Origin of the sequence: Haladaptatus salinisoli (genome assembly GCF_020614375.1) — an archaeon.
GTDB classification, from domain to species: Archaea; Halobacteriota; Halobacteria; order Halobacteriales; family Haladaptataceae; genus Haladaptatus; species Haladaptatus salinisoli.
In genome coordinates this window covers 57,672-114,787 of the sequence record NZ_CP085329.1, presented here as the reverse complement: position 1 = coordinate 114,787, position 57,116 = coordinate 57,672, and the positions used below count along the sequence as shown (strand labels likewise).

The following is a 57,116-nucleotide window of genomic DNA, read 5'->3' as shown; positions in this document are numbered from 1 at the left end:
TCGCCGACGGCAGCGAGGGCGGCGTCGAACTCGCGGAGCACGTGATCGAGGAAACCGAAGCGACCGACGGCGACGAGTTCGCGCCCCTGTACGAGGATGAAGACTCCATCAAGGAGAAGATTCGCACGGTCGCGACCGAGGTGTACGGTGCCGACGGCGTGAAGTACACCGGCGGGGCCGAGGACGACATCGAGCGGATGGAGGAACTCGGGTTCGGCGACTTCCCGGTCTGCCTCTCCAAAACGTTCCACTCGCTGAGCGACGACGCGACGAAGAAGGGCGCTCCGGAGGGCTGGGAACTCGAGGTGCGCGAGATTTATCCGTCGGCCGGTGCCGGTTTCCTCGTCGCGCTCACGGGCGACGTGTTGACGCTGCCGGGCCTCCCGAGTGACCCCGCCGCCGCCGACATGGACATCGACGCGGACGGCGATATCACCGGCCTGTTCTGAGAGCCGAACGACGCCGCTCCACTCTCGCTTTCTCCGGTACCCGGTACCGTCCCGTCGGGCGTCGAAGCGGGGCGACCGACCGTTTCGACCGGTTCGTCAGTCGTCGCCGGTGAGACCGCTCCCGCCGACGTCCGGGGTGCGGAGGACCGCCTCGTCCGTCTCCGGGCCGAGCGCCTCGACGCGGACGCTGGACACCTTGTACTCTGGGATGCCGGCCTGCGGGTCGAAGGTACTCTGCGTGAGTTTGTTCACCGCCCCCGCGGCGAAGTGCATCGGGATGAACAGCGTGTTCGGCCCGACGCGCTCGGTGACCTCGGCCTTGACGACGATGGACCCGCGGCGAGATTCGACGCGGACGTACTCGCCGTCGGAGACGCCGAGCCGGGTCGCCGTCTGGGGATTGATCTCGACGAAGCTCTCGCCGACGTGGCTCATCAGCCCCTCCACGCGCCGAGTGATTTGGCCGGTGTGCCAGTGGTAGAGCACGCGACCGCTCGTCAGCGTGTACGGGTACTCCTCGTCCGGGAGCTCTCCGGGGTGACCGCCGTCGGCGGGGACGAACCGCGCTTTCCCGTCCTCGAAGTTGAAGTTCCCGTCCTCGTAGTCGTAGAGGTACGGCGTGCCCGGGTGGTCCTCGTCCCAACACGGCCACTGCAAACCGTGCTTCTCGCCCTCCTCCAAGCGGTCGTAGGTGACGCCGCCGTAGATGGGCGCGAGCGATCGTATCTCGTCCATTATCTCGCGGGGGTGGTCGTAGTCCCAGCCGTAGCCGAGGCGATTGGCCAGCGCCCGGGTTATCTCCCAATCCTGTCGGGCCTCGCCCGGCGGCTCCGCGCTCGGTCGGACCCGCTGGATGCGGCGCTCGGTGTTGGTGAACGTCCCGTGTTTCTCCGGCGACGTCGCCGCGGGAAGGACGACGTCGGCGTGTTCGGCCGTCTCCGTCAGGAAGATGTCCTGCACGACGAGGAAGTCGATTTCCTCGAGCCCTTCCGCCGCGTGTTCGATGTCGGGTTCGGAGAGCGCTGGGTTCTCGCCGACGACGTACATCCCGCGGAGGTTCCCCTCGTGTATCTCGTCGAACATCTCCGGCACCGTGAGGCCGGGCTCCTCCGGCGGCCGCTCGCCCCACGCTTCGGCGAACTTCTCGCCGACCTCGTCGTCCGCCGGGTCCTGATACCCGGGAAGGCTCCCGGGCAGCGTTCCCATGTCTCCGCCGCCGCCCTGCACGTTGTTCTGACCGCGGAACGGGGAGAGACCGGCCCCCTCCTTGCCGACCTGTCCGAGCGTCAGCGCGAGGTCGGCCATCGCGATGAGGTTCTCGGTGCCGTGACTGGACTGGGTCATCCCCATCGCCCACCCGAACACGACGGTCTCGGCCGCCGCGAGCGTCTCGGCGGCCGCGGCCAGTTCCGCCGGCGGGACGCCCGCCAACTCCTCGACTCGCTCCGGGGTGAACGCCCGAACCTTCCGCTCGACCTCCTCGAAGCCGGTGGTGTTGCGCTCGATGAACTCCTCGTCGTGGAGGTCGTTCTCGACGAGGTACCGAATCATCCCGTTGAGCCAGACGACGTCGTAGCCCGGCTTCGTCCGCGTGTACTGGTCCGCGTGCTCGGCGATGTCGACCTTTCGGGGGTCGAACACGACGAGGTCGGCTCCGTCGCGGACGTTCTGCTTGATTCTCGTCGCCAGCACGGGATGGGACTCGGTCGTGTTCGACCCGCTGATGAGGTAGGCGTCGGCCCGACCGATGTCCTCGTTGATGCGGTTCGTCATCGCGCCGTAGCCCACCGTCTGTTGGAGCGCCGCCACCGTCGAGGAGTGACAGAGGCGGGCGCAGTTGTCGATGTTCTTGGTCCCGAGCACCTGTCGGGCGAACTTCTGGACGAGGTACGCCTCCTCGTTCGTGCCCTTCGAGGACGCGAGGCAACCGACCGCGTCGACGCCGTGGCTCTCCTGAATTTCGGCGAGGCGTTCCGCCGCGCGGTCCAGCGCCTCGCTCCAACTCGTCGGTTCCAGTTCCCCCGCCTCGTTGCGAACGAGCGGTTTCGTGAGCCGCTTTCCGCTGTTCGCGAACTCGTGGCCGAACTTCCCCTTCACGCAGGTCGAGAAGTCGTTCGCCGGGGCGTCGTCCGGGTCGTCGACCGGAACGACCCCGAGCGTCCGGCCGTCCTTCCCCCACATCTCGAAGCGACATCCGACGGCGCAGAATCCGCACGTCGTCTCCGCTCTCTCTATCGAGCCCAGTCGGTAGTCGCCGACCGTGCTGGCGATGTCGAACAGGTAGCGCTCGGGGAGCGCGTTCGCCGCGATACCCTCGGCCGCGTGTTCGCCCGCCAGCATCGCTTTCCGACCGAGTTCGCCGCCCCGGCGCTTCACCCGGTCCATGAACCGGGCGAGACCGGTTCTCTCGTCGCGGTCGCTTCGTGCGGGTTCGTTCGCCCCGAACGACCGGTTCGGCGCGGTCGCGTCGTCTATCGTCTCGGCGTCTTCGTGCTCGATGACCTCCCCGACGGAGTTCCGCTGGGTGAATCCCGGGAGCGGAATCGTCCCGACCCCGTCGATACCCTTCTCGGTCAGCGCGCCGGTCGGACAGACCGTCGCGCAGTGGCCGCAGGAGACGCAGTCGGAGTCGTGCATCGTCTCGGCGTCGGACTGGAAGCCGATTCGGGTGTCCTCGCCGTGCCCTTCGATTCGGAGGACGCCTTCCACCTGAACGTCGTTGCACGCGTCGACGCACCGACTGCAGAGGATGCACTTGTTGCGGTCGATCTGGATGAACGACGAGGAGTCGTCGATCGGCTCGTACCGGTCGCGCTCGTCGAAGACGCCGTAGCGCGGGTGGTCGACGCCCTCGCTGATGGCGGCGTCCTGCAGTTCGCAGCGACCGTTGCCGTTGCAGGTCGTACAGCGGAGGTTGTGGTTCGAGAGCACGAGGTCGAGGTTGACGCTGCGGCACTCCTCGGCGTCCGGCGAGTCCGTCCGGACGCCGAGGCCGTCCTCGGCCGGGAACGAACAGGCCGGGACGATGCCGTGGGAGTCCGTCTCGACCATGCAGGTTCGACACTCGCTCCGGGGGCCGATTCGGTCGCTACAATCGCCCTCGCGGTCGTAGTGGCAGAGCGCCGGGACGTCGGCGTCGTCGACGCCGTCCGGACCCGACGCGACCGTCACGTTCTCGTCGCCGACGAGGTTCATCGCGTCGATGACGGTCGACCCCGGCGGAACGGTCACCGGTTCGCCGTTGACCGTGACCGTCGTTGGCTCGTCGCCGTCCGTGCCGACGGCGGGGTCGGTCGCGGTGCCCGTCTCGAACTCGGCCGTGACCGGCGTGCTCGGTCGCGGGTCGGCGAGGTCGGGAACGCGCGGAAGCGGATCCTCGGAACTCATCGGTCCCCCGTACACGCGCCGGCGCGACAGCGGCCGTCGGTGTGCGCGCGAAACTCCGGTTCGAACTCGTCGATGGCGGTCGTCACGGGTCGGGGCGCGTGCGCCCCGATTTGACAGTTACTCGACCGGCGCATCACTCGACCCAGTTCCCGAATCTCGTCGGTTTCGAGCGACCCTCGGTAGACGTCGCGCAGGAGTTCGACGAGCTGTTTCGTTCCCTCGCGGCCGGGAACGCAGCGACCGCTGTTCTCCGTCGCGGCGAACTTCGCGCGCTCGCCGGCGGTCGCGACCGCGCACCGTTTTTCGTCCAGCAGTTCGACGACGCCGTCGGTGCCGAGACCGGCGGCGTGCAGGGACCGCGCGGTCGGCGCGACGTCGAGGGTACGGGTGACGCCGCCGAGGACACCGCCGACGCAGGCCATCTTGAACGAGCCCGTCATCTCGACGGCGTCCAGCGTCGTTTCGAGACTGTCACCCGGCGCCAGTTCGACGGTCGCGGGACTCGCCACGTCGCCGCCGACGGTGACCAGTCTCGTTCCGGGGTCGGCGGCGTCCGCGTCGAACGCGTCCGGTTCCCGGAGGGCGCGCCGAACCTGGGCGAACGTCCGAGGCGTGTGAATCACCGTCGGGCGACCGTAGAGTCCGTGTTCGGCGGGCGAAGGCGGCTGCACACGCGGCTCGATGCGGTCCGCGCCTTCCAGCGCTTCGAGCGCGGCGGTCGGCTCGCCGGCGCGGTACTCGTCGGGGCCGGTCACCAACTGCGGAACGATCGGTAGCTCCGCGGCGGCCGCGTCGACCGCCTCGCGGAGGATTCGATGCAGTTCGACGTCCGTCTCGTTCAGGTAGAGAACGGCGTCTTCCGCGCCGACGTACTCCGCGACGGCCGCCATCCCGTCGAGAACCGCCATGGGTGCACCGGCGAGCAACGTCGCGTCGGCCCGCGGCGTATCGCTGGCCTCGTTCGCGTTGGCGACGACGACCGGGTCCCCGTCCGTCCTCCGAGCCGTCTCCCATACGTCGGTCACCGGCGCGTCCGCGGCGGCGTCGCCGCGCCCGCGTCCGAGGAGTCCCACGTCGGCTACCGCTTCGGCCGTCCGTTCGGTCGCGACGAGGGGTCGTTCCGTCGGGTTCGACGGGTCGACCCACCCGCACGGGCCGAGCACCGACCGCCGACCGACCGAGAGCGGTCCGGCGTCCGGAACCGGTAGCGACGCGATATCCGGGTCGTGGTCCGCGACGGTGTCCGCGCCGTCCGTCGGAACCGACCCGGCTTCCAGCGCGTCGACCAGTTCCTCGATTACCGGCGGTCTCGGATTCGAGAAAAACGCCGTCCGTCCCGCGCTGCTCGCCATGACGAGCGGGTCGCTCTCCGCGATACCGGTCGGCCCCGTCCGAATCACCGGTACCCGGTCGGCCGCGCCCCGCGCCGCGGCGAGGACTCGCTCGCAGTCGTCCGTTGCTGCCGCGGTCGCGACGCGTACGACGGGCGAGCGACCGACGGCACCTGTCCCTCCTGTCATCGCTTGGAACGTGGAGCCGAGGGGATAAAAAATTCCGTACTCGTTCGAGGCCGACGGTACGCCCGCCGCGCGACCGTAAATCGACTCCCCGCTCGGCGGAACGACTCGGTCGCTACTCGGTCGTCGCGACGACCTCTATCTCCACCGCCGCGCCCTTCGGCACCGCGGCGACGCCGACGGCGCTCCGCGCCGGGGGGTCGTTCCGGAAGAACTCGCTGTAAGCCTCGTCGAACTCGTCGAAGTCCTCTATGTCGTTGAGAAAGACCGTCGTCTTGAGCACGTCGTCGAGCGCGAGACCCTCCGATTCGAGGATCGCTTCGACGTTTCTGAGACACTGCCGAACCTGCTCGCCGACGGATTCGTCCGCGAGCAACTCCCCGTCGGTCGTCAGCGGAAGTTGTCCGGCGGTGACGAGGACGTCGCCGTTCGTCGTCGCTTGGCTGTACGCGCCGACCGCGGCCGGTGCATCGTCGGAACTGATGGTGCGTTTCACGTCCCGGTTCTTTCCGCGCGCGGCCCTTAAATCTCGGCCGTATCGTCCCCCGCGACACGTTCTGACGGAACGCTTTCCGGTTGTGGGATATCGCGGGGGCGCTCCTCGGGGGCGTTGCGAGCGACGGGCGGTTGTCGGAGCGGCGCGACTCAGACGGCGGCGACGGACGTGCAGAAGTTCTTCACGATTCGTTTTCCGGCGTCGGTGAGGATGCTCTCGGGGTGGAACTGCACGCCGACATGGGGGCGCTCGACGTGCCGGACCCCCATCACGACGCCCCGTTCGTCGTTGGTGTACGCCGTCTCGGTCAGTTCGGCCGGCAGGTCGTCCTCGTCGACGGCCAGCGAGTGGTAGCGCCCGACCTCGATCGGGTTTGCGACGCCCTCGTACAGGCCGGTTCCGTCGTGACGGATTTCGGACTGCTTGCCGTGAACCACCTCGGGGGCGTGCCCGACCGTTGCCCCGTGCGCCGCACACAGCGCTTGATGGCCCAGGCAGACGCCGAGAGCGGGATACTCCGTTTCGGCGAAGACGTCGATGGAGACGCCGGCGTCGACCGGCGTCCCCGGCCCGGGGGAGACGACGATACCGTCGGGATTCAGGTCCCGAATACCCGCCACGTCTATCTCGTCGTTGCGCCGCACCGCGACGTCGTCGAACTCGCCGATGTACTGGACGAGGTTGTAGGCGAACGAGTCGTAGTTGTCGACGATGAGTATCATCTGACCCCCTCCATCGCGTCGGTGCCGGTATCGACGGCGAACGACCCCTGCTCGCCCAGCGCCTCGTCGACGGCCGTCACGAGCGCCCGCGCCTTGTCCAGCGTCTCCTCGTACTCGCGCTCGGGCACCGAATCGTGAACCACGCCGCTTCCGACGCGTAACCGGTACTCGTCGCGGTGGTGAACCAGCGTCCGGATGGTGATGTTCAGGGTCGCCCGGTCGTCGAACCCGAAAACGCCGATGCTCCCGGTGTAGGGTCCGCGACGGGTCGTCTCGACCTCGTCGATTATCTCCATGGTTCGAGGCTTCGGCGCGCCCGTGATGGTGCCGCCGGGGAACACCGCCGCGACGGCGTCCGCAACGCCCACGCCGTCGCGCGACCGCCCTTCCACCAGCGAGACGAGGTGCATCACCTCGGAGTAGCGGTCGACGCGGCGGTACTCGGCGACGTCGACGCTCCCGTACTCGCTTACCTTTCCGAGGTCGTTTCGTTCGAGGTCGACCAGCATCGCGTGCTCGGCGCGCTCCTTCTCGTCGGCCAGCAGGTCGGCTTCGAGTTCCGCGTCCTCCTCCGGAGTCCCCCCGCGCGGCCGCGTCCCGGCGATGGGTTCGGTGACGACGCGGTCGCCGTCGACGTCGAGCAGGAGTTCGGGACTGGCGCTCACGAGGTCGACGCCCGGAAACTCCAGCAGCGCGGAATAGGGCGCGGGGTTCACCCGCCGCACCGCGTCGAAGGTCTCGACCGGACCGACCGCCGCGGGTGCGACCAACCTGTGCGAGACGTTCGTCTGAAACGTATCCCCGTCTCGAATGTACCGTTTGATGGTTCGAACGCGGTCGGCGAACGCCGCTCGACCGCACTCGCTCTCGAACGTCGCCTGCCGGGTCGGAGTCGGGGGCGACCGAATCCGTCCCTCCCCGCGCAGCGCCGCCCGGGCGAGCGCCGTCGCTTTCTCTCGCCCTTCCTCGTAGGCCGCCTCCGGCGACCCTTCGACGACGGGACACGCGGTCACACGAATTCGGACGTCGTCGTCGCGCGGCTCCTCCCAAGCGGCGACGCGGTCGAACACCCCGAGTTGGAGTCGGGGGAGGCCGTCGCCGACCGTCGTCGCCGGCAAGTCCTCCAGTTCCCGCGCGATGTCGTAGGACAACCACCCGAACGCGCCGCACGGATACGGGACGTCGCACTCCCCGCGAACCAGCCGTTCGCGGTTCAACAACGAGTCGATGGCTTCGATGCTCGAGCTGTCGGCGTCCAAGGGTGTCGCGTTTGCGTTCACTTGCAGGCGCTCGACCGGTTCGACGCCGAAGTAGCCCCACCCGGACTGCCCGCCGGTCGTTTCGAGATAGAACCCGTCGGCGTCGGTGTCGCGGGCGCGGCGGTACGCCTCGAACGGATCCGAGACGGTGATGCGAACTTCGAACGGTACCCGAGCCCCTGGCGGTGCAGCCGCTGCGGTCTCCAGAAACGATTCTTCCTTCGTGACGACGGTGATACCTTTCATCTGACGTACTGGTGCTCGCGAGAACCGGTGTGCGGCCCTCGATACCGTTGTATAGATACCGGTAGTTCCGACAAAAATCTTGCGCGGGTCGTCGAAACGGCGGCTCTCGAGTCGGTGCGACCGCGAACGGACGACGTAGCCCTTTCCGGCGCACGTCCCCACTTCAATGGGTTGACTATTCCTCACCCCCACCTATACCGTCCGAATCCGAGATAGGTACCGAGAGTGCTGGGCAACGACCGCCCGCGAACGGCGCGGTAGCGTTCGAGCCGCTACTCGAACGCCGCCGGTTCGGGGCCGGACGACGCCACTACGACGGAAACACGCCAACGATGACTACGATAATCGACGGAAACGAGATCGCGGATCGAATCAGAGCCGACGTGGCGGAACGTGCGCGACGGTTGAACGACGAGGGTGTGACGCCGGGGCTGGCGACGGTGTTGATGAGCGACGACGGGGGGAGCAAGACGTACGTCTCGATGAAACAGCGGGCCTGCGAGGAAACCGGTATCGAGGGGATCCACCACGAGATCGACCCGGGGGAACCGGCGGAGGTCCTGTTCGACCGAATCGACCGGTTGAACGAGGACCCGGCGGTCCACGGCATCCTCGTCCAGATGCCCGTTCCCGACCACGTCGATACGCGAACGGTTCTGGAGCGCATCGACCCGATGAAGGACGTCGACGGCTTCCACCCGGAGAACGTCGGGCGACTAGTGGCGGGCAACGCCCGCTACAAGCCCTGCACTCCCCACGGCGTCCAGAAGATACTGGCGGCCTGCGACGTCGACACGGAGGGCAAGGACGCGGTCGTCGTCGGGCGGTCGGACATCGTCGGCAAACCGATGGCGAACCTGTTCGTACAGCGGGACCAAGGCGGCAACGCGACGGTGACGGTCTGTCACTCGCGCACGGCCGACCTCGCCGCGAAAACCCGCGAAGCCGACGTCGTCGTCGCCGCGGCCGGCGTCCCCGAGATGATAGACGGCGAGATGCTCTCCGACGGCGTGACCGTCATCGACGTCGGTATCACCCGCGTCGAGGCCGATACGGAGAAAGGGTACGAACTCGTCGGCGACGTCGACTTCGAGAGCGCGAAGGAGAAGGCGAGCGCCATCACGCCCGTCCCGGGCGGCGTGGGACCGCTCACCATCGCGATGCTCATGTACAACACCGTCAAAGCGGCGAGCCTGCAGTCGGGCGTGCCCGTCGACCTCCCGTAGACGTACTCCTCTCGGGGAAGCGACTCGATCATCACCGACGGGCGGTGAGCATCAGCGCGTTTCGACGGCACCGCACTCCGGGCAGGTTACCTCGACCGCGCTCCTCGCCCCCGTCAGTTCCCCGATGACGCCGTGACTCTCTCCGCACCGCTTGTGCATGTAGACGCGGTGGTCCGCGTGGTCGTCCAGCAGGATGTCGCCGTCCTCGTTTGCGAGCACTATTCCGCGACAATAGTAGCATTCACTTCCCATGGAGTCGCTATCGTAGTTCATCGTGAAATACGTATCCCCGGTCCGAGCGGGGGCGATCGTTCGCACTCGCACGGGACCTCCCAGCCGATTCTCGCCCGCGAGGCGTTCGTTCTGCGAAGGATATTTTTCTCCGCCGTACCAACGATGCATCCGATACGCATGACCGCGACGACGCTACTGCGGGGACGACCGCTCGCGGAGGAACTGCGCGAGGGCGTCCGCGACGATCTCGCCGTCCTCCGGGACCGCGGCGTCACGCCGACGCTCGGGACGGTTCTGATGAGCGACGACGATGCCGACGAGGCGTTCATGGACCGAAAGCACGACCTCTGCGAGGCGGCCGGGATTCCGACCAAGAGGGTCGACGTTCCGCCGGACGAACCGGCGGAGGTGCTCTACCGTGCGGTCGAACGGATGGGTGCCGACGACGACGTCACGTCGCTGTTCGTGCAGGTGCCGCTCCCTGACCACGTCGACGCGTGCGCGGTCAGGAATCGCGTCCCGCCGGCGAAGGACATCGACTGCTTCGCGCACGAGAACTTAGGACGCCTCGTCGTCGGCGACCCGCGGGTGACGCCCGCCACGCCCGCCGCCGTTTTGCGCCTTCTCGATGCCTACGGTATCGAGACGGTCGGCAAGGACGTGGTCGTGGTCGGACGGAACGCCGCCATCTGCAAGCCGCTCGCGAACCTGTTTCTCGCCCGCGGTCCCGGCGGGGACGCGACGGTTACGGTGTGTCACACGGCGACGAGGGATTTGGCGGCCGAGACTCGGCGCGCCGACATCCTCGTAACGGCCGCCGGCGTTTCGCGGTTGGTCGACGAACGGATGGTCTCGGCCGGCGTCTCGGTCGTCGACATCAGCGTCAACCGCGTCGACGCGGACACGGAGAAGGGGTACGAACTCGTCGGCGACGTCGACTTCGAGCGCGTCGAAGAGAAGGCGTCCGCCATCACGCCCGTCCCGGGCGGCGTGGGACCGCTCACGCTCGCGCTGATTCTGCGCAATATCGTCGACGTTACCGCGAGAGGGGCGGGCGTCGACGTAACGACCGGCGGAAACTGACGGACGGCGGTGAGCTCGGAGTCGCGCACGGCCGCCGAATCCGTCGTAACCGCTCCCCTCGGCGTCGCACCCTCCCCACGCCCGGAGGGCTCCCTTTTCGCCTCGCGACGAGGGTCGAATCGTCTTCGACTCCGCGAGCGGGCCACCGCAAACTCGACTCGTCCGGTGAGCGTCACGTTGTGGAAACTGGGGATGCACGGAAGGTGACCTCGGTCGCGTTCTCCGACGCGGCGGCGCTCCGCTCACCACCGCGACCGGAGTAACGTGACGGGTACGCGCCGACACCTTGCTACCGACTTCGCGGTGCAAACCGAACCTGAACCCGGAGCGACGGTTCGAGGTTGGGCACGGTCCGGTCGCGCGCTCGTCCGCACCGCCTAGCGTCTCGGGGTCTCGGGGGTGCCACGCGACGGGATGCGCTCGCCGAGAGGGTCCGATTCCGTCCGCGTTCGTCCGATAATGCATTACAGTGGTAGGAGCGTAACGGCGCGATCGAAAACGGTGCGCCGTCTCGTCGCGTGAAAATCCCCACAGAATAGGGTCTCAGCGCCCGACGTACGTTTCCGCCGCGCCTCGCGGACGCGGAGACGATGAACCACCACCTTCGTTCAGAATTAGTTACCCAAATAGTTCGACGACCGAAAACGATGTGCGCTCGATGATGTGTGGGAAGTTAGAATGATGGGACGGTTCAGGATCGCTATCGCGTTCGAGCGGGGCGTTACCCGGCGGATTCTGCCGACCGAGGACGAGATTTTCGGAGAAGGGAGACAGTCGAAACTCGACCCGGAGAGCTGCCAAAAACCGCCTGAAGACGGCGATATCATCCGAAAGATCAGATTCATCGAGGAAGTGAATACGCGTATACTCCTTCGTGTTCCAATAGACAGTTCTTCGAGCAGTTCGCGGGTGAGAGCGCGATTGTTCCCGATCAGGAACGAGTAATATATTATGAACGACAGTCGGTCACGGGCGGAAGAAACGAGGCGACAACCTCGAACGACTCGAATGGGCTCGTCGGCGGGTCGGCGGCGTCGCTGAAGCGGCGCGGACGAAGGAAGACGCAGCCCCGCTAGCGCTTCGTCTAACCGGACTGCCTCGCCGAAATCCGCCAGTACAGTTCCGCCGCGACGAGTGCGAGTGTCCCCGCGGCGACGACGGCGACCAGCAGTATCTGACGGGGCTCCATCCACGTCGGTAGCGCAAACAGCATGCTATTGAACAGGAACGGTGGAACGACGGAGCTCACGACCGACCACGCGAGACCGAGCGATACCCCCGACTCGGCGGTGGCGGGGCGAGCGACGGACTTCGCCTCGGGGTCCATCTTCGCAATGCTGGGGCCGCCGGCGCTCTCGTCGCCCGTACCGAGGCGTTCCGCGTCGTAGGGCTTGGTCGCTGGAACCGACCAGACGACCCGACCGGTCCGATTCACTTCGAGAACGCGGTCCCCGTTCGTGTCGACGATGAGCGTGTTGCCGTTCGGCAGGCGGTCTGCGTCCCGCGTCCACTGCATTCGCCTATCCTGCCACGCCCACGTCTGGACCCACTCGCCGCGTCGGCGCTGGTACTCGACGACGCGATTGTTGTGGCTGTCTGCGACGAGGACGGCGGGTCCGCCCCGCTGCTTCGGAATGTAGTCCGGATTGTGTTGCCCGTGGAGGATGGAGTGATTTCCTTCCTCGCCGAGCGTCCAGTTCTCCCGAACGCCCCGCCCCGGTTCGATGAACACGACCTCGTCCATGTTCCTGACGCTCACCATGATGCGACCGTCCGGGAGAACTTCGACGTCGTTGATGTGCGTCCAGTCCGACGGCTTGCCGCCGCTGGTCGGCGGATAGTGCTCGCTCGCGTTCCACTGCCACGTGATTCGGTCGGTCGTCGCGTTCGCGATAAACACGCGGTCGCGTTTGATGCCGGCGACGACGAGGTGAGTCGCGTTGATGCGGTCGATGTCGTGCCACTCGTTACTTCCCTTTCCCGCGTACGTCCGGGAGAATATCCGCGTTCGTTCGCCGGTGGTGAGGTTCATTCGAACGGCCACGTTCCGCAGGCAGTGTTCGCCGCCGCACGTTTTGTCAGCCGCGTGTTCGGTCACGCCGACGAGCACCGACGCCGCACCCGAGGGCGTCGGGTCGACGTCCCAGTAGCGGGCGTACTCGCTATCGACGTAGCGGACGGCGCCGTTTTCTCCGTAGACGACGAGATTACCCGTCTGTTCGGTGACGACCGTCGCGCCGGCGTACGACCGGGCGGGGTGATTCGTCGCAGCGTGCATCTGGCGCGCCGTCGACCTGGTCGCGTAGCTCACGGCGAGCGGAACTGCGGCGAGCAGCACGATGATCACGAGAAACGTGCGAATCGCCAGTCGGCTATCGAACCATTTTTCCCGAAAATCGAGAGGGATAATCTCCATACCGTGGTATCTTGAATCTACGTTGGTCGATTTGCTGCCCGCATTTGCAGCCCGTTTATACAAGAGCGTAGACGGATAAATTTGGATGGACCTTCGCACGTTCCGTCTCGACGATTCGAATCGCGTCGGCGCGAACAGCCGTGATGCGATTCGAGCGCAACTCCGGAGCCGTCGTAAGGACCTGTTACTCAACTGGATGGGCTGGGAATTAAAACCATGCGGGGTGAGTCGATACCCATCGAAACGACCGACTGGTTCGGTACCGACACGGAGCGGACGGAACCGCGTCTACCGACGCAGTACTCGTTGACGGCCTCGTACTCCATCGATCCGGACTGCTCCCCGGCGCTGGCCGTCGTCGAGGCGATCGTCGACGTCACCGAGCCGGCCGACGGCCAAGCCTCGCTCGAACTGTACGAGCACGTTTCCCCGGACGCGCTCGACGACCTCGTCACGGCGAGTTCGAACAAGAAGAGCAACGTCGAAGTTCGATTCACGGTCGAAACGTATCTCGTCGTCGTCCGCAGTACCGATCGCATCCTCATCTACGAACCGCTGGAGTAACCCTACACACCCACGGCGGGAAAACGCTGACAAGCGCTCCGCACGGAGGTGAACCCAACGAGATGACGCGGACGCTAACGCTCCCCAACGGAGAGAACGTGAACGAGGACGACATCATCCTCTACAACGGGTATCCCTACCGCGTCAAGTTCGCGGACGGCGAGTACGAGTTCAAACTTTCGCCGCTGTACTGGGGCAACAGCGGGATGGACATCCCGTTCGCCGACCGAGAAGCGCTCGTCGACCAGTGGGAGGCCGACTCGCGAAGCACTTTAACGCGCGCGGAGTGGAAGCAGTGGCTGCGGGAAGCGCGCCACAACCCGCAGTTCACCGACGCGGAACTCAACGAAATCGCCCGCGAACTTCCGACGAACAGTAGCGTGTTGGACCGCCTTCGGCGACTACTCCGCCGCTGACGCGGGGCCGATAATCGAAGCGGTCTTCGAGCCGTCGAAGCGCGTCGCTCGTCGTCGACTCGAAGCGACTTTCCGCCTGCTCTCGTAACGTCGCCGCATGGGAAGCCAACGCGCACACCACTTCGGCGTAACCGTGACGGAACTCGACCGCGCGGTCGAGTTCTATCGAGAAATCCTCGGCCTCGCAGTTATCGACCGCTTCACCGTCGCGGGGTCGTCGTTCTCGAAGGCCGTCGGTGTCGACGGAGCGACCGGGAGATTCGCGCATCTCGACGCCGGGGGTGCTCGTGTCGAACTCGTCGAGTACGACCCCGAAGGCGCGAATCGGACCGCGAGCGCCGTCAACCAACCCGGGGCGACCCACCTCGGCCTGGAGACCGACGACGTCGACGCCGTTTACGAGTCGCTGCCCGAGGACGTCGAGACGCTGAGCGAGCCCCAGACCACCGAGAGCGGATCGCGCATCTTGTTCCTCCGCGATCCGGAGGCGAACCTCGTCGAACTCATCGAGACGTAACCCTCGAATAGCGCGCTCGCTCCTCCGCGGAGTCGTAGCGGAAAATCGAAGCCGATGACCGATATCCGTCCGACGAACCGACCGTATTTCTCGTTACCCGTGAAAAGCGACGCGTTGAACTCGGAGGGTGCACTCGTCGCCTTCGTCACCAGCGCCGACCGGCGGGCCTCGATCCGTTCGCGAGCACCTCTCGGTAGCGTCGAGCGTCATCACATGGTCGTCCACGGGTACGAAGTCGAACGGCGGCGGCGAGGCGAGTTCGGCACCGCTGTACCCCGTCACGGCCGACGCGGGGTCGTTCCACTCGACGTCGCGATGCCCTCGCACTTTCTAGCGCGTGATTGAACTCGTCGGAGAATCATAACGGACTCACCGTTTTAATTGGTTCGCCGCCCCCCGTTCGTTCGGAACTCGATGATACGACAGACACCGCGTCGTCGCGCTCTCCGGGTGTCGGTGGTGGTGAGACCACGATAGTCGAGAACGTCGAACGCGCCGACGAAGTATCGCGCGCTCAACGACGACACCGGCTACCGAGAACTGCCCCAGATCAGTGTGCAAACGCATGACGAGTGAATCCGGACCGTCGAATCCGTCATCGAGAGAGGGATGTAAAGCGTCGTTCGCGGCCATTAGCGGGATGGCGACCGGCATGTACTTTCTGTGGTCGATGGTTCTCAACCCCGCTCGCGGGCCGCTTCCGGGGAAGATGTTGCCGCTCGTTGTCGGTGTGAGTGGCTTCGTACTCAGCGCGGCCCTCGTCGGCTGGGGACTCAGGGGTCTCGACGTCCTTCGACTGTGACGCTGTGAACCGCCAGAAATCCATGTATCCGCTCGGTCACTTCGGCGTCGCGTTGGTGTTCGCCGCCCCGATAGTGTACGGTCTCGGTCGCAAGGCTGGAACCGTCTACGCGCTCGTCGTGTTACTGGCCGCTATGGCTCCCGATCTCGATCTGTATTTACCGTACGTCGCGCACCACGGCCTCACACACACGTTCGCGTTCGCGGTCGCGACCGCTCTCGTCGGAGGGAGCATCGCCACCGTTCTCGTTCTTCTGTACCATCGCGCCGCCGGCCCACCACGGTTTTCGTTTCTTACGCCGCGCCACGTGTTTCTCTACACGACGCTCGCCTTATTCACGGGCGTTGCGAGTCACGTCGTCGCGGACATCTTCGTCGTTCTCCCGGGAACCCAGCCGATCAGTCCGTTCTGGCCGGTCAACGTACGACACTTCCATATCAAACTCATTCCGCTCGGTGCGCCGCTGCGGAACGGTCTGCTCTTTCTCGGAGGGATTTCGATCGTGGCGGTCACCTGTTGGCTGTGGGCAGGACGGAACTCGCGATAGCACGGCGAACCGCTCCTGACTTCGATCGACCGGTTTCAAAATCGACCGGTTTCAAAAGTGAGTTTCCGCGTTGGACCTCGTCGAGTGACGGTGAGGTTTATCCGCCGGTCGTTTGATTGCCGCCAGTTTGGTTGCCTTGCGTCTGATTACCCGTTGTTTGGTTGCCACCCGGGGTCGTCGTCCCGCCCTGAACGGGCGAGAACTGCACGGCGATGAGGCCGAGTTCAGCGGGATCGTCGTACACGACATCGTTGTCGATAGCTCCCTCGTTGAAGCGAGGACCGAACCCGCCGGCCCCGCCATCGAAGCCGACGGGATTGAACTGAGTCGTGAACTGGTACGTTTGTCCGCTCTGGAGGTCGACGTTTTCCGGAACGAAGAGCATCGTCGTTGCGCCCGGCGTACCCTGATAACTGATGGCCCACGTCGTGTACTCTTGGCCTTGGGCATCGTTCTCGATGGGTGCGTACGGAATCGCGTTCGAAACGAGTCTAAACCGTGCACCGCTGCGGTACTGGCCTTGTGGTATCACGCCCACCACCGTTCGTCCGCCGTCTTGCGCCATACCGCTTCCAAGCGACGGGACTCCGATGCCGAGCGCGAGGCCCGATGCGAACGCACCTTTCTTCATGAACGATCGACGCGACGATTCCTTACCGGGCCGTTCGTGTGTGGATTTGGGTCGTGTCATAGTGATTCTCGTAGTCGCTCGTTTGTTTCTCAGTTTAAAACTGAGCGATCGGCTGGAACGTGACGTTGACGAAGTTATCGATGAACTCCGGATCGACCTCGCCACGGAACTCCTCCGCCTGCTGGCCGATGTCCGACCAGTCACCACCGAGCGTGTAGCGTTGTCCCTGCGTGACGTTGGCGTCTTCGTAGGGAAACAGGAACGCGAACTCGTTGCGCGCCCCCGTGTACTGAATCATCCTCGTGGTGAAGTCGGAGAGCAACTGTCCTTGTCCGACGTTCTCTGGTTCCCAAGGTAGCGCTTCTGAAATGACGACGAACTCCGCGTTGGGATGGAACTGATTGACGAACATGTACCCTTCGCGGACTTCTGGCTGTTCTTCTTGCAGGAACGTTGCTTCGGAATTTCGTAGCGATTTTGACTCTGGTGTCATGGTTTCCTCGTCGCGCAACCGATGGTTGTTCGAACGATGCTCCACGAGCACCAACCGGAGCCGACGCCGAAAAGACGGTAGATCGTTCAGCTTCTAAAGTAGTCCATACTCGGTTGTAATTCGGTTTACTCGGACTAGATTCGGCACCGCGTAGGGCGACGGCGCGGCGGAAACAGTAAAACTCGGGTACGGAAAGTAGAGATTCCGGGCGTTTAATACCTCGTTTCTCCGCGATTTTTCAACGACGCGTCGATGATCGTACGAACTTGTCACGGCTCGACGGTGACCGTTCGGGACGACGGATCGGCCGACGCTCACCGAAAGCGGCAGAATGGAAGTGACTTTCCGCATTAGGCGAGTAGTGGAGGCAACGCATGAAACCACACCTTCAGCCGTACCGATCGTCGGCACGGACGACGATGCGGCGATACCGGTATCGAAACTATGAGTCGGCGTAGCGAGTCGGCGGAACGGGACGGCGGGCGCGAGTCGATTCCGATTCGGACGATAGACGATGCCACGTACGGAAAACCACCGACGAGCGGTATCGGCCGGCGGCTCACTCGGACGAAACGGTGGGTCCAGATCGACGCGAACCGCTGGTTCGTCACCGGTCTCCTGTTGAGCCTGTGTTTTCTCGTCATCGTCCTCGTCGGCTCGTTCGGACCGGTCTCAGTTCAGTCGTTTCTCACCCGAGGTATCGCACCGGGAGCGGTCCTGGTCGAGCTTCTCAAAGCGATCGTCTCGGTCGTGGTGATCGTCCTCTCCATCAATCAGCTCGTCTTGTCACCCGGCCTCGGACCCGTCGGCGAGCAGCAGGACCGGTACGAACAGACGATGGAGTTACGCGAGAAAATCGAAGAACACACGGGGGTACGAACGAGTCCAACCTCGCCGGCACGCTTTCTGCACGTCCTCATGGAGTCGATCGTTCACCAAGCGGAGCGGCTTCGCGAGGTGACCGCCGATTCGGGGAATCGGCCGCTCCGCGAGGAGACGAGTACGTTCGCCGACTCCGTCATCGACGAAGCGACGAGCGTGGCCGCGCTACTGTCGAACGGCCGCTTCGGACGATTCGAGGCGACGTCCGCCGCGTTGCGATTCGCGATATCCGGGAAGGTTCGGACTCTACGCGACATCCGCAAACGGCACGAACAGACGCTCTCCGCGTCCGAGGCCGAGGCGTTCGACGAGATGGACGAGCTCCTCGAACTGTTCGCCGTTTCCCGCGAGTATCTGAAGACCGTCTACATCCGCTCGGAGTACATCGGCCTCTCGGAGGGACTACTCTACACGGGATTGCCATCGATAGTCCTGACGTACTGCGCCGCACAGATTTACGCGCCCACGGTTTTTCCCGGCCAGCTGTTCGGCATCGAACACCAACTGCTGTTCGTAAGCGGGGCGGTAACGGTCGCGCTCGCTCCGATCGTTCTTCTAATCGCGTACGTGTTTCGCTTGGCGGTGATGTCCCGGTCGACGCTCTTTATCGGGCCGTTCGCCGCCCGTTCGGCCAGTGATAGGGAGACGGAGTAGAAAACCGCCTCGTACCGTCGAATCCAAAAAACGTTTAGTGTTCAGTGTGAACTAGTACCATGAATACGGCACTCGACGAGATCGAGTATCTCGCGCGCTCTGAGCACCGCATCGAAGTCATCGGCGCACTGGCTGACGGTGCGCAGAGCCGGTCGGATCTACGAGCGATAACCGGAGCGTCGTCGTCCACCATCGGGCGAATGCTCCGCGAGTTCGAAACGCAGGGTTGGGTCGTCCGAGACGGCCACCAACATCGGGCGACGCCGGCGGGTCGGTTCATCGCGGAGGAGGTAACGAGCCTGCTCAATCGGATGGAGACCGAACGGACGCTCAGGGACGTCGCGAAGTGGCTCCCGACCGAAAAGCTCGGCGTCACGATAGAGGCGTTCGCCGACGCGGTCGTCACGGTCGTCGACGACGACGACCCGTACAAGCCCGTCCGGCGCTACGACGACCTGATCGAAGACGCGGAAACGATGCGAGCGTTCGGGACGACGACGCTCAAATCGGCCAACGCCGGTTCGCTGTTTCGGAACGTCCGCGCCGGCATGGATACCGAGATTATCTACCCGCCGCCCATCGTCGAGGCCGTGCTCGACTGGTCCCCCGAGGCAGCCAAAAAAGGCCTCGCGAGCGGAAATCTCACCATCTTGTTGCACGATACGCTCCCGTGCGGACTCACCATCTTCGACGACCGCATCGCGCTCACCGGCTACAATCCGGACACCGGCATGTTACGGGCGATCGTCGACACCGACGCACAGGAGGCACGCGAGTGGGCTCTTCCGCTCTACGAGTCGTATCGCGAGGAGGCCCGACCCCTCGACGCGGAAGCGTTAGAGGCGTGATTCGGGTGCTGCGTCGCGGGCGACGCCGTCGCGATTAGTCGCTCCGGCGACCGGTGTATCGCTTGCAGTACCTGGGACGCACCCGGACGGTGCACGAGATGCACGAGATGCTTACATATCGGTTCTGCCCGAACCGTCGTTCGTGAAACGCCCATGACCGAGCAGCAGAACGCCGAACATCTCGCCCGAGAAGATTTGCACATCGTAGCTACGGGGGACCTCGACGCGGTCGATGCCCACGTGACGTCGGACTACTTCAACCACCGCTCCGCCGACGAGCCGATGGAGGCTCGCCGACGCGGCCCCGACGGGTTGAAAGCCACGATACGTTGGCTACACAGAGCCTTCGCCGACATGCGGTTCGAGTTCCACGAGGTCGTCGTCGACCGAGACCGCGCCGCGGCGCGGGTAACCATGCACGGCCGGCAGCACGGGCCGTTCGTAGTACACGATTCGCCCGACGGGGAGGTCACGGACGTGTTTCCGTCGAACGATCGCACGTTCTCCGTCGAACAGACGCACTGGTATCGGATCGCCGACGGCGCGGTCGCGGAACACGACGCCGTGCGCGACGACCTCGGCATGGCCAAACAGCTCGGGTGGATTCCACCGCGACCCGGCTACGTCGCGCGAATGCTACTCGCACGGCGGCGTGAACGTCGCGCACAGCGCCGCTCGCACCGCGCCGACGGGCAGCCGAGCGAGACGGACGATACCCGTCGTGACGAACAAAATCCGGCGTGACGGAACCCCCGAGAGGGACTATGGAGACGCCGAATCGTCCCGGTAACGACCCCGTCGAATCGCCGCGGCGACCGCCCCAGTCTCGCTCGCGCCGCCGACCGTGAGCCCCCGGCGGCGATTCGACGTTCGAGAAAACGTCCGAGACGCGAACTTTCGATGTAGCTAGGTAGGTCGTCGCCGTGCGGGTCCCGAAAATCCGTGCGGCGGTGGAAATCGAACGGAAGTCGCGGAACGACTGCCGAGAATCGAATCGCGAGGCCGAGGCGGCGGAGTACGCGGTCGCTCACGTCGGGGACGGATCTTCCTTACAGGCGCGCAACACGAGTTCCGGCTCGTCGACGAGGTGGTTGACCGTGTAGCCACCTTTCCCCCGGCCGCGGCCGCGACGGTCTTGTTTGATGATTCCGAGGAACTCGAGTTCGTTCAGGAGGTCGCGAACCCGCCGCTGTTTGAGCGGGTCGGAGTTCTCCTGCTCGCAGATGTGTTGATACGTCTCGTAGACGTCTTTGTTGGGAATCTCGGGGGCCGAGTCGGTGGACTGCTGGACGCGAAACGCGAGCGCGAGCAGAACGTAACGCGTGTGCGTCGGCGCTTTCGATATGAGCTCCGCGATTCGATTCTGTTCTTCTTTCTCCTGGGCGAGCGAGACGTGCTCTTCGCGGACGGTTTCGTCGCCGTGTTCTTCGGCGATTTCGCCCGCGTACCGCAGGATATCGATCGCCTGTCTGGCGTCGCCGTGCTCCTGCGCCGCGAGCGCGGCGACGTGCGGAATAACCGGCTGATCGAGAACGTCGTCGACGAACGCGTCGTCGCGCGAGTAGAGGATTTCGCGAAGCTGGTTCGCGTCGTAGGGTGGGAACACGTAATCGCGCTCGCAGAGGCTGCTTTTGATCCGTTCGTTCAGGTCGTCCTTGTACCGAATCTTGTTCGAGATGCCTATCACGCCGAGTTTCGAGTCCTCGAGCTTCCCGGATTCGACCGCGCGTGACAGTTGCATGAGGATGTGGTCGCTCTCGAGTTTGTCCACCTCGTCGAGGATGATGATGGCCACGTCGTAGTGATTCTCGATGATGTCCCAGAGGCGCTTGTAGTAAGCGGCGGTGCTCAATCCGGACTGCGGGATGGTGATCTCCGTTTGGTCCGGGTCGTTCAACTGGTGGCCCGCGGATTGAACCGCCTGCGTTTCGGTGGAGTCCTGGAGGCAGTCGACGTACGCGAAGCCGGCTCGGATACCGTTGTCCGCCGCGCGCTGCATCATCTGCCGACTGATGAACTTCGAACAGAGGGATTTTCCGGTCCCCGTCTTTCCGTAGAGAAACACGTTGCTGGGCGTATTGCCGTTGAGAGCGGGACGGAGGGCGCTGCCGAGATTCTTCAGCTCTTCCTCCCGGCCGATTATCTGGTCGCCGTCCGGGAGGTGGGAGACCTGCAGCAGTTCCTTGTTGGCGAAAATCGCGGTATCCTCACCGAAGTAGTCTGGCGAACTCGACATCCCTTGAACGAATTCGACGGGTGCCGGGATAATAATACTTGCTTAACTGACGCAGTTTATTGCCGCTGTAACGACAGCGGATTGCCGCCCTAAATCGCGAAATCGATGTCTTCAGCCCATTTGCCCTCCGAATCGCAACGGAGTATGCCGCTGTAACTCCCCACGTTGCCGCTGTAACACCCCGCATTGCCGCTGTAATCTCCTCGGCGACGAAAGAGATGGAGGACGCGCACCCCTCGTTGCCGCTGTAAATTCGATCGGAGTCCCCACCGGAAACCGCGCCTCTCGACGGTTCGACGGTCGCGGCACCCCGCGTTGCCGCTGTAACATCTCGACGTCGGTCGGTGGGTGGCTTGGCGGAGATCGACGGATAGGACGAGCGAAGGGGACGATGTCAATCGGCGGGTAAGAGAGACGGTGGATGAGAGAACCGGACAAGGAGAACAGTGGGGACGATTAGCAGAAACCATCGGTGGAGACGGTTTCAGGTGGCGCACGCGCGACCGCGTCGCGGTGGAAGATAGATGCGACTCTGGTGCGGTGGGTTACGAGATGCATCTATTTAATGTTTTTGCCGAACGGTCAGAACTAACCGATGTTAGCGAAGACGGTGAATTGTCGATATCCCTATTCCATCGAAATCGCGCACCGGGCGACTTCATCCCTCCTCTTACAGCGGCAACACGGGGTGTCCGACAAACATCAGATGAGCATAACGAACGTCCGAGAGAGCCGAGAAAACGATGGCCCGCCGACGGAATCGGAGCCCTCGAACCGAAGCCCTCGAGTGACCGACGGAGGGAATCGTCGGTGGCGCTTTCGTCCCCTCGGCGTCCTCGTCCCCTTCGTCAGCGACTCTCGGAAAGTTCGGGGAGGAATGCGAAGACGACCGCGACGGCGATAAGCAAGCCGCCGAGGACAACGAGCGCACCGTCGAAGTATCCCGCGTCGGCGAGGACCCCGACGAAGACCGACCCGGTTGACGCGACGAGGAAGTAGCCCGTCCGCAGAAATCCCCACGCTCCGTTGCGGTTCGCGGGCGGGAGGGCGTTGATGATGTAGGTGTTGGTGACCGGCGTGACGCCCAACTGGATGCCGATGAGGACGATGACGATAGCGATGGGGACGACGCCGGAGACGAACGGAAGCGCGAGAAGCGGGAGCGCACTGGCGCCGGCGATGGCGACCAGAACGGACCGATTCCCGTAGCGGGTGACCGCGCGTCCGCCAGCGATCTGCGCGACGGCCCCGCTCACGAAGAGGGCCGCGAAGAGCGCGCTGGCGGTCACCTCGTCGATACCTTTGACCGTGATGAGGTACGTCGGAAGGAAGGCGGAGAGCCCCTGGAAGACGAACACTCGGATGGTCTTCCCTCCGACGCCGAGCACGACGGGACGGCGGCTAACGGCAGCGAGGAGACCCCGGAGACTGCGGGAAGGCACTTCGGCGGCGTCGGTCGGGGAAGTCGGGGGGACGGCACGCCACGCCAGTACCGTCGCGCACAGAAACACCGGGACGGTACCCGCGAGCACGCTACGCCAGCCGAACCGGGCAACGACCGTTCCGGCCAGCACGGGGAGCGCCGCCGCACCGAGGCTTCCGACCGCGAGCGTGAACCCGATAGCGGTACTGTCGTTCTCGGGATACAGGGACGAGAGGAGCGTCCCCCGCGTCGGCCCGTACAGGCCGTTCCCGACGCCGACGAGCGCCGCCATCCCGAGGAAGACGATGAAGACGGGTGCGAACGCGAGAGCGCCGACGCTCACCGTCATGACGACGAGGCTGGCGACGAGCACTTTGCGGTCGCCGATGCGGTCGCTCAGGAGACCGGCGGGGAACTGCGACAGACCGTACACCGCCCAGATGACGGTGACGGTGAACCCGGCGGTCGCGTTGTCGATATCGAACGTCGTCTTTATCCCGGGCAGCAATACGGGGATCGTGATTCGCGTTCCGAGTATCAACAACCACCCGAGCGCGATGACGACGAGCGCCCGACCGCGGCCGTCGCCGCGCAACGAGGCGACCGTGCGTTCGAGCCGGACTTTCAACTGGACGGTGGACAGCATTCGATAGTGGATCGGGTTACCCTAACTCCGACGCTCCCGTTATACCTTCCGGCCTCGGCGATACTGCGGCGACGGATTCGGTGCTCACGCGACGGCGCTCGCGAGTTTCTCGACGGGGTGCGGAACGTCTTCGCCGTACTCGTCGCCGAGTTGCGTTCGACAGGACGCACCCGGGGCGGTCACGACGTCGCCGGCGCTCGCGTCGACCTGTTCGAAGAGGATGCGACCGACCGCCTGCGACATCGAGTAGTGCTCGGCCTCGTAGCCGAACGTGCCGGCCATGCCGCAACAGCCCGAATCGAGGGGGTCGACCTCGTAGCCCGCGCGCCGGAGGAGCCCCACGGCGTGATGGTCTTTCTTGACCGCTTTCTGGTGGCAGTGACCGTGGTAGGTCAGCGACGCCGCGGGCGCGTCCCATCGCACGTTCTCGTCGAGGCGGAAAACGTCGAGGTACTCGCAGACGCCGTAGGTGTTCCGGGCGACCGCATCGACGTCCTCGCCGCCCAGGAGGTCGCGGTAGTCCGACTGGAACATCACCGCGTCGGAGGGTTCGACGGTGACGACCTCCCACCCCTCGTCGACGTAGCGCGACAGGGCGTCGACGTTTCGGTCGGCGATTCGGCGGGCCTTCTCGACGAAGCCCTTCGAGTACGGCGGGCGTCCGCTCCCCGTCACGTCCGGCACGGCGACGCGGACGCCGGCGGCTTCGAGCACTCTTACGGCGGCGCGTCCCGGCTTCGGGTCGTTGTAGTTGGTGTACGTGTCGGGAAAGAGCACGACCTTCCGTTCGGCGTCCGCCTCGGACACCTTCGCGCCGCCGCGCTCTCGGAACCAATCGCTGAACGTCGTCCGTCGGAACTCGGGGAGGGAACGCTCGCGGGCGATTCCCACCGTTCTCTCCATCATCGAACGGACGCCCGGAAGCTTTCGGCCCCAGTTCGAGAGCGGTGCCAGCGCGCTCCCCAGCCTCGACAGCGCGTCGATGTTCGCGAAAACGCGGTCTCGGAGGGTCGCACCGTGGCGGTTCTTGTACTCGTGTTCGACCTCGACTTTGAGCTTCGCCATGTCGACCTCGGAGGGGCAGTCCACGGAACAGCCCTTGCAGCCGAGACACACGTCCATCACCTCGTGCATGAACTCCGCGTCGAACTGCGCCGCGTCTCCCTCCTCTGGTGCCGTTCCCTTCGAACCGGCGGCGGTCGCCGCGTCGAGGTCGCCGGACATGGCCTGTCGGAGCAGGTTCGCCCGACCGCGAGTGGATTGAATCTCCTCCCGCGAGGCGCGGTACGTCGGGCACATCACGCCGCCCGTCGTCGACTGCTCGCCGCGACAGCCGCCGCAGCCGTGACAGAGTTCGGCCATCCCCCGGAAGCCGTTGTCGTTCTCCCAGTTCAGCGCCGGGTCGAACCCCGCGTCGAACTCGTAGTCGGGGTCGAACCGGAGGTTCTCGGTCAGGTCGTGGTCGCCGCAGACGTTTCCGGGGTTCAGGAGCCAGTCCGGGTCGACCGCGGTCTTGAGGTCGCGGAAGAGTTGCCAGACGTCCTCGCCGTACAGCTTCCGGTTCCACTGCGTTCTGGCGCGCCCGTCGCCGTGCTCGCCCGAGACGGACCCGCCGTACTCCACCGCGAGGTCCGTCGCCGCGTCGGCAATCGACGCCATCCGTTCGACTCCCCCCTCGGTCTTGGTGCTGACGAGCGGTCGGACGTGGATACAGCCGGGTCCGGCGTGGGCGTAGAAGCTCCCGAACGTGTCGTGTTCCTCGAAGACGGCCTGAAAGTCCGCGATGTACCCGGGGAGGTTCTCCGGGGGAACGGCGATGTCCTCGACGAATGCGATGTGCTTCTCGTCGGTCGTCCGCGAGAGCAGGATTGGCGTGGACGCCTTGCGCATCTTCCAGAACTTCCGCTGTCGCTCCTCGGAGAACGCCGTCAGTCCGTCGAACGCGACGTCGCCGACGCGGTCGTCGAGTAGTTCGTCGACCTTCGCCCGTGCCGCCTCGTCGTCCTCGGCGTAGAACTCGACGAGGAGGAAGGTATCGGTTCGGTCGGGGAGGAGACTCACCACGTCCTTGAAATCCTCCAATCCGCGGGCGAGTTCGACGAGCACGCCGTCCAGCACCTCGACGGCGGCGGGGTCGTGGTCGAGGATCGATTCGACGTCCTCCATCGCCTCGACCAGACCGTCGTAGGTGAGCAGTCCGACGGCGGTCGTGTTCGGAATCGGCTCCAGCGAGAGGGTCGCCTCGGTCACCACGCAGAGGGTACCTTCGCTGCCGACCATCAGTCGCGCGAGGTTGACGGTTCCCTCCCCGCTCGCGGCTTCGCCGTCCGCGGTCTCCGCGGCGCGCTTCGCCTCGCTCGCCTCGGTGACCAAGACGTCCAGGTTGTAGCCCGAGACGTTTCGTTTGAGGCTCGGGTAGGCCTCCTCGACGGTCTCGGCCTCCTCCTCGACGATGCGAAGCGCCTCGGCGTAGAGGCGTTCTTCGAGGCCGCCGTCGGCGTCGGCACCCGCTCGGAGTTCCGCGAGCGTCACCTCGCCGAGCGTCGTCAGGGTGCCGTCGGCGAGGACGACCTCCAGTTCCTCGACGTAGGCGTCGGTCTTGCCGTACTTCAGCGAGTGCGCCCCGGTGGTGTTGTTGCCGATGGCCCCGCCGATTGCGCTCCGGTTCGCCGTCGAGGGGTCGGGCGCGAACTTCAGATCGTGGGGGGCCAAACGCTCGTTCACCTCCGCGAGAACCGCCCCGGGTTGGACGCGCACCTCGCGCTCGTCGGGACGAACGTCCAACACGTCGGTCATGTACCGAGTGAAATCGAGCACGACGGCTTCGTTGACGGTCTGTCCGGCGAGGCTCGTGCCGCCGCCCCGCGGCAGCACCGGTATCTCGCGCTCGGCGCAGTAGGTTACGACCGCGACCACGTCGTCGGTCGACAGGGGGAAGACGACGCCGATGGGCGTTACCTCGTACGCGCTCGCGTCCGTGGCGTACAGTTGCCGCGTGTAAGTGTCGAATCTAACGTCGCCGTCGACGAGCGGTTCGAGGTCGTCCACGAGGCCGGGGCGGTCGACCGCCCCCTCGCTGTACCCGTAGTTCGCCCGGTCGTCGCCGGCGGGACCCGGTTCCGAAGGTAGTTCCTGCTCAGCCATGACTCTCGGTATCGTCTGACAATGCACGGGCCGTCGGTGTAAACCCTTCGCCGCCGCGGCACCGCGTCCGTCGATTCGTCGCGCGGGACGAGCGAGGTCGGTGAGGCGCGGCTACGCCCGTGGTCGCGCGGTCGCCGGTCGATAGCAGCGGCCGCGAGGTCGGACTAGGCGACCCGGTTCCTGAGGTCCTCGCCGGTGCGGAATCGACGGACGTTCTCGACGACGAGTTCGGCGATGTCGAGGTGGTAGCGGTTCGTCGCCGAGGCCTTGTGCGGGGAGACGATGACCTCCTCGAAATCCCAGAGCGGGGAGTCCTCGGGGAGTGGTTCCGTCTCGAAGACGTCCAAGCCCGCGCCCGCGATAGCGCCGGCGTCGAGGGCGTCGACGAGCGCATCCTCGTCGACGACGGGGCCGCGGGCGACGTTGACGAGGAAGGCGTCCTCGCGCATGCGCTCGAACTCGGCGGTGCTCATCATCCCCTCGGTCGACGGGGTGTGCGGGACCGCCAGCGCGACGAACCGGGCGTCCGCGATGGCTTGGTGGAGCTCCTCCGGGTCGTAAATCCGCGAGACGCCCTCCACGGGGTCGCCCGAGCGCCGGACGCCCACGACTTCCATTCCGAGGGCGTCGGCGCGCTCGGCGATGCCTCGTCCGATCGTCCCCAGACCGACCACGCAGAGGCGCTTCCCCGCGACGGTGAACGGTCGGTCGTACTCGGGCGCGTACCAGCGGGTTTCGTTCTGGTGGTCGCGGTAGACGTGGAGCATACGGGCGAACGAGAGCAGGAACGAGAGGGCGAGTTCGCCGGCGGTCGTGCCGTGGATGCCGGTGCTGTTCGTCAGGGGTACGCCTGACGCTCGGAAGGAGTCGGTGTCGAACTCGTCGTAACCGGCCCGGACGCAGTGGACCCACGCGGCGTCGAGAAACTCGGGACGCGGTCGGTACGTGGCGACGGCGTCCGTCTCGTCGTAGCGCCCGTCGTCGCCGACGAGTTCGGCGGGCACGTCAAGATCCGCGAACGCCTCCACGAACGCTTCCTTCGGGACGACGCTCTCCACCGATTCGTGAACGCAGAGTCGCTCCAAGTCGGACATACGTAGTACTCACGCGGGGGCGTTGTGACGTTTTCGCCGCCGCGCCGCCGGAAGAGGAAATGATTAAATATGATAATTAACTTTACAGTACTCGCCACGCGAGTCATTCGCATGGACGTAGCAGAGGCGATCGCGGAGATCCTCGTAGCGGAAGATGTCGATTACCTGTTCGGATTCCCCTCGAATCCGTTGTTCGACACGGGAGCAGTCGAAGAAGCGGGCATTCGGACCATCGTCGTCCGGCAGGAACGGACGGGCGTGCACATGGCCGACGCCGTCAGCCGGGTGACCTCGGGCGACGAACTCGGCGTGTTCGCCTGTCAGCACGGTCCCGGGACGGAGAACGCCTTCGGCGGCGTCGCTCAGGCGTACGCGGAGTCGGTCCCCCTCGTCGCGTTTCCGGCGGGGTACGATCTGACGAAGACCGACGTCGACCCCAAATTCAACTCGTTCCTCAACTACCAGCACGTCACCAAGTCCTGCGAGCAGTTGAAAGACCCCGAGTCGGTCGTCGAGACGGTTCGTCGAGCGTTCAGCGCCGCGCGAAACGGGCGGCCGCGCCCGGCCCTCGTCGAGATTCCCAAGGACCTCTTCTCCGAGGAGATCGGCGAAATCGACTACGCGCCCACGACGTCCTCGAAGGCGGGGCCCGACCCGAACGACATCCCGCCCGCGGTCGACATGCTGCTCGACGCCGAACGACCGGTCATCTACGCCGGGCAGGGCGTCCACTACGCGAAGGGTTGGGAACCCCTGCGGGAACTCGCCGAACTCGTCGAAGTTCCGGTCGCCACCAGCCTCAACGGGAAGAGCGCGTTCCCCGAAGACCACCCGTTGTCGCTCGGGGCGGGGTCGAAGAGCGAACCCGGCCAGCTCGCGCACTTCCTCGACGAGTGCGACCTCCTCTTCGGCGTCGGCACCAGCTTCTCGACCACCGCTTACGGCATCACCGTGCCCGAGAACAACGAGATCGTCCACGCGACGCTCGACCCGACGGACGTCGACAAGGAGGTCGAGAGCGACCACGCCATCGTCGGCGACGCCAAACTAACGCTCGAAGCCCTCGTCGACGAGGCCGAGCGCCGCCTCGACGGGCCGCGCGGTCGTCGCGACGAGGTCGTCTCGGAGATTCGGGAGGTCAGAGAGGCGTGGCTCGCCGACTGGCGGCCAAAGCTGGAGTCCGACGAGACGCCCATCAACCCCTACCGGGTCGTCAACGAACTCGTCGAGGTCGTCGACGCCGAGGACGCTATCATCACCCACGACGCCGGCAACGCCCGCGACTTCCTCGCGCCGTTCTGGGAGTCGCCGGAACCGCTCGGCTACATCGGCTGGGGGAAGACGACGCAGCTCGGCTACGGTCTCGGTCTGGCGATGGGGGCCAAACTGGCGCACCCGGACAAGCTCTGCATCAACGTGTGGGGCGACGGCGCGATCGGCATGACGGGACTCGACCTCGAAACCGCGGCGCGATACGACATCCCCGTCCTCTCCATCCTCCTCAACAACTTCGAGATGGCGGGCTACGAGACGCCGTTCGGCGGCGACTTCGACCGGGTGGCCGAGGCGCTCGGGGCTTACAGCGAGCGCATCGAGAACCCCGACGAGGTGGCCGGCGCCATCGAACGCGGCGTGGCGAAGACCGAGGAAGGAACGCCCGTCCTGCTGGAGTTCGTCACGGCCAAGGAGACGGAACTTTCGCGCCCCGACCTCGACTGAGCACGGGAGCCGGTTCTCTCCGCGGCCGACAGCGGAACCGACCACGGAGCGATACTACGAAGTGGGACGTGACCGTCGTGGCGAACGCACGCATGGACCACGTACACGAAGACGACCGCCTCGTCGTTCGCCTCGACCCGGGCGACGAGGTCATGGACTCGCTCGAAACGCTCCGCGACGAGTACGACATCGAGAACGGCTTCCTCGCCGGAATCGGCGCCGTCGACCGGGCCACGCTTGGACACTACGACGTCGAGACGCAGGAGTACAGCGAGGAGGAGTTCACCGGCCAGTTCGAAGTGACGAGCTTCCTCGGCAACATCGGGCCGGACAGGATACACGCGCACATCCAACTCGGGACGGACACCTACGAGTCGCTCGGCGGTCACTGCTCCGGGGCTCGGGTCTCGGGAACCTTCGAGATCCTCGTGACGCTCGGCGAGACGCCGCTGACGCACCGACTCGACGACCGAACCGGTCTCGACGTGTTCGACATATAGGTCGGCGCGTCGTCGACCGTTCTTTCCGTCGCATCACCCTTCGAGACCCGGGAACGCTTCGACGTTGTGCTCGAGCGTCGCGCCCGTGCTGGCGACGTACGGAACGCGGCGCTCGTGGTGGGAGCCGTGCGACCGCAGGTCAACAGCGCCGTGAACGCCGTCCTCGACGGGGCCGAACACCGACGACTCGGTTCCGAGCACGAGCGCGTCGCCGATGGCGTCGGTCGGCAGTCGGAATCGCCGGGCCGCCTCGTCGGCGGCGACCACCTCGTCGACCCCGTCGACGTCGTCGAGCCACCCGAGGGCGTCCGTCGAATCGTCGCGGAGGTAGACGTACGCCGCGCCGCCGAGATTCCGGTGGTGGTAGGTGTGTTCGTCGGTGATGAGTCGGACGACCTCGGCGTCGCGGCCCTCCCGGTCGAGTATCGCTTCGAGGTCGACGCACACCGACTTCCGGTTCATGCCGTGGTCGGCGGTGGCCACGAGCGCGTCGCTCCGTTCGTAAAGCGCGGCGATACCCGCGTCGAGTTCGCCGACCCACTGCTCGGCCGCCGCTTCGTCCGGGCCGTGCTTGTGCGGAACCACGTCCGTCGTCGACACGTAGAGCGCGTCGAGGTCGCGCTCGTCCAGCAGGTACACCGCGGCTTCGAGCAGCCAGGCGCTGGCCTTCCCCGAGTAGATACCCGGCGGTTCGCCGACGGCCGCCGCGAGCCACTCGGGCGGGTTCTCCGCGCTCGCCGCGACGTCGCACCCCTGGCCGACCATCTCCACCAGCTTGTCCTTCGCCACCAGCGCCGCGACCGTCTCGCCCCGTTCGGCCCGGCGCTGGAGTTCGGTTCGACACCGCAGGTGCGAGGCGTCGTTCATGAACGCCCGCTCGTCGCGCTCGGGGTCGTAGTACGTGTTTCCCGTCACGCCGCTCCGGTCGGGAAACTCGGCCGTGACGATGCCCGCGTTGTTCACGTTCGTGAGGCTCGGGACGACGCCGTCGCAGACGCCCGTGCTCCCGTCGGCCGCGACGCGGTCCCAGCCGGGCGTCTCGGTCGCCGAGAGGTACGCGGGGTCGAAGCCGTCGAGACAGGCGATGACGTGCGTCATGTGGTAACGTTTCGTAGGAGGTGGCTCGAGGCACATATACCTTCGCCGGCGTCACTCCCCCGTCGCCGCGCGTTCCTCCAGCACGCGCGGCGAGCGCCGGAGGCGTCGCGAGAGCAAGCCGAGCGAGACCAGACCGAAGGCCGCGCCGAGGGCGAGGGTGAGGAACGCCCACGCGTACCCGGAGGTGTCGAGCACCGCGCCGAAGACGACGGGGGAGACGACCGTCGCGCTGAACCCCGCGAGGGTTTGGACGGACAGCGCGACGCCGACGTGTTCGTCCGCGACCACTTCGGTGACGGCAGTCGAGGTGGGCGAACTGTCGGCGGTCAACAGCGCGCCGTACAGCAACAGGAGGGCGGTCAACGCGGGGAGCGACAGCCAGTCGAGGAGGCCGAGGATCGCGCTGATGCACGCGCTCGCCCCGAGCACCGCGAGGACGGTTCTGATTCGACCGACGGAGTCGCTGGCCCAGCCGCCGAGGAGGTTTCCGACGCCGCCCAACGACATCATCGCGCCGGTCAACAGTCCGGCCAGAACGGTCGGTTCGGACGCCCCCGCGACCGCCGTCGTGGCCACGAGGAACGCCGGCATCCAGTTTCGAACGCCGAACACCTCCCACGTGTGGCCGGCGTAGACGCCGACGGCGTACAGGTAGGCCCGGTTGGAGAGCAACCGCCGGTCGAATCGCCGGTCGCTCACGGCCGCGTCGGGGTGGTCGCGGGCGAACGCGAGCATCAGCGGGCCGGCGACCACCGCGCCGACGCTCGTCGCGCCGATGGCGACGCGCCAGTCCAGCGCCGCGGCGACCGACGAGGAGAGCAGGAACGACAGTCCCGTGCTCAGCGAGAACGCGCCGGTGTAGACGCCGAGCGCGCGCCCGCGAGCCGACTCGGGGTACCACTCGCTGAGGAACCGCATCCCGGGGACGTACACGCCGGCCATGAACGCCCCCGCCACGAACCGGAAGAACACGCCGACGAGGAAGCCGTCGGCGAGCGCCGCGAAGGCGACGCTCGCCAGTCCGGTGCCGGTCGCGCCGACGGCGACCACGCGCCGCGTCGAGTAGCCGTCGGCGACCATCCCGGCGGGGATGACGGCGACCACGTATCCCGCTTGGAAGGCCGCGAACAGCGCGCCGGCCTGGACGCCCGACAGCGACCACGCGTCGACTATCTGCGGGAGCAGCGCCGAGTAGTTGAACCACACGAGAACCGAGAGCAGGAGGACGACGCTGGCGACCGCGAGCGACCGAGTTCGTTCGTGCACGGCTTTCGACCTCCTTCGATTCGTCTCGCGACGAATTCCAGTCTGAGGGTTCAGTCGAGCGCACTTAGTGTTATGGTTCTTCGACCGGATTTCGGCACATGTCGAGTCCGTCTACCAGGTTCAAAAAATCGATCGACAGCGAAGGAATCCTCGTCGCGCCCGGAGCGTACGACGCCGCGAGCGCGAAGCTCGTCGAACGCGCGGATGCCGAGGTCGTGTACGTGTCCGGGTCGAGCGTCTCGACGTCCGTCCACGGATATCCGGACGTGGGACTGACGACGCTCACGGAGATGGTTCACCGCGCTCGCCAAGTTGCCGGCGTGGTCGACGTGCCGGTGTTCGCGGACGCGGACACCGGCTACGGAAATCCGATCAACGTCCGCCGAACGGTCGAGGAGTTCGAGCGCGCGGGAGTCGCCGGCATCCACCTCGAGGATCAAGTTTTCCCGAAGAAGTGCGGTCACTTCGACGACAAGTCGGTCGTGGCTACCGACGAGATGGTGGCCAAACTCCGAGCAGCCGCGGACGCCCGGACGGACGACGATTTCGTACTCATCGCCCGAACCGACGCAAGGGCGGTCGAGGGGTTCGATTCCGCCGTCGAACGCTCAGAGGCGTACTTGGATGCAGGCGCGGACGTCATCTTCTTCGAGGCACCGGAGTCGGTCGCCGAACTCGAGGAAGTACCCGAACGAATCGACGCCCCGTTGCTCGCGAACATGACCGAGGGCGGCCGAACCCCGATGCTGACGGCCGCCGAGTTGGAAGCGTTGGGGTACGACATCGCGCTGTTCCCCGCGACCGGGTTCAAAGCCGTACTCAAGACGTTACAGGACGTGTACGGCGAAATCGTCGAAACGGGTACGCAGCAGGGCGTTCTCGACGAACTGGTGTCGTGGGAAGGTCGTAACGACATCACCGGGCTGGACGAGATAACCGAACTGGAGGGACTGTACGCCGTCGAACCGGACGACGCGTCGTGAATCGGCCGGACGACGCGCCCGAGTCGGGACGCACCTTTTTGAGGGGGGCGTGCGAATCTATCGCATGGACGAGAAACGCGAAGGCGATAGCGCGGCCGACATCTCGTTTGCGACGCCGGACGCCGAGTTCGGCGAGGGGGTCGTCGCGCACCTACCCGAGGTCCTCGACGAGCTGGGCGTCGACTCCCCGCTCGTCGTGACCGACGCGGGCGTCGAATCGGCGGGCGTGCTCGATACCGCGCTCGCCGGTCTCGAATCCCGGCCCGCCGTTCACCACGCGACGACCGAACCGAGCGTCGACGACTTCGACGACCTGCCGGACGGCGAGTACGGCGGCGTGGTCGCCGTCGGGGGCGGTTCGTGTCTGGACACGGCGAAAGTCGCCGCGATACTGCTCACCCACGGCGGGTCGGCCGACGACTACCTCGGCGTCGACCGCGTGCCCGGCCCGGTCGTCCCTACGGTCGCGGTTCCGACGACGAGCGGAACCGGCTCTCAGGCGACCCAGACGGCGGTCGTCTCCTACGACGGGGTGAAGCGCGGGGTGAGCGACGAACTGCTGCGCCCGGACGTCGCGCTCGTCGACCCGGCGCTCACGTACGACCTCCCCCGAGGGGTGACCGTTCGGTCGGGATTCGACGCGTTCGTCCACGCGCTGGAGTCGCTGACCGCGCGCGACTACCGCCGGGTCGACCCGCGACCCATCAGCTATCAGGGGGCGAATCCGATCTCGCGCCCGCTCTCCCGGCGGGCGCTCGAATCGGTTCACGGTTCGTTCGAGCGCGTCGCCGTCGACGGCGACGACCGCGAGGCCAGACGGGAGATGAGCCTCGGAGCCCACCTCGCGGGGACGGCGTTCTCCAACGCGGGACTGGGCGCGGTTCACGCGCTCGCCAGCAGCGTCGGCGGGATGACCGGACGACCGCACGGGGAGTGTCTCGCGGCCTCGCTGACCGCCGGTCTGCGCTACAACCTCCCGGTGCGGAAACGGGAGTACGCCGACGTCGCGCGGGAACTCGGCGTCGCGGGGGTCGACGACGGCACCGACGAGGCGGCCCGCGCGCTGCTCGGGGAGTGCGACCGGATTCGGGACGCCGTCGGTCTCCCCGGGTCGTTCGCCGACCTCGGACTGGGGCCGGACGACGCGGACGAGCTAGTGCGGAAGACGCTTCTCCAGGAGCGGCGAATCGAGACGAACCCGCGGCCCGTGGACGAGCGTATTCGAGAACCGATAGCGCGGTCGCTGCGGTGAGTCAGCGGACGAGGAGGTAGACGCTGAGGAGGCCGGCGAGCACCGCGAGGGCGGCCAGCGCGGCGAACAGGGCGGCCGACCCGGCGTAGGTGAGGACGGTGCCCGCCATCGCCGCGCCAAGCGCCCCGACGCCGAACATGGCCAGGTAGGTGAAGCCGTACGAGAGACCGTGGCTGTCGGCTGTGACGTAGTCCGCGATGGTGGCCTGGTACACCGGCGCGGCCACGTAGACGAAGAAGCCCAGCAGCACGCACACAGCGAGCAGCGGCGCGACGCCGGCGGACGACGCCGGGACGAAGAGCAGCGCGCCGACGACCAGCGCGGCGAAGGTGACGACGAGCGCGCGCTCGGTCTCGACCACGTCGCTCACCTTCCCGCCCGCGTACTGACCGAACATCCCGACGAACAGGAGACCGGCGTAGACGTACCGACTGGGTTGGAACGACCGACCGGCGACGGTCACCGGTTCGAGCAGCGGGAGACCGCCGAGTATCTCCGGGAGGAACGTCAGGATGCCACGGTAGTAGAGGCCGTACAGCATCACGACGGCGAAGACGACCGTGAATCCGCCGGTGAACAGCGCGCGCGAATCGCCGACGAGTTCCGAGAGCGACCCGAGGCCGCCGTCCGCCTCGACCGTCCGGCCGGGGTCGCCGTCGGCCGCGACCTCGGCGCTCTCGGTTGCCGCCCGTTCGTCGAACGAGAGTCTGAACGCGATGGCTCCGGCAACCAGCGCGGGTGCGACGAACAGCGCGGCGACGAGACGCCAGTCGAAGTAGCTGAGGAGCACCGCCGCGGCCAGCGGGCCGACCACGGTTCCGACGTTACCGGCGACGCCGTGGTAGGCGAAGGCGGTGCCGCGGTTCTCGGTGCCGCGACTGAGCAGCGAGAGTCCCGCGGGGTGGTAGAGGCTCGCCCCCGCACCCCAGAGCACCAGCGCCGCGCCGAGCACCACCACGTTCGGCGCGAGGCTCACGAGCAGGAATCCGCCGCCCATCCCCGCCGCGGAGCCGAGGACGAGTCGCTTCGACCCGTAGGCGTCCGCGAGGATGCCGCTCGGCAGCGCCCCCAGGCCGATGAGCGCGTACCCGGCACCGACGACGATTCCGAGCGCGGCCTCGGTGGTGGCGAAGGCGTCGAGCCAGACGGTGACGAAGATGGGAATCGCCAACTCGTAGGTGTGGAACATCGCGTGGGCTAGCATCGTGAAGCCGACGATGGCCCGGTCGTTGCGTTTCATCGTTCGGGAACTCCGCGGGAGTCGAGCGAACCGATGGGTCGGAGTGGCATAAATTTTGGTGACGAAGGCGTCCGTCGAACGACCGCATCCGCGACGGGTTCGAACGAACCGTCCGCCTGCCGTCGACGCGAACGCTCCAGCGGCGCGCGAACCGTCGGTACGATTATAATCGCGGCGTCACGATACCGATGCATGGCAGAGACTCGCACGCTCGCCGAGTTCGCAGCGACCGCATCGTTCGACGACATCCCGACGGACGTCGTCGAGAGAGCCAAACGAGCGATTCGCGACTACGTCGGGGTCGCGCTGTACGGTTCGCAACACGACGTCGGCGAGCGCATCTCGTCGTACGTCGACGGCTGCCTCCCGGGGCGCGACGCGGCCGTGCTCGGTCGGGGAACCGCGAGTCCCCCCGGCGCGGCGCTGGCGAACGGAGCGTTCGGACACGCCATCGACTACGACGACACCTTCGAGTCGATAGTCATCCACCCGACCTCGCCGGTGTTTCCGGCCGCCCTCGCAGGCGCGCAGGTGGCGGGAGGCACCGGCCGCGACGCCCTGACGGCGTACGTCGTCGGCGTCGAGGCCGCGTTCCGAACCGGCCACGCCACCTATCCGAGCCACTACGATAACGGCTGGCACAGCACGGGCACGGTCGGGACGTTCGGCGCGGCGGCGGCCGCATCGTCCGCGCTCGGATTGACGACCGAGGAGACCGAGCAAGCGTACGGAATCGCGGCGTCCTGCTCGTCGTCGCTGAAGAAGAACTTCGGGACGATGACGAAACCCCTCCACGCCGGTCACGCCGCGCAGATGGGCGTGCGCGCCGCCACGCTCGCGGACGCGGGGTTCACGGCCGACGGCGCGGTGTTCGAAGGGGAGATCGGGTACGGGGGCGTGATGACCCCCGGCGGCGAGTACGACCCGGCGGAGATCACCGACGACCTCGGCGAGACCTGGGCGGTCGACGATATCGGCTTCAAGCCGTACCCCTCGGGCGTGATAACGCACGCGGCGATGGACGCCGTGCGCGAACTGGTCGAGCGCGAGAACCTCGCGCCGGACGACGTCGAGTCGGTGCGGGTGGCCCTCGACGACGCGGCCTCCGAGATGCTCATCCACGCCGACCCCGACGACGCCCTTCAGGCCAAGTTCTCCATCGAGTTCTGCCTCGCCGCGATACTCCGCGAGCGGGACGCCGGCGTCCGGGAGTTCTCCGACGAGTACGTCGCCGACCCGCGAACGCGCGAGGAGATGGCGAAGGTAGAGCGGGAGTTCGAACCGAACCTCTTCGGCGGCGAGTTCGCCGGCTACGGCGCTCGGGTGAGCCTGACGACGACCGACGGCGAGCGGCACGTCGCGGTCGAGAAGCACGCGCCGGGGAGTCCGAACAACCCCGTCTCAGACGACCGCCTCGACGCGAAGTTCTTCGAGTGCGCCGAACCGACCGTCGGCCGGGAACGGGCGGACGCCGTCGCCTCCGCCATCGACGACCTCGACGCGGACGGTGCTCTCGACCGACTGCTGGAGAACGCGACCTCCGGGAGCGGTGCATGAGCCGCGGCTACGAGCACCGGTCGCTCCGCGAACTGGACGCGAACCCGGACAAGCCGGGCCGACGGTGGGAAGTGTCGCCGCAACTCGGCATCGAGGATTACAACTTCAACGTCGCCGTGCTCGAACCGGGCGAGCGGCTCTCGCAGAACGCGTACCACTACCACGACGAGCAGGAGGAGTTCTACTACGTCGTTGACGGGCGATGTCGCGTCGAAGTCGAGGACGGCTCCTTCGACGCCGAGACGGACGACGTCGTTCGCTTCGACGAGGCCGTCCCCCACATGCTGCACAATCCGTACGTCGACTCGTGTAAAATCGTCGCTATCGGCAGTCCGCCCGAGGGGCGGCGGCCGGTGCATCAGGTGCAGAGCTACGGGGAACTGCTGGCCGACAGGTACGGCGAGGACGGTGCGGACGACCCCTCGTCGTAGTCGGCGACGCGTTTTCGTCGGGGCGTCGGCGGTAGTTTGATTGTGCTCGTCGCGCATGGTTCGAGCGATGTCAGCGAAAGACGGTAGCGAGCGGAACATCTCGGAGCGACGCGAGGAGTACGACGTGGTCGTGGTCGGGTGCGGGATGGCCGGGTTGGCGGCCGGCGTCCGGGCCTCGGAGGCCGGTCGGAGCGTGGCGCTGTTGGAGAAATCGCCCGAGGAACGGCGGGGCGGCCACACCCGGTTCACCGAGTCCTTCCGGGTTCCGTCGGCGGACGCCGACCTCTCGGAGCACGGTTACGAGTTCGACGTCCCCGATTACACGGTGTCGGAGTTCTACGACGACATCATGGCCCAGACGAACGGTCGGGCCGACGAGGAACTCGCCGAGACGCTGGTCGAGAACGCGGGCGAGACGATAGAGTGGCTGACCGAACTCGGCGTCGAGTGGGACATGACCCCGCTCAACTCCGGTTACACCGTCGCTCGGACGTGGTTCGACGGGGAGGAGATGGTCGACGGGCTGGTCGATGCGGCGACCGATGCGGGCGCGGACGTCTACTACGACGCGGAAGCCAGGGCGCTCCGGCGGTCGGCCGACCGGCGGGTGACGGGCGTCGACGCGGTTACCGACGAGGGCTTCGTCCGGTTCGACTGCGACGCGGCGATAATCGCCGCTGGCGGCTACGAATCGAGCCCGGAGAAGCGGACGCGCTACTACGGGCCGGACTACGACGCGATGAAGGTCCGAGGAAGCCGATACAACACGGGGGAAGCCATCGACATGGCGCTGGACGCGGGGGCTAAAGCGGTGGGACAGTGGGGCGGCGCTCACATGGCGCTCATCGACGCGGCCGCCCCCGACGTGGAGGGCGGAACCAACCGCATCGACGGCTACCAGTACGGGTTGTTGCTCAACCACGAGGGCGAGCGGTTCGTCGACGAGGGCGAGGACGCGCGCGCGCACACCTACGCGAAGTTCGGTCGGAGGATATTCGAGCAGCCGAACCGCGAGGCATTCATCCTGGTCGACTCGAAGACCATCGACGAGGTCGACGCGACCGGCCCGTCCGACCCCGTGGTCGGCGACGACCTCCGCGACGTCCTCGAACGCGCGGGCTGTGAGAGCCCCGACGCCGCCGCGACCACCGTCGAGGAGTACAACGCCGCCTGCGACCCGGGCGCGTTCAAACCGCGGGTGCTCGACGGCAACGCGGTCGCCGACGTGACGCCGCCGAAGTCGAACTGGGCGCTCCCGGTCGACGACCCGCCGTTCTACGCCTTCGCGGTCACCGGCGGCATCACGTTCGCCTTCGGCGGGGTGGCGACCAACGCGAACGCGGAGGTGTTGGACACCAGAGACCGAGTGATTCCGGGGCTGTACGCCGCCGGTAACAGCGTCGGCGGACTGTTCTACGACAACTACCCGGGCGGGACGGGACTGACGAACGCGGCCGTGTTCGGTCGAATCGCCGGAGAGAAGGCCGCGGAGTACGTCGCTGACTGAATCGTTTGGTCGTTCGCGCTCGATTCAGCGAGTTCCTTCCTACCCTTGCTGGTTCTTCTGGAGCAGTCGATTGATCTCCTCGGCGGCCATCGAGGTGGCCTTTTCCACGCTCGTACCCTGCTGTAGGATGCTCTGGTGCATCTTCCGGGGAATCTCGTAGGTGATGGCGTCGGCACCGGGTACCGCCGGAATCACCGCCGGTTTGAAATCCTTGAGCGTCCTCGCCGCCGCGCCTCGCCAGAACTCCTTGTGCATCTTCGACTGGCCGAAGAAATCCTCTTTCTGGATTTGATCCGGCGATACCGGGACGAACCCGAGGTTCTTCGCGTTCTGGACCGCCCGGTTGCTGTCGCCGACCCACCACTCGATGAACTTCACTGCCTCGTCCTTTTCCTTCTGCTTGGAGAACGCGTCGCCGATGAAGCCGAGCGACGGGAGCCACGCGAGCGCGGCCTTCGTCCCGGCGTTCCTCGGCAGTCCCCAGGTGTAGTCGCCGTTCTTCATGGCCTTTTGTTGTTCCTCGAGGTAGTCGCCCCAGAGGTCGGTCGAGTCTTGCATGTGGTTGATCGCGAGTTGGCCCGACCAGTGTTGAGTCGTCGACTCCTCGTCGCCGTGGTTGATCGAGTTCTTGTGGAAGTAGCCCTTGTCGATGAAGTCCTTCTGCATCTTGATGGCCTTGCGGGCCTCCGGGCTATCGATCGCCGCTTTCTTCCCCTTGACGTCGACGACGCCGGACATCGACCCGCCGTGTTGGGGGATGTACAGCGACAGGTACTCCTCGTCGCTCTGTTTCATCCCCGTGGTTCCCGGGAACGCTCCCTTCTTTTTGCCTAGCTCGGTCTGCTTGAGCTTATCGTAGATTCCCGGCATGTCCTTGTACCAGTGGAGGCTCCCCGCTTCGTGGTTGACCTCGCTCGGGTCGATACCGGCTTGCTTGAGCCAGTCGGTTCGCCACGCGGTGAAGTACGGGCGGAAGCCGAGGGGGAACGTTACAATGTTACCCTTTTTCCCGGTCGATTGTGCGCCCCACACTTTGTGGCCTTTCATAACGTTGTCGGCGGTTTTATCGGCCAGGGACGAACTCTGCCAGAGGTCGTTGACGACCATGCCCGCGCCACCCGCGAGGATGCCGGGGCGCGTCATCACCTCGACGAGGTGCGGAACGTTCCCACTCGCACGCGCCGCTTGGAACTTCGTAGTGACGTCCGTGTACGGGACACCTGTGATATTGATCTGTATGCCGCGCTTCTTTTCGTACTGCTTGACGATCTTGTTGGTATACTCCTTTTTCGTCTTCCCCTCGGTGTAGTAGGACAACCAGACCTCGAGCGTCGTTTTACCCGTATCGCCCGCAGTTCCTCCATTATTTCCGCCGCCGGAACAGCCGGCGAGTCCGGTCGCCGTCGCTGTTGCGCCCGCCATTTTCAAAAATCGGCGGCGATCGACGGAGCGGTGCCCCGAATCGAAGTTGGTAGAACTCCTTCTTGCCACGAGTTAACAACCCACTCCCTCATTTAATCGTGCAAATCTTAAATCTTCCCCACAGATTTCTAATCAGTCTCAGGAGTAATTATAAACTATTACGTATTTCTGACGGCATCACCCCACGTTCGAATCGATAGCGTGGAAGCGGTGAGCGCCACTGTCGGTGGTGCGGCAGCTATCGACCGACACGCGATAAAACGAAGACGGAAGGGACTACTGGTTCCGCTGTAGGAGTCGGTTGATCTCGGTCGCCGCCTGCGACGTCGCCTGATTGACGGCCTGGTCCAACCCCGTTCCCTGTTGTAGCTGTTGAGCGATCTGCTGATGCATTCCGCGTGGAATATCGTAGGTGATGGCGTTCGCGCCCGGCACCGCCGGAATCACCGCCGGGTCGAACTGGTTGAGCGTCTTCAGGCATGCACCGCGCCAGAACTCCGTGTGCATCTCCGACTGCCCGAAGAAGTTTTCGTTCTTTATCTGCGCCGGCGCGACCGGAACGAACCCGAGATTCTTCGCGTTCTGCACCGCTCGGTCGCTGTCGCCGATCCACCACTCGATGAACTTCACCGCGGCGTCTTGTTCCCGCTGATTGTTGAACGCGTCGCCGATGAAGCCCAGGGCAGGTAACCACGCAAGCGCGGCCTTCGTCCCGGCGTTCATCGGTAATCCCCACGTGTACTGCCCGTTTCGCATCGCTTGCCCTTGTTCTTCGAGGTAGTCGCCCCAGAGGTCGGTCGAGTCTTGGATGTGGTTGCAGGCGACCTGCCCCGACCAGTGCAGGGTCGTCGACTCCTCGTCGCCGTGGTTGATCGAGTTCTGATGGAAGTACCCTCTGTTGATGTACTCGAACTGCATCTTGATGGCGTTGCGAGCCGCCTGCGAGTCGATGGTGGCGTTTTGGCCTTTCAGGTCGACGACGCCGGACATCGACCCGCCGTGTTGGGGGATGTACAGCGACAGGTACTCCTCGTCGCTCTGTTTCATCCCCGTCGTGTCCGGGAAGGAGTCTTGTCGTTGACCCATCTGGGTCTGCTTGAGCTTATCGTAGATTCCCGGCATGTCGTCGCGCCAGTGGAGGCTGCCGGCCTCGTGGTTGACCTCGCTCGGGTCGATGTTGGCCTGTTGGAGCCAGTCGGTTCGCCACGCGGTGAAGTACGGCCGGAAACCGAGCGGGAACGTCACTAGATTCCCTTGCTTCCCGGTCGATTGTGCGCCCCAGACCCGGTGGCCGTTCATTATCTTGTCGGACGTCTTGTCGGCCAACGACGAACTCTGCCAGAGGTCGTTGACGACCATGCCCGCGCCGCCGGCCAGGATGCCGGGGCGCGTCATCACCTCGACGAGGTGCGGGACGTTCCCGGCGGCGCGGGCCGACTGGAACTCCGTCACCACGTCGGTGTACGGGACACCCGTGACGTTGATCTGCGTGTTGGATTGGTTCTGGTACTGCTTGACCAGTTGATCTGTGTACTGTCTTTTCGTCTTCCCCTCGGTGTAGTAGGACAACCAGACCTCGAGCGTCGGGTTCCCCTGATATCCCACGTAGCCGGTGAGTCCGGTCGCCGTTACGCCGGCCCCGGCGGCTTTCAGGAAGTCTCGTCTATCGATTGCACTACTGTGCGCTGCCGCATCGGCAACGCCTTGCTTCTGTGCCATTTGGTAACTCCCCACCAACCTCATCGTCGGGGGCATTTATAATAAACTTTCGGTATAATTTCCCGCCGTCACGACACCTCGATAGGCCGATGGGTACGCGCTCGGCGGACGGCGACGCAACGTTTATAGGGCGTTTGCCTGTATGTCATGGTATGTCAGGGCAGACCGTACGGTCAGGTGTCGGTAGAACAGGCGTTTCGGACTACCTCGGTTTGGCGGCCAACATCCTGTACTTGGTCGCCGGGGTTCTGTTTCTGATCGGATTGTACTTCGATTGGCAGTACACCGGTCAGATCCTGATCCCCCAGTTCGCGCTCGCAGACGAACCGAACGCGAACAGCGGACTGTTCATCCTCTCTATCATCGTACTCTTCGTGGGGTACGTGATCTCCGTGGTCGGCGGTAAGTTAGAGGAGTGGCAGACCGAAAAGGTCGACCAGACACAGGAGTGGACGGTCGACGTGGGCGATTCCTCCGAGAAGTAATCGAGTACGAATCGACGATCCGTTTTTAGACGAACCCTATCGTGCTACCGGTCGCAACGGCGCGAATCATCGCCGACGTATCGAGTCGCCCGTAGTTCGAACGGCACGGCCGGAGTCGAATCCGCGACCGAACGCGGACGGGAGAACCCCGAAAAAGGACCGCGAAGACGTGTGTCGGTCGAGGGAATTAGTTTATCCCTTGACGCCGCCGCCCGACGAGAGCCCTTCGACCAGGTACTTCTGCAGGTACATGTACATGGTGATGGGGACGATCATCGAGAGGAACGTCCCGGCCATGATGAAGTGGAAGTTCCGGACGAAGAACGTCCCCTTCAGTTCGAGGAGCGCCGGCGCGAGCGTGGTGTGCAGCGGGTCCTGACCGATGATGAACGCCATCAGGTAGTTGTGCCACGCCAGCAGGAACGCCAGCAGGAACACCGACGCGAGCGCCGGCCGCGACAGCGGCAGGATGACCCTGAAGAACGCGCCGATCTGCGTGCAACCGTCCACCCGGGCGGACTCCTCCAAGTTGTCCGGGAGTTCCTCGAAGAACCCCCTCAGGAGCCAGATGTTGTACGGCAGTGTGAACGCCGTGAACGCCAGTATCATTCCGATGTAGGTGTTCAACAGTCCCAGTTGCTGCATCAGGACGAAGATGGGAATCGCCAGCAGGACGATGGGGAACATGAACCCGGCGACGCTCAAGACGAACAACGAGTTCTTGAACGGATAGTCGAGTCGCGCGAACGAGTACGCGGCGAACACCGCGGAGACGGTCGCGAGTCCGGCGGTTCCGACGCTGACGATGAACGTCGCCAGCGTGTACTCCACGAACGGGAACGCACTCCACATCGTCCGCCACGCGTTCCGACCGCTCCAGGCGACCGGGTCGAAGGTGACGAACGGTATGCCCAGCGGCGTCGTGAATATCATCTCGGGCGTTTTCAGCGAGTTCGCGAAGGTGTAGTACACCGGCAACAGCATCCACACCATCAGCACCGCCAGCGAGAGGTACTTCAACACCGGCTTGTAGTGGGTCTCCCACGACAGTCTCGACCGCTCCGTTTCGAACTCGAATCGCTTGTCGGTATCGGTGCTCATTAGTAGTCCTCCGTTTCAGTGCGAACCCAGATGAGGATGAGGGGGATGATGCCGACCGCGAATAGCATCCCCAGCGCCGCGGCCTCGCCCATGCTCCAGTCGACGAACGCCGACTTGAAGATGGCGACCCCGAGGAACGTCGTGTAGTTGACCGGGCCGCCCTGCGTGACGGCCCACGGTATCGCCACCTTCCCGATGGTGAACACCGTCCGAATCATCACGACCGTGACGATGACGGTTCGGAGGTGGGGGAGCGTGATGTAGCGGAATCGCTGCGCCGGGCCTGCCCCATCGACTTTTGCGATTTCGTACAACTCCTTCGGTATCGATTGGACGCCCGCGAGAAACACGACGTACATGAACCCGAAGTCGCGCCACACCTTCGCGATAACGACGCCCCAGAACGCCCACGGCGTATTCGAGGTGATTCCGCCGGACGCGGGGATGTCGAAGAATATGTTGAGGGTGTTGTAGACGATACCGTAAGTGGCGGCCTGTTCCATGATGGCGAACGTCAGACCGGCGGCGATCGCCGGACTGGCGTATCCCGCGAGCATCAGTCCCCGCCAGATCGGGCGACCGGGGAGGCTCTCGTTCATCACGAGCGCGGCCGCGAGCGCGACCACGAGGTCGAACGGAACTACGACGAGTTCGTAAAGCAGCGTCATCTTGATGCTGAACAGGAACAGGCTCTGTCCCGCGCCGAATAGCCAGTACTCGTAGTTCTCCAGACCGACCCACGGGTCGGCCGTGTTCGGGTCGAGCGTGAACTGCTTGAAGCTCAGCAGGAGCCCGTTGACCACCATCGGATAGAAGACGATGCCGGTCAGCAGTATGAGCGTCGGCAACAGGAACAGGATGCCCTGTAGCCCGCCGTACTCTTCGAGTAACCGGTCGGAGAAGGACCGTTCACGTTGGGCGATTTCGTCCGAAACCGTCGCCATGGATCACCCCTCCTCCTCGCGCACGCTCGTCGCGGAGCCGTCGGTTCGAACCCCGTCATCGGCCGGGCTCGACGTGCCGGGAACCGTTCCCTCAGTCGCGTGCATCCACTTGACGACTTTCGGCCCGGCCGGACTGAAGAAGTGAACGTTCGGCCACTCGACTTCGAGGCCGACCGTGTCACCGTCGGAGACCCGTTCGGTCGACTGGACGACCGCGTTCACCCGCCGGTCGCCCACGTCGAAGTAGAGTATCTTGGTGTCGCCCATCGGTTCGACGACCTCGACTTCGATGTCGATGAGGCCGGTTCCGGGCTCGGTGATGTTGAGGTTGCTCGGACGGATACCGAGGATGACGTCCTCCCCGGGGAGCCCGTTTCGGAGTTCCTCGGCGACCGCCTCCGGCAACTGGATGTCGAACTCGTCGCCGACGACCGAATTTCCGTCGAAGCGCATCTCGAAGAAGTTGATCGACGGACTCCCGATGAAGTCGGCCACGAACAGGCTGTTCGGGTCGTGGTAGATCTCCTCGGGCGAGGCGATTTGCTCGATTCGACCGGCGTTCATCACCGCGATGCGGTCGCCCATGCTCATCGCCTCCTCCTGGTCGTGCGTGACGAACACCGTCGCCACGTCGAGTTCCTGCTGGAGTTCCTGAATCTCGGTCCGCATCACCGCTCGGAGTTTGGCGTCGAGGTTGCTGAGCGGTTCGTCGAGGAGGAACAGAGCGGGGTCGCGCACGATGGCGCGGCCGAGCGCGACGCGCTGTTGCTGGCCGCCGGATAGCTGGTTCGGGTATCGGTCGAGCAGGTCGCCGATCTCCATGATGTCGGCGGCCCACCGAACCTGCTCGTCGATGGACTCTCTGTCGGCGCCGCGCATCTTCAGTCCGAACGCCATGTTCTCGTACACCGTCATCGACGGGTACAGAGCGTAGTTCTGAAACACCATCGAGATGGCGCGATCCTTCGGCGGCAGTTCGGTCACTTCGTGTCCGCCGAACGTGATGGTACCCGAGTCGGGCACCTCTAGCCCGGCGATGCATCGAAGCGTCGTCGACTTGCCGCAGCCTGACGGCCCGACGAGGACGAGTAGTTCTCCTTCTTCGATGTGGAGGTCGATATCGTCGACAGCGATTACCTGTCCGTCGTTGAACGTCTTGCGAACGTTTGCGAGATTTGCGTCAACCATGGTTGAGCGATTTTCGTGCGTTGGTCGGTATCGTGCTATGCGTTGTCGGAAGTCCTCTCATCAGTACTCACTCCGACTCCGGGCCTGCTTGAACGCGGCTGGCGCCGAATCGATTGGTGAGCACTGCTTTGATTATCGGTACGAACATGATGGAACCCAGGACGAGCCCGGCGATGACGATTGAACCGTCGACCGTTCCTGCCGTTCCGACTGGCCCTTCAAGCCAGAAGTAGACAGGAATGCTCAGGAAGGCGTACGCGATGATCGCTGCTCCCATCGGGTGGTTCGTCACCCATTTGGAGCCGCCGCCCGAGTCGTTTGCCTGGTTAGTCTGCCCCATACAAGCTAACACATACCACAAAGTTATAAACGCTTGCATGACAAGCAGTAGTTTATATGATATCATCAAACATCCGATGCAAAATCTTATCCCACCGGTCGGTCTTTCGTCATACATGTCACGGTCAACCGATGACGGAGACCCCGTTCAGTCGGGGATCCTCGACGGAGTGCGGGTTCTCGACCTCTCGACGTTCGTCACCGGCGGGTTCTGCTCGCTCATGCTCGCGAATCAGGGCGCGGAAGTCATCAAAGTCGAACGGCCAAGGATCGGCGACGACAACCGTCACTCGGGGCCGCCGTTCGTCGACGTGGACGGTTACGACGGCCCGGGGAAGACCGCGTCCGACCGCGGCGAATCGCCCTACTTCTGGACGGTGAACTACGACAAAAAGAGCGTCGAGCTGAATCTGAAGAGCGACGAGGGACTGGAAGTGCTCTACGACCTGGTCGGCGAGTCCGACGTGTTCATCGAGAATTACCGCCCTGGAACCGCCGACCGACTCGGCGTCGGGTACGAGGATCTCCGCGAACGCAACGACGAACTCATCTATTGCTCCATCTCGGCGTTCGGCGAGTCGGGACCGTGGAGCGACCGACCGGGCTACGACCTGCTCGTGCAGGGGACCAGCGGCATCATGAGCGTCACCGGATCGGAGGAGGGCGACCCGGTCAAAGTGGGTCTGCCCCAGACCGACCTCATCACCGCCATGTGGGCCGCGTTCGGCATCGTGGGGGCGCTGTATCGCCGGGAGTCGACCGGGAAGGGCGAACGGGTCGAACTCGGCATGCTGGACGCCGCGCTCCCGTGGTTGACCAAGCAGGCGGGGAAAGCGTTCGCGGGCGAGGAGCCGACGCGGATGGGGACGAAAGACCCCGTGCTCGCGCCGTATCAGGTGTACCCGACGGCGGACGGACACCTCAGCGTCGCGGCGGCGAACCAGAAGCTCTGGACGGAGTTGTGCGAGGCCATCGACCGGCCGGAACTGGCGGACGATCCGCGATTCGAGACCAACGCCCACCGGGTCGAGAACATGGACGAACTAGAGGCAGTATTGTCGGACGTCTTCCGAAAGCGGCGAACGGACGAGTGGGTCGAACTGCTCGCGGACGAACGGGGACTGCCCGTCGGGCCGGTCCACAGCGTGGACGAGGCGCTCCACAACGAGCAAGTGGAGGCTCGGAACGTGCTGTCGACGGCGAACCACCCGGCGGCGGGAGAGATTCCGGTCATCGAACACCCGCTCAACTTCGCTAACGCGGAGTCGGGCTTCCGGGACGGCCCGCCGCTTCTGGGGGAGGACACAGTGCCGATTCTCCGAAAAATGGGCTACACCGACGAGGACATCGAGACGCTGAAGAACGCCGACGCGATTCCCGACGAATGACGCGATCGACACCATGAGCGACGAGAACGCGTCGGACCGGTACCGAACCGGGGCCGACGAGACCGACGTCGACGCGGTCGAGAACCGCGCCGACCAGCACGTCCCGGAGGAGGACGCCCGCCTCCTCGCGCGGGTTCCGGAGTGGGTCGTCGCCCTCGGAGCGGGGGCGCTGCTGACCGCGACGCTCATCACGCTGGCCGGGTCGGCGTTCCTCTGGTACTCGGTCTCGCAGGGGCGGTTCTACGGCTACCAGCCGTACGAAATCGTCCTCGCGGGCGTGCAGTTCACCGCGGTGACGGCGTTTCAGGCGGTCGGCGTCCGCTGGGCCCGCCGACGGATTCGGTGGATGTGGGTCATGCTCGCGGCTATCGCGGGGTCGCTGACATTCGTCGCGCTCCCGTTCACCGCCGTCGCGCTGGCGTGCATCGGTCTCGGCAAGTATCACTTCACGCTCGATACGCCGGCGAACGTCGTTCGCGGCGAGGAAAACTAACCCCCACGCTTATTCGTTCCAACCGCATCGCATTTCGTATGTCAACGACTGACGCGACCGCCCGGCTAGCGGCGCACTGCGCGGAGACGCGATTCGCCGACCTACCCGCGGACGTGCGGGAGAAACTCAAACGTCACCTGCTCGATTTCCTCGGGGTCGCGCTCGGCGCGCGCGAACACGCCGCATCCACGCCGGCCATCCTCGAGGGGTTGGGCGGTCGAGGGGGCGGCGCAGCGACGACGATCGTGACGGGCGACCGCCGCTCGCCGGAGCGCGCCGCCGCGGTCAACGGGGCGCTCGCCCACAGCCTCGACTTCGACGACACCCACCGCGAGTCGTCGCTCCACCCCGGCGCGCCGGTGATCCCGGCCGCGCTCGCGGTCGCCGAACGCGACGGGGCGACCGCCGAGCGAGTCCTCGCGGGGATGTCGGCCGGGTTCGACGTCGCCTGCGTCCTCGGCCGGGCCGTCGACCCGGACGCCCACTACGACCGGGGATTCCACGGAACGGCCACCTGCGGGACGTTCGGAGCCATCGCCGCCGCGGGCGTGGTGGCGGGGCTCTCGGCCGACGAGTTCGAATCGGCGTTCGGGGTCGGCGGCAGTCAGGCCGCCGGGTCGCTCCAGTTCCTGTCGAACGGCGCGTGGAACAAGCGCCTCCATCCGGGGATGGCCGCGCGCCGCGGGGTCACCGCCGCCTCGCTCGCCGCGGCAGGATTTCGGGGCGCGGACGCGGCCGTCGAGGGCGAGTACGGCTTCCTGACCGGGTACACGGACGCCCCCGAACCCGCGGCGTTCGACCGACTCGGCGACCACGCCGTGATGGAGACCGCGCTGAAACCGTACCCCTGCTGTCGGTACGTGCACGCCGCGCTCGACGCGCTCACCGAGATCGGCGCGGGGGTCGATTCGAGCGCGGTGGAGTCGGTGGTCGTCGACCTTCCGGAACCGGGCGTGCGTCTGACCGGCGACCCCGTCGAGCGCAAGCGTCGACCGTCGAACTTCGTCGACTGCCAGTTCAGCGCGCCGTTCGGGGCGGCCCTCGCGCTGTCGACCGGCGAAGCGGGGCTGGAGGCGTTTCTCGACGCTCAGTCCCGCCTCGACGACCCCGACCTCCGCAACCTGATGGACGCGACCGAGGTCGTGTCGACGGACGAAGTGCAGTCGCTGTTTCCGGAGCGGTGGGCGGCGGGAGTCGTCGTCGAGACGAAGGACGAGACGCACGAGCGGTTCGTCGAGACCGCCCTCGGCGAACCCGAGAAGCCGCTGGGGTGGGACGGCGTGACCGAGAAGTTCGAGGCGCTCGCGCGGTCGGCGGGCGTCGGCGGCGATACGCGCCGTGAACTCGTCGAAATCGCGCGCGACTTCGAGAGCCGCACCGTCGCCGACCTGACGGACGCCCTCCGCGAGCGGGGGTCGCGGTCACTGTAGCCATGGCGGCGCTCGACCTCGTGAACCGAACCGCGGCGAGAGTTCGGAGCGGGGTGGACGCGCTCCGCGGAGGCGGCCGGGGCCGCGTCCTGGTCGTCGTGGCCGCGGGTTGGCTGTTGGTGCTCGGCACCCGCATCGTCCTCCCCGCGCTCCTCCCGCAGGTCAAGGCGGCGTTCGGCATCGACAACGCGACCGCCGGCCTGCTCGTCTCGGTGCTCTGGGGCGCGTACGCGGTAACCCAGTTTCCCGCCGGGATGATGGTCGACCGAATCGGCGAGCGGACGACCCTGACCGTGAGCACGCTCGTCACCGCCGCGGGGGCCGCCGCGCTGACCGTCGCACCCTCGTTTCCGGTGTTCGTCCTCGGCGGCGTTCTGTTCGGTCTCGGGTCGGGCCTCTACGCCCCGCCGCGGGTGACGGTGCTGTCGCGCATCTACCCCGACCGGGACGGGACGGCGCTCGGAGCCACCTTCGCCGTCGGCAACCTCGGCGCGGCGGGACTGCCGCTCGTCGCGGGGGCGCTGGCGCTGTGGTTCCACTGGCGGGCCGGGTTCGGGTTCGTCGTCCCGCCGCTCGTGCTCGTCGCGTTCGGCCTGTGGGCCTACGTCCCGACGCGGTCGGACGGGGAATCCCGCGCGGCCGAGGAGTTCACCCGCCGAACCGCCGTCCGACTCCTCCGCGGCATGACCGACGGTCGCGTGGTGCTGGCGTGGGTCGCGATGACGCTGATACTGTTCACCTACCAGGGCATCACCGCCTTCCTCCCGACCTACCTCATCGACGTCAAGGGACTGACGCAGGGAACCGCCTCCGTGCTCTACGGGCTGTTCTACGCGAGCGGGGCCGTCTCGCAGTGGTTCGCCGGCAACGCCGCCGACCGGTACGGCGAGCGCACCGTCCTCGCCGCGCTCGCCGGCGTCGGAGTGGTCACGGTCGGACTGCTGCCGTTCGTCGGCGGAACCGCGGCCCTCGCCGCGCTGCTCGCGCTGCTCGGCACCCGACTCGGTATCGGCCCCGTCGGCAACGGGTACGTCGCGGCGCTGCTGCCCGACGAGATTCAGGGGGCGGGGTACGGGCTGTTCCGGACGTTCTACCTCGCGGTCGGCGCGGCGGGGTCGCTGTTCGTCGGCGTCCTCGCCGAAGCCGGCTGGTTCGACGAGGCGTTTCTCGTGCTCGCGGGTGTCACCGCGGTGTCCTCCGTGCTCTACCTGTTCCTGCCGCCCGCGCCCGCCTCGGTGGCCGTCGGGGCGGCCGCGGACGCCGACGGGGGGACCGACGGCGGACTCTCCAGCGCCGCCGAACCCGGGAGCGACGCGGACGGCGAGAGCGACCGAACCACGGACTGAGCTTTCGGCTCAGCCGCGCAGCCTCTTCCGGAGGTCGGAGACGACGTCCTCGGTCGTTGCGTCCCCGCCGAGGTCGGGCGTTCGAGGCGCGTCCGGGTCGGCCACCTGCGCTTCGACCGCGTCCCAGAGGTCGTCGGCCGCCGACCGTTCGCCGAGGTGTTCGAAGAACATCGACCCCGAGAGGACGGTGGCGAGGGGGTTGGCGACCCCCTGCCCCGCGATGTCGGGCGCGCTCCCGTGCACCGGTTCGAACATCGAGGGGTAGTCCCCGTCGGGATCGACGTTCGCCGACGGCGCGAGGCCCATGCTCCCGGTGACGATGGCCCCGATGTCGGTCAGGATGTCGCCGAACAGGTTCGACGCCACCACCACGTCGAACTCCTCGGGGCGGCGGATGAAGTCCATGCTCGCGGCGTCGACCAACAGGCGTTCGACCTCGACGCCGGCGTACTCCTCGCCGACCTCCGCGACGATGTCGTCCCAGAACACCATGCTGTGGGCCTGCGCGTTCGACTTCGTGATGCTGGTCAGCCTCCCCTCGCGTTCGGCCGCGGCCTCGAACGCCGCGCGGACGATTCGCTCGGTTCCCTCGCGCGTGAACACCCCGCTCTGAATCGCCACGTCGTTGCCGAATCCGCGGTGCTCGCGCCCGCCGACGTCGGCGTACTCCCCCTCCGTGTTCTCCCGGTAGACGACGAAGTCGATGTCGCCGCCCTCGTACCCCCGCAGCGGGCTCTCGATGCCGTCGAACAGCACCGAGGGCCGCTTGCAGACGCCCTGGTCGAACCCCTTCCGGATTGGTAACAGCAGTCCGTGGAGCGTGACGTGGTCGGGCACCTCGGGGTGGCCGACCGCCCCCAACAGTATCGCGTCCGACTCCGCCAATCTGTCGAGGCCGTCGTCGGGCATCATCGCGCCGTCGTCCAGATACCGTTCCGTACCCCAATCGTACCGGGTGGTTTCGAACCCGAAGCCCGCCGCGTCGGCCGCCTCCTCGAACAGGGGGAGCGCCGCGTCGACGACTTCCGGACCGATGCCGTCCCCGGGAATCGTGGCTATCTCGTACGCCATGCGTTACCAATCGGAGAAACGCCGTAAAAAACCTCGGTCGAAAGCGAGGGGAGGCGGACGGCCGACGCCGCTAAACGTCGACTCTGAACTCGGCCAGCACGTCACGGTCGATTTCGACGCCGAGACCGGGGGCGTCGGGAATCGGTACCTCGTTGCCGTCGTTCGTGACGGGGTCGACCGCGAGGCTCTCGCGGATGGGGTTCGGCGTGCGGTCGAACTCCAGCATCGGCCCGCCGGGAATCGTCGCGAGCACCTGGAGGCTGGCCGCGAGCGCGACCGCGCTCCCGAACACGTGGGGGAGACACTGGACGTTCGCCGCGTCGGCCATCGTCGCCACCCGCCTCGTCGAGGTGATACCGCCGGCGCTCGTGACGTCGGGTTGGACGTACCCGACCGCCCCGGCGTCGAGGACGCGGTCGAACTCGTGCTGGAACGCCCAGCACTCCCCGCCCGCCAGCGGAACCTCGACCGCGTCGTTGAGCGCGGCGTAGTGCTCGACGTTCCGGGGCGGCACCGGTTCCTCGAAGAAGTAGACGTCGAGCGCCGCGAGTTCCTCGGCCACCCGCCGGGCGTCGGCGAGGTCGTACGCGTGGTTGGCGTCGGTCATCAACCGCACGTCGTCGCCGACCGCCTCCCGGATGGCTCGGACGAGTTCCACGTCCTTCTCGGCGTCCCAGCCGAAGTGGCGCGCGAGTCCGATCTTGTTCTTCAGCGCGTCGAACCCCGCCGCGACGTGGCCCTCCGCCTCCTCGACCACGTCGGTGCGGAGTTCCTCGAAGTCCTCGACCTCGCCCCAGAAGTGGCCCGTCGCGTACGCCCGCACCCGGTCGCGTCGCCGACCGCCCAGCAGCGTCGACACCGGAACGCCGACCGCCTTCCCGTATAGGTCCCACAGCGCGATGTCCACGCCGCTGACGACGCTGGCGGGGACGTAGGAGTGGTACGACGACCGCAGTTCGTACACGAGGTCGTCGTGAATCCGCTCGACGTCGCGGGGGTCGCGGCCGCGGAGGAACGGAGCGACGTACTCCTCGACGAGTTCGCGGTTGCCCGCCGTCGGCCCCCAACACTCGCCCCACCCGACCCGACCGTCGTCGGCTTCGATTCGAACGAGGCAGTACTCGCGGCTGTCGATCCACTTCTGGGCGTTGGCGAACCGTTCTCCGAGGTCTCTGCGGAGCGGTATCGCTTCGACGCTGGCGACCTCCATGCGCGTCACGTCGGAGTCGACCGTACTGAAACTTTCCCCGCGGTAGCGTACCGCACGGGGAAACGCCGGCCGCGGGCGACCGGAACCGCGCTCGTCGGCGTCGGTCGGCGGGGCGGACGCGTTCGGGTCGCGGCCGCGAATCACGGCTCCCCGTCGCGTACCGACCGTCGCGCATCTTCGTCGAGCGCCCGGTCGAGGACGGCGTCGGTGTGTTCGCCCAGCCGCGGCGGCTTGCGGTCTGTTCCGGTGTCGACCTCGGAGAAGAGCGCCGGGAACTGAACCAGCGGCATGTCGACGCCCCCGAGCGACAGGTCGGAGGTCACCGCGCTATCGCGGAGTTGCGGATCCGCGAACACCTCGGCGGTGTCCCGAATCGGCGCGCCCGGAACGTCGGCGTCGCGGAACAGGTCGAACCACTCGTCGGCGGAGCGTTCGGCGAGCAGCGGTTCCAACGTCGCGGTCAGCTCTTCGCGGTGCTCGACGCGGTCGGCGTTGGTCGCGAAGCGCGGGTCGGCGGCCAGGTCCGGCCGGTCGACGGCCTCGCAGAACGCCTCCCACGTCCCCTCGCTCCCGACCGCGACGGCGAACCAGCCGTCGGCGGTCTCGAAGGCCCGGTACGGCGCGAGCGAGGGGTGGGCGGTTCCCATCCTCGGATAGGGGTCGCCGGTGGCGAGCGTCCGACCGGCCCGTTCGGTCAGCCACGAGACGAGTCCCTCGAACATCGGCACCTCGATGCGCTGGCCGCCGTGTCGGTCGCGGACGTACAGCGCGGTCACGACGCAGAGCCCGGCGTACATCCCGGCGCTGATATCGCCGATGGGAATTCCGGGACGCGCCGGGGGGCCGTCGGCCTCCCCCGTCACGCTCATGCTCCCGCTCAGCGCCTGCACGACCATGTCGAACGCCGCGAGGTCGCGGTTAGTCCCCTCCAAAAAGCCGGATATCGAGCAGTATATCAGCTCCTCGTTGACAGTCCGCAGGTCGTCGTACTCCAACCCCCATTCCTCCATCGTGCCCGGCCGGTAGTTCTCGACCACCACGTCGGCGGCCGCGGCGAGGCGCTCGAACGCCGCGGCGCCGGACGCCGTCGAGAGGTCGAGTTCGACGCTCCGCTTGCCGCGGTTGAGCGACGCGAAGTAACTCGATACGCCCGAGTCGCCCACCGCCGGGCCGACCGCCCGCGTGATGTCGCCGACCTCCGGCCGTTCTATCTTGACCACCTCGGCCCCGAGGTCGGCGAGCAACTGGGTGGCGAACGGTCCCGCGAGCATCTGGGTACAGTCGAGCACGCGGACGCCGTCCAGCGGTCGCCGGGCGGTGTCGGCCTCGGTCATCTCCGATCCCGCCGGTCGATCGACGTCGATTCCGCCCCGTTCGGCGACCGTGCCTCGGTTCGCGTGTGTCGGCGCATACGACTACGGTATCTCCCGGCGTGAAAATAAAAACCGCGGCTCCGGAGGCGTCGGACGCCGGACGGCGGCGGGGATGCGGACGCATCGGCACCGACTCGTCGCGGTCGGGGGGATGGTAACCGTGAACGTGACCCAAAGTTCTTTCTTGGCCGGTTGTGTATCCGATTCGTGTATGGCCTCCTACAGCGCCTACGAGAGCATCACGGTCGACGTCGCGGACGGCGTCGCCACCATCGAGTTCCACCGACCCGAGAAGTACAACGCTCTCAACACCGCGGTGATGTTCGACCTCCGACGAGCGTTCGACGAACTTCAACTCGACCGCGACGTTGACGCCGTCGTCATCACCGGAGAGGGCGACGACGCCTTCTCGGCCGGCGCGGACATCGAGCAGTACGCCGGGACGGCCGAGGAGCACGACCCGCGCCAGAAGAACCGACAGGAACTGTTCTACGACATCTACCGCGCCCCGCTCGACCTTCACGCCCCCGTCATCGCCAAGATAGACGGCTACTGCGCGGGCGGCGGGCTGATACTCGCGATGTACTGCGATATGCGGGTCGCCGCGGAGGGGTCGCAGTTCGGCGTCCCGACCTGCAACATCGGACAGATTCCGACCGGCGGATCGACGTACCGCGCGGTTCAACTCGTCGGCGAGGCCAAGGCGAAGGAACTCGTCCTCACGGCCGGATTCGTCGACGCCGAGGAGGCCCACCGAATCGGACTGGTGAACCACGCGGTGCCGCCCGAGGACCTGGACGAAACGGTCGCGGAGATCGTCGCCGGCATCCAGGGCACCGGCCGCACGGCGGTCAAGAACTCCAAGAAGGCCATCAACTACGCCGCCGCCGCTCCCGATATCGAGACCGCGAGGGAGTACGAGGCCGACCTCTGGTGGGAGCAGTTCGCCACCGACGAGCGCCGCGAGTTGGTGGACGAGTTCAACGAGCGGTAGCCGCCGGTGAATCTTTTTGTGCTCGGAGGCTCGTTGGTACGCTATGACGAGACAGGGGCCGCTGTCGGACCTGACCGTCGTAGAGATGACCGCCCACCGGGCCGGGCCCTTCTGCGGGGCGCTCCTCGCCGACCTCGGCGCTGAGGTGGTCAAAATCGAGCGACCCGGCGTCGGCGACCCGGCGCGCGACCAGGGGCCGGGGCCGGCGGGCAAGTCGGGCTACTTCGCGGCCAACAACCGGAACAAGAGGTCGGTCACGCTCGATTTGAAGGCGGACGCCGGCCGAGAGGCCGCGCTCGAACTGCTCGCCGGGGCGGACGTCTTCGTCGAGAACTTCGGCTACGGCGTCACCGAAAAGCTCGGCGTCGGCTACGAGGACGTCCGCGAAGTGAACGAGGACGTGATATACGCCAGCATCAAGGGGTACGGCGAGACCGGCCCGGCGAAGGAGAAGAAGGGGTTGGACCTCATCCTGCAGGCGGAGGGCGGCATCATGAGCGTGACCGGTCCCGAGGGCGGCCAACCGGTCAAGGTCGGACAGGCCATCGGCGACCTCGGCGCGGGGATGTTCGCGACGATGGCGGTACTGGCTCGGCTCCACGAGCGCGAGCGGCGGGACGGAACCGACGAGGAGTTCGTCGGCAAGTTCGACGTGGGGCTGTTCGACACCGTCGTCAGCCTCATGAACGAGTACCTCACGTTCCACTCGATGACGGGGGAAGTCCCCGGCCCGCAGGGGACCTCCCACCAGTCGCTCGTGCCGTACCAACTGTTCGAGACGGCGGACGGGCACGTCGTCACGGGCGTTCCGAGCGACGACCGGTGGGACGACTTCGTGGACGTCGTCGGCCGCGAGGAACTCCGCGAGTACCGGACCAACGACGAGCGCGTCGAAAACGCGGAGACGGTCGTTTCGGCGATCCAGGCGGAGTTCTCGAAGCGCCCGACCGACCACTGGTTGTCCGCGTTGACCGAACGCGGCTTCCCGTGCGGGCCGTTGAACGACGTCGCGGACGTCGTCGACCACGACCAGGCCCGAGCGCGGGGACTCGTTCGGGTACACGACGACCCGGACGGCGGAGAAATCGCGTTGCCCGGCCACCCCGTCAACTTTCCCGATTTCGACGC

The 57,116-nt window shown here is 66.0% G+C and carries 51 protein-coding genes (2 of these 51 cut by a window edge); 25 read left to right on the top strand and 26 right to left on the bottom strand.

The window, feature by feature from the left end; genetic code table 11:
- A protein-coding gene (locus LIX00_RS18575; protein WP_227356500.1) for a formate--tetrahydrofolate ligase crosses the window boundary here: on the top strand, positions 1-449 show its 3' end. Its footprint begins 1,279 nt before the window's first position; the window shows 449 of its 1,728 coding nt (coding positions 1,280-1,728); its start codon lies beyond the left edge, outside the window; it ends in the stop codon at positions 447-449.
- A 96-nt stretch (positions 450-545) separates the two neighbouring features.
- Here LIX00_RS18575 and fdhF read toward each other — a convergent pair whose 3' ends face one another.
- The 5 genes from fdhF to LIX00_RS18550 form a co-directional block, all read right to left on the bottom strand.
- The gene (fdhF, locus tag LIX00_RS18570; RefSeq protein WP_227356499.1) at positions 546-3,836 is read right to left on the bottom strand and encodes a formate dehydrogenase subunit alpha; all 3,291 of its coding nucleotides are present in this window, start codon (positions 3,834-3,836) and stop codon (positions 546-548) included.
- The gene (locus tag LIX00_RS18565) at positions 3,833-5,356 is read right to left on the bottom strand and encodes an NADH-ubiquinone oxidoreductase-F iron-sulfur binding region domain-containing protein (RefSeq protein ID WP_227356498.1); all 1,524 of its coding nucleotides are present in this window, start codon (positions 5,354-5,356) and stop codon (positions 3,833-3,835) included. The genes fdhF and LIX00_RS18565 overlap by 4 nt, the downstream gene beginning before the upstream one ends.
- A gap of 112 nt (positions 5,357-5,468) precedes the next feature.
- Positions 5,469-5,849 (bottom strand): Rid family detoxifying hydrolase, encoded by a 381-nt coding sequence (locus tag LIX00_RS18560; RefSeq protein WP_227356497.1) that lies wholly within the window; start codon positions 5,847-5,849, stop codon positions 5,469-5,471.
- Positions 5,850-5,998: 149 nt separating this feature from the next.
- Positions 5,999-6,571 (bottom strand): anthranilate synthase component II, encoded by a 573-nt coding sequence (locus tag LIX00_RS18555; protein ID WP_227356496.1) that lies wholly within the window; start codon positions 6,569-6,571, stop codon positions 5,999-6,001.
- Positions 6,568-8,076, bottom strand: a complete 1,509-nt coding sequence (locus tag LIX00_RS18550) for an anthranilate synthase component I family protein (protein ID WP_227356495.1) — start codon at positions 8,074-8,076, stop codon at positions 6,568-6,570. The genes LIX00_RS18555 and LIX00_RS18550 overlap by 4 nt, the downstream gene beginning before the upstream one ends.
- A 332-nt stretch (positions 8,077-8,408) precedes the next feature.
- Between LIX00_RS18550 and LIX00_RS18545 the strand changes: the two genes are divergently transcribed.
- Positions 8,409-9,302, top strand: coding sequence for a tetrahydrofolate dehydrogenase/cyclohydrolase catalytic domain-containing protein (locus LIX00_RS18545; protein ID WP_227356494.1), 894 nt, complete (start codon positions 8,409-8,411; stop codon positions 9,300-9,302).
- Positions 9,303-9,353: 51 nt separating this feature from the next.
- On the opposite strand, the gene LIX00_RS18540 is transcribed toward LIX00_RS18545, so the two are convergent.
- Entirely contained in the window at positions 9,354-9,554 is a 201-nt protein-coding gene (locus LIX00_RS18540) for a hypothetical protein (RefSeq protein ID WP_227356493.1), read from the bottom strand.
- 159 nt (positions 9,555-9,713) lie between these two features.
- Between LIX00_RS18540 and LIX00_RS18535 the strand changes: the two genes are divergently transcribed.
- A complete protein-coding gene (locus LIX00_RS18535) occupies positions 9,714-10,619 on the top strand; it encodes a bifunctional 5,10-methylenetetrahydrofolate dehydrogenase/5,10-methenyltetrahydrofolate cyclohydrolase (RefSeq protein WP_227356492.1) in 906 nt (301 codons plus the stop codon).
- Between the two features lie 1,084 nt (positions 10,620-11,703).
- On the opposite strand, the gene LIX00_RS18530 is transcribed toward LIX00_RS18535, so the two are convergent.
- Positions 11,704-13,035: an aryl-sulfate sulfotransferase gene (locus LIX00_RS18530; RefSeq protein WP_227356491.1), complete on the bottom strand. Its 1,332-nt coding sequence runs from the start codon at positions 13,033-13,035 to the stop codon at positions 11,704-11,706.
- Between the two features lie 216 nt (positions 13,036-13,251).
- On the opposite strand from LIX00_RS18530, the gene LIX00_RS18525 reads away from it, so the two are divergent.
- The 3 genes from LIX00_RS18525 (at position 13,252) to LIX00_RS18515 (ending at position 14,532) form a co-directional block, all read left to right on the top strand.
- Positions 13,252-13,599 carry a HalOD1 output domain-containing protein gene (locus tag LIX00_RS18525; RefSeq protein ID WP_227356490.1) on the top strand — a complete coding sequence of 116 codons (348 nt, stop codon included), beginning with the start codon at positions 13,252-13,254 and terminating at the stop codon, positions 13,597-13,599.
- Positions 13,600-13,661: 62 nt separating this feature from the next.
- The gene (locus LIX00_RS18520; protein WP_227356489.1) at positions 13,662-14,015 is read left to right on the top strand and encodes a hypothetical protein; all 354 of its coding nucleotides are present in this window, start codon (positions 13,662-13,664) and stop codon (positions 14,013-14,015) included.
- A gap of 97 nt (positions 14,016-14,112) precedes the next feature.
- Positions 14,113-14,532, top strand: a complete 420-nt coding sequence (locus tag LIX00_RS18515) for a VOC family protein (protein WP_227356488.1) — start codon at positions 14,113-14,115, stop codon at positions 14,530-14,532.
- Positions 14,533-14,625: 93 nt separating this feature from the next.
- On the opposite strand, the gene LIX00_RS18510 is transcribed toward LIX00_RS18515, so the two are convergent.
- The gene (locus LIX00_RS18510; RefSeq protein ID WP_227356487.1) at positions 14,626-14,859 is read right to left on the bottom strand and encodes a PAS domain-containing protein; all 234 of its coding nucleotides are present in this window, start codon (positions 14,857-14,859) and stop codon (positions 14,626-14,628) included.
- Between the two features lie 238 nt (positions 14,860-15,097).
- Here LIX00_RS18510 and LIX00_RS18505 point away from each other — a divergent pair, with 238 nt between their 5' ends.
- Together LIX00_RS18505 and LIX00_RS18500 are read left to right on the top strand one after the other, a co-directional pair.
- Positions 15,098-15,334 (top strand): hypothetical protein, encoded by a 237-nt coding sequence (locus tag LIX00_RS18505; RefSeq protein ID WP_227356486.1) that lies wholly within the window; start codon positions 15,098-15,100, stop codon positions 15,332-15,334.
- Between the two features lie 4 nt (positions 15,335-15,338).
- Complete coding sequence (locus LIX00_RS18500) at positions 15,339-15,881, top strand: metal-dependent hydrolase (RefSeq protein WP_227356485.1); 543 nt, start codon at positions 15,339-15,341, stop codon at positions 15,879-15,881.
- Between the two features lie 97 nt (positions 15,882-15,978).
- Here LIX00_RS18500 and LIX00_RS18495 read toward each other — a convergent pair whose 3' ends face one another.
- Together LIX00_RS18495 and LIX00_RS18490 are read right to left on the bottom strand one after the other, a co-directional pair.
- The gene (locus tag LIX00_RS18495) at positions 15,979-16,512 is read right to left on the bottom strand and encodes a hypothetical protein (protein ID WP_227356484.1); all 534 of its coding nucleotides are present in this window, start codon (positions 16,510-16,512) and stop codon (positions 15,979-15,981) included.
- Between the two features lie 94 nt (positions 16,513-16,606).
- A complete protein-coding gene (locus LIX00_RS18490) occupies positions 16,607-17,059 on the bottom strand; it encodes a hypothetical protein (RefSeq protein WP_227356483.1) in 453 nt (150 codons plus the stop codon).
- 390 nt (positions 17,060-17,449) lie between these two features.
- Here LIX00_RS18490 and LIX00_RS18485 point away from each other — a divergent pair, with 390 nt between their 5' ends.
- From LIX00_RS18485 to LIX00_RS18475, 3 genes are all read left to right on the top strand, one after another.
- Positions 17,450-18,541: a DUF7972 family membrane protein gene (locus LIX00_RS18485; protein WP_227356482.1), complete on the top strand. Its 1,092-nt coding sequence runs from the start codon at positions 17,450-17,452 to the stop codon at positions 18,539-18,541.
- A 59-nt stretch (positions 18,542-18,600) separates the two neighbouring features.
- Positions 18,601-19,389, top strand: a complete 789-nt coding sequence (locus LIX00_RS18480; RefSeq protein ID WP_227356481.1) for a helix-turn-helix transcriptional regulator — start codon at positions 18,601-18,603, stop codon at positions 19,387-19,389.
- 153 nt (positions 19,390-19,542) lie between these two features.
- Entirely contained in the window at positions 19,543-20,133 is a 591-nt protein-coding gene (locus LIX00_RS18475) for an ester cyclase (RefSeq protein ID WP_227356480.1), read from the top strand.
- 283 nt (positions 20,134-20,416) lie between these two features.
- Here the strand turns inward: LIX00_RS18475 and LIX00_RS18470 are convergent, their stop codons facing one another.
- The 4 genes from LIX00_RS18470 to ddh all read right to left on the bottom strand — a co-directional run bounded on the left by LIX00_RS18470 (position 20,417) and on the right by ddh (position 27,932).
- Positions 20,417-21,625 (bottom strand): Cdc6/Cdc18 family protein, encoded by a 1,209-nt coding sequence (locus tag LIX00_RS18470; RefSeq protein ID WP_227356479.1) that lies wholly within the window; start codon positions 21,623-21,625, stop codon positions 20,417-20,419.
- Positions 21,626-22,473: 848 nt separating this feature from the next.
- On the bottom strand, positions 22,474-23,694 hold the full coding sequence (locus LIX00_RS18465) for an MFS transporter (protein ID WP_227356478.1): 1,221 nt from the start codon (positions 23,692-23,694) through the stop codon (positions 22,474-22,476).
- 84 nt (positions 23,695-23,778) lie between these two features.
- Positions 23,779-26,838 (bottom strand): FAD-binding and (Fe-S)-binding domain-containing protein, encoded by a 3,060-nt coding sequence (locus LIX00_RS18460; RefSeq protein ID WP_227356477.1) that lies wholly within the window; start codon positions 26,836-26,838, stop codon positions 23,779-23,781.
- A gap of 164 nt (positions 26,839-27,002) precedes the next feature.
- Entirely contained in the window at positions 27,003-27,932 is a 930-nt protein-coding gene (gene ddh, locus LIX00_RS18455) for a D-2-hydroxyacid dehydrogenase (protein WP_227356476.1), read from the bottom strand.
- Positions 27,933-28,043: 111 nt separating this feature from the next.
- On the opposite strand from ddh, the gene LIX00_RS18450 reads away from it, so the two are divergent.
- Positions 28,044-29,651 carry a thiamine pyrophosphate-requiring protein gene (locus tag LIX00_RS18450; protein WP_227356475.1) on the top strand — a complete coding sequence of 536 codons (1,608 nt, stop codon included), beginning with the start codon at positions 28,044-28,046 and terminating at the stop codon, positions 29,649-29,651.
- A 92-nt stretch (positions 29,652-29,743) separates the two neighbouring features.
- Positions 29,744-30,151, top strand: a complete 408-nt coding sequence (locus LIX00_RS18445) for a PPC domain-containing DNA-binding protein (protein WP_227356474.1) — start codon at positions 29,744-29,746, stop codon at positions 30,149-30,151.
- Between the two features lie 33 nt (positions 30,152-30,184).
- Here the strand turns inward: LIX00_RS18445 and LIX00_RS18440 are convergent, their stop codons facing one another.
- Positions 30,185-31,249, bottom strand: coding sequence for an alkaline phosphatase family protein (locus LIX00_RS18440; RefSeq protein ID WP_227356473.1), 1,065 nt, complete (start codon positions 31,247-31,249; stop codon positions 30,185-30,187).
- A gap of 51 nt (positions 31,250-31,300) precedes the next feature.
- Positions 31,301-32,515, bottom strand: a complete 1,215-nt coding sequence (locus LIX00_RS18435; RefSeq protein ID WP_227356472.1) for an MFS transporter — start codon at positions 32,513-32,515, stop codon at positions 31,301-31,303.
- Positions 32,516-32,613: 98 nt separating this feature from the next.
- Between LIX00_RS18435 and LIX00_RS18430 the strand changes: the two genes are divergently transcribed.
- Positions 32,614-33,498: an isocitrate lyase/PEP mutase family protein gene (locus LIX00_RS18430; RefSeq protein ID WP_227356471.1), complete on the top strand. Its 885-nt coding sequence runs from the start codon at positions 32,614-32,616 to the stop codon at positions 33,496-33,498.
- Positions 33,499-33,562: 64 nt separating this feature from the next.
- Complete coding sequence (locus LIX00_RS18425) at positions 33,563-34,750, top strand: iron-containing alcohol dehydrogenase family protein (protein ID WP_227356470.1); 1,188 nt, start codon at positions 33,563-33,565, stop codon at positions 34,748-34,750.
- Between the two features lies 1 nt (position 34,751).
- Here the strand turns inward: LIX00_RS18425 and LIX00_RS18420 are convergent, their stop codons facing one another.
- Positions 34,752-35,990, bottom strand: coding sequence for an MFS transporter (locus tag LIX00_RS18420; RefSeq protein WP_227356469.1), 1,239 nt, complete (start codon positions 35,988-35,990; stop codon positions 34,752-34,754).
- 192 nt (positions 35,991-36,182) lie between these two features.
- On the opposite strand from LIX00_RS18420, the gene LIX00_RS18415 reads away from it, so the two are divergent.
- The 3 genes from LIX00_RS18415 (at position 36,183) to tcuA (ending at position 39,485) form a co-directional block, all read left to right on the top strand.
- Positions 36,183-37,547, top strand: a complete 1,365-nt coding sequence (locus LIX00_RS18415; protein WP_227356468.1) for an MmgE/PrpD family protein — start codon at positions 36,183-36,185, stop codon at positions 37,545-37,547.
- Entirely contained in the window at positions 37,544-37,978 is a 435-nt protein-coding gene (locus LIX00_RS18410; RefSeq protein WP_227356467.1) for a cupin domain-containing protein, read from the top strand. Before LIX00_RS18415 ends, LIX00_RS18410 begins: the two co-directional genes overlap by 4 nt.
- 67 nt (positions 37,979-38,045) lie before the next feature.
- Positions 38,046-39,485 (top strand): FAD-dependent tricarballylate dehydrogenase TcuA, encoded by a 1,440-nt coding sequence (gene tcuA, locus LIX00_RS18405; RefSeq protein WP_227356466.1) that lies wholly within the window; start codon positions 38,046-38,048, stop codon positions 39,483-39,485.
- 39 nt (positions 39,486-39,524) lie between these two features.
- Here the strand turns inward: tcuA and LIX00_RS18400 are convergent, their stop codons facing one another.
- Both LIX00_RS18400 and LIX00_RS18395 read right to left on the bottom strand, forming a co-directional pair.
- Entirely contained in the window at positions 39,525-40,907 is a 1,383-nt protein-coding gene (locus tag LIX00_RS18400) for an ABC transporter substrate-binding protein (protein WP_255679366.1), read from the bottom strand.
- A 276-nt stretch (positions 40,908-41,183) separates the two neighbouring features.
- Positions 41,184-42,626: an ABC transporter substrate-binding protein gene (locus tag LIX00_RS18395; protein ID WP_227356464.1), complete on the bottom strand. Its 1,443-nt coding sequence runs from the start codon at positions 42,624-42,626 to the stop codon at positions 41,184-41,186.
- A 152-nt stretch (positions 42,627-42,778) separates the two neighbouring features.
- Between LIX00_RS18395 and LIX00_RS18390 the strand changes: the two genes are divergently transcribed.
- Positions 42,779-43,111 carry a hypothetical protein gene (locus LIX00_RS18390; protein WP_227356463.1) on the top strand — a complete coding sequence of 111 codons (333 nt, stop codon included), beginning with the start codon at positions 42,779-42,781 and terminating at the stop codon, positions 43,109-43,111.
- 192 nt (positions 43,112-43,303) lie between these two features.
- Here the strand turns inward: LIX00_RS18390 and LIX00_RS18385 are convergent, their stop codons facing one another.
- The 4 genes from LIX00_RS18385 to LIX00_RS18370 form a co-directional block, all read right to left on the bottom strand.
- Positions 43,304-44,212 (bottom strand): carbohydrate ABC transporter permease, encoded by a 909-nt coding sequence (locus LIX00_RS18385; RefSeq protein WP_227356462.1) that lies wholly within the window; start codon positions 44,210-44,212, stop codon positions 43,304-43,306.
- Positions 44,212-45,156, bottom strand: a complete 945-nt coding sequence (locus LIX00_RS18380) for a carbohydrate ABC transporter permease (protein WP_227356461.1) — start codon at positions 45,154-45,156, stop codon at positions 44,212-44,214. The genes LIX00_RS18385 and LIX00_RS18380 overlap by 1 nt, the downstream gene beginning before the upstream one ends.
- A gap of 3 nt (positions 45,157-45,159) precedes the next feature.
- Positions 45,160-46,344, bottom strand: a complete 1,185-nt coding sequence (locus LIX00_RS18375; RefSeq protein ID WP_227356460.1) for an ABC transporter ATP-binding protein — start codon at positions 46,342-46,344, stop codon at positions 45,160-45,162.
- Between the two features lie 67 nt (positions 46,345-46,411).
- A complete protein-coding gene (locus tag LIX00_RS18370; RefSeq protein ID WP_227356459.1) occupies positions 46,412-46,684 on the bottom strand; it encodes a hypothetical protein in 273 nt (90 codons plus the stop codon).
- Positions 46,685-46,799: 115 nt separating this feature from the next.
- On the opposite strand from LIX00_RS18370, the gene LIX00_RS18365 reads away from it, so the two are divergent.
- The 4 genes from LIX00_RS18365 to LIX00_RS18350 are packed head-to-tail and all read left to right on the top strand — an operon-like array spanning position 46,800 to position 51,340.
- The gene (locus tag LIX00_RS18365) at positions 46,800-48,071 is read left to right on the top strand and encodes a CaiB/BaiF CoA transferase family protein (RefSeq protein ID WP_227356458.1); all 1,272 of its coding nucleotides are present in this window, start codon (positions 46,800-46,802) and stop codon (positions 48,069-48,071) included.
- Positions 48,072-48,084: 13 nt separating this feature from the next.
- The gene (locus LIX00_RS18360; RefSeq protein WP_227356457.1) at positions 48,085-48,564 is read left to right on the top strand and encodes a hypothetical protein; all 480 of its coding nucleotides are present in this window, start codon (positions 48,085-48,087) and stop codon (positions 48,562-48,564) included.
- A gap of 38 nt (positions 48,565-48,602) precedes the next feature.
- Positions 48,603-49,994 (top strand): MmgE/PrpD family protein, encoded by a 1,392-nt coding sequence (locus LIX00_RS18355; RefSeq protein WP_227356456.1) that lies wholly within the window; start codon positions 48,603-48,605, stop codon positions 49,992-49,994.
- Positions 49,995-49,996: 2 nt separating this feature from the next.
- Positions 49,997-51,340: an MFS transporter gene (locus tag LIX00_RS18350; protein WP_227356455.1), complete on the top strand. Its 1,344-nt coding sequence runs from the start codon at positions 49,997-49,999 to the stop codon at positions 51,338-51,340.
- 9 nt (positions 51,341-51,349) lie between these two features.
- Here LIX00_RS18350 and LIX00_RS18345 read toward each other — a convergent pair whose 3' ends face one another.
- The 3 genes from LIX00_RS18345 to LIX00_RS18335 all read right to left on the bottom strand — a co-directional run bounded on the left by LIX00_RS18345 (position 51,350) and on the right by LIX00_RS18335 (position 54,955).
- The gene (locus LIX00_RS18345) at positions 51,350-52,411 is read right to left on the bottom strand and encodes an isocitrate/isopropylmalate dehydrogenase family protein (protein WP_227356454.1); all 1,062 of its coding nucleotides are present in this window, start codon (positions 52,409-52,411) and stop codon (positions 51,350-51,352) included.
- 70 nt (positions 52,412-52,481) lie between these two features.
- Positions 52,482-53,765, bottom strand: a complete 1,284-nt coding sequence (locus LIX00_RS18340; RefSeq protein ID WP_227356453.1) for a mandelate racemase/muconate lactonizing enzyme family protein — start codon at positions 53,763-53,765, stop codon at positions 52,482-52,484.
- Complete coding sequence (locus LIX00_RS18335; protein ID WP_227356452.1) at positions 53,762-54,955, bottom strand: CaiB/BaiF CoA transferase family protein; 1,194 nt, start codon at positions 54,953-54,955, stop codon at positions 53,762-53,764. The genes LIX00_RS18340 and LIX00_RS18335 overlap by 4 nt, the downstream gene beginning before the upstream one ends.
- Before the next feature lie 250 nt (positions 54,956-55,205).
- Between LIX00_RS18335 and LIX00_RS18330 the strand changes: the two genes are divergently transcribed.
- Positions 55,206-55,988, top strand: a complete 783-nt coding sequence (locus LIX00_RS18330) for an enoyl-CoA hydratase/isomerase family protein (protein ID WP_227356451.1) — start codon at positions 55,206-55,208, stop codon at positions 55,986-55,988.
- 43 nt (positions 55,989-56,031) lie between these two features.
- Positions 56,032-57,116, top strand: partial view of a CaiB/BaiF CoA transferase family protein gene (locus tag LIX00_RS18325; RefSeq protein ID WP_227356450.1) — the 5' portion only. 133 nt of this gene lie beyond the right edge of the window; the window shows 1,085 of its 1,218 coding nt (coding positions 1-1,085); it begins with the start codon at positions 56,032-56,034; its stop codon lies beyond the right edge, outside the window.

Coding starts and splice junctions, on each gene's coding strand:
- LIX00_RS18330 (WP_227356451.1), top strand. CDS start 55,206: ATGGCCTCCTACAGCGCCTACGAGAGCATCACGGTCGACGTCGCGGAC.
- LIX00_RS18400 (WP_255679366.1), bottom strand. CDS start 40,907: ATGGCGGGCGCAACAGCGACGGCGACCGGACTCGCCGGCTGTTCCGGC.
- LIX00_RS18540 (WP_227356493.1), bottom strand. CDS start 9,554: ATGGGAAGTGAATGCTACTATTGTCGCGGAATAGTGCTCGCAAACGAG.
- LIX00_RS18535 (WP_227356492.1), top strand. CDS start 9,714: ATGACCGCGACGACGCTACTGCGGGGACGACCGCTCGCGGAGGAACTG.
- LIX00_RS18335 (WP_227356452.1), bottom strand. CDS start 54,955: ATGACCGAGGCCGACACCGCCCGGCGACCGCTGGACGGCGTCCGCGTG.
- LIX00_RS18385 (WP_227356462.1), bottom strand. CDS start 44,212: ATGAGCACCGATACCGACAAGCGATTCGAGTTCGAAACGGAGCGGTCG.
- LIX00_RS18360 (WP_227356457.1), top strand. CDS start 48,085: ATGAGCGACGAGAACGCGTCGGACCGGTACCGAACCGGGGCCGACGAG.
- LIX00_RS18345 (WP_227356454.1), bottom strand. CDS start 52,411: ATGGCGTACGAGATAGCCACGATTCCCGGGGACGGCATCGGTCCGGAA.
- LIX00_RS18420 (WP_227356469.1), bottom strand. CDS start 35,990: ATGAAACGCAACGACCGGGCCATCGTCGGCTTCACGATGCTAGCCCAC.
- LIX00_RS18440 (WP_227356473.1), bottom strand. CDS start 31,249: ATGACGCACGTCATCGCCTGTCTCGACGGCTTCGACCCCGCGTACCTC.
- LIX00_RS18410 (WP_227356467.1), top strand. CDS start 37,544: ATGAGCCGCGGCTACGAGCACCGGTCGCTCCGCGAACTGGACGCGAAC.
- LIX00_RS18480 (WP_227356481.1), top strand. CDS start 18,601: ATGAATACGGCACTCGACGAGATCGAGTATCTCGCGCGCTCTGAGCAC.
- LIX00_RS18555 (WP_227356496.1), bottom strand. CDS start 6,571: ATGATACTCATCGTCGACAACTACGACTCGTTCGCCTACAACCTCGTC.
- LIX00_RS18505 (WP_227356486.1), top strand. CDS start 15,098: ATGACGAGTGAATCCGGACCGTCGAATCCGTCATCGAGAGAGGGATGT.
- LIX00_RS18545 (WP_227356494.1), top strand. CDS start 8,409: ATGACTACGATAATCGACGGAAACGAGATCGCGGATCGAATCAGAGCC.
- LIX00_RS18365 (WP_227356458.1), top strand. CDS start 46,800: ATGTCACGGTCAACCGATGACGGAGACCCCGTTCAGTCGGGGATCCTC.
- LIX00_RS18550 (WP_227356495.1), bottom strand. CDS start 8,076: ATGAAAGGTATCACCGTCGTCACGAAGGAAGAATCGTTTCTGGAGACC.
- LIX00_RS18415 (WP_227356468.1), top strand. CDS start 36,183: ATGGCAGAGACTCGCACGCTCGCCGAGTTCGCAGCGACCGCATCGTTC.
- LIX00_RS18425 (WP_227356470.1), top strand. CDS start 33,563: ATGGACGAGAAACGCGAAGGCGATAGCGCGGCCGACATCTCGTTTGCG.
- LIX00_RS18390 (WP_227356463.1), top strand. CDS start 42,779: ATGTCAGGGCAGACCGTACGGTCAGGTGTCGGTAGAACAGGCGTTTCG.
- ddh (WP_227356476.1), bottom strand. CDS start 27,932: ATGTCCGACTTGGAGCGACTCTGCGTTCACGAATCGGTGGAGAGCGTC.
- LIX00_RS18350 (WP_227356455.1), top strand. CDS start 49,997: ATGGCGGCGCTCGACCTCGTGAACCGAACCGCGGCGAGAGTTCGGAGC.
- LIX00_RS18450 (WP_227356475.1), top strand. CDS start 28,044: ATGGACGTAGCAGAGGCGATCGCGGAGATCCTCGTAGCGGAAGATGTC.
- LIX00_RS18470 (WP_227356479.1), bottom strand. CDS start 21,625: ATGTCGAGTTCGCCAGACTACTTCGGTGAGGATACCGCGATTTTCGCC.
- LIX00_RS18380 (WP_227356461.1), bottom strand. CDS start 45,156: ATGGCGACGGTTTCGGACGAAATCGCCCAACGTGAACGGTCCTTCTCC.
- LIX00_RS18430 (WP_227356471.1), top strand. CDS start 32,614: ATGTCGAGTCCGTCTACCAGGTTCAAAAAATCGATCGACAGCGAAGGA.
- LIX00_RS18445 (WP_227356474.1), top strand. CDS start 29,744: ATGGACCACGTACACGAAGACGACCGCCTCGTCGTTCGCCTCGACCCG.
- LIX00_RS18460 (WP_227356477.1), bottom strand. CDS start 26,838: ATGGCTGAGCAGGAACTACCTTCGGAACCGGGTCCCGCCGGCGACGAC.
- LIX00_RS18515 (WP_227356488.1), top strand. CDS start 14,113: ATGGGAAGCCAACGCGCACACCACTTCGGCGTAACCGTGACGGAACTC.
- LIX00_RS18375 (WP_227356460.1), bottom strand. CDS start 46,344: ATGGTTGACGCAAATCTCGCAAACGTTCGCAAGACGTTCAACGACGGA.
- LIX00_RS18495 (WP_227356484.1), bottom strand. CDS start 16,512: ATGAAGAAAGGTGCGTTCGCATCGGGCCTCGCGCTCGGCATCGGAGTC.
- LIX00_RS18525 (WP_227356490.1), top strand. CDS start 13,252: ATGCGGGGTGAGTCGATACCCATCGAAACGACCGACTGGTTCGGTACC.
- LIX00_RS18565 (WP_227356498.1), bottom strand. CDS start 5,356: ATGACAGGAGGGACAGGTGCCGTCGGTCGCTCGCCCGTCGTACGCGTC.
- LIX00_RS18475 (WP_227356480.1), top strand. CDS start 19,543: ATGACCGAGCAGCAGAACGCCGAACATCTCGCCCGAGAAGATTTGCAC.
- fdhF (WP_227356499.1), bottom strand. CDS start 3,836: ATGAGTTCCGAGGATCCGCTTCCGCGCGTTCCCGACCTCGCCGACCCG.
- LIX00_RS18485 (WP_227356482.1), top strand. CDS start 17,450: ATGAGTCGGCGTAGCGAGTCGGCGGAACGGGACGGCGGGCGCGAGTCG.
- LIX00_RS18370 (WP_227356459.1), bottom strand. CDS start 46,684: ATGGGGCAGACTAACCAGGCAAACGACTCGGGCGGCGGCTCCAAATGG.
- tcuA (WP_227356466.1), top strand. CDS start 38,046: ATGTCAGCGAAAGACGGTAGCGAGCGGAACATCTCGGAGCGACGCGAG.
- LIX00_RS18520 (WP_227356489.1), top strand. CDS start 13,662: ATGACGCGGACGCTAACGCTCCCCAACGGAGAGAACGTGAACGAGGAC.
- LIX00_RS18355 (WP_227356456.1), top strand. CDS start 48,603: ATGTCAACGACTGACGCGACCGCCCGGCTAGCGGCGCACTGCGCGGAG.
- LIX00_RS18530 (WP_227356491.1), bottom strand. CDS start 13,035: ATGGAGATTATCCCTCTCGATTTTCGGGAAAAATGGTTCGATAGCCGA.
- LIX00_RS18395 (WP_227356464.1), bottom strand. CDS start 42,626: ATGGCACAGAAGCAAGGCGTTGCCGATGCGGCAGCGCACAGTAGTGCA.
- LIX00_RS18465 (WP_227356478.1), bottom strand. CDS start 23,694: ATGCTGTCCACCGTCCAGTTGAAAGTCCGGCTCGAACGCACGGTCGCC.